Annotated in this window: 54 protein-coding genes, 1 pseudogene and 1 riboswitch (1 of these 56 running past the window's edge); of the genes and pseudogenes, 19 read left to right on the top strand and 36 right to left on the bottom strand. The window is 67.3% G+C overall.

Annotated elements, in window-relative coordinates; translation table 11 throughout:
• Positions 1–814, bottom strand: the 5' portion of a protein-coding gene (locus DDE10_RS17260) for a hypothetical protein (protein ID WP_114954034.1). Its footprint begins 35 nt before the window's first position; only the first 814 of its 849 coding nucleotides appear in the window; its start codon is at positions 812–814; its stop codon lies beyond the left edge, outside the window.
• A 117-nt stretch (positions 815–931) separates the two neighbouring features.
• On the opposite strand from DDE10_RS17260, the gene DDE10_RS17255 reads away from it, so the two are divergent.
• Positions 932–1561: an OmpH/Skp family outer membrane protein gene (locus DDE10_RS17255; protein ID WP_114954033.1), complete on the top strand. Its 630-nt coding sequence runs from the start codon at positions 932–934 to the stop codon at positions 1559–1561.
• A 55-nt stretch (positions 1562–1616) separates the two neighbouring features.
• Here DDE10_RS17255 and DDE10_RS17250 read toward each other — a convergent pair whose 3' ends face one another.
• The 4 genes from DDE10_RS17250 to DDE10_RS17235 form a co-directional block, all read right to left on the bottom strand.
• Positions 1617–2252, bottom strand: a complete 636-nt coding sequence (locus DDE10_RS17250) for a YceI family protein (RefSeq protein WP_114954032.1) — start codon at positions 2250–2252, stop codon at positions 1617–1619.
• 130 nt (positions 2253–2382) lie between these two features.
• Positions 2383–3006: a YbhB/YbcL family Raf kinase inhibitor-like protein gene (locus tag DDE10_RS17245; RefSeq protein ID WP_114954031.1), complete on the bottom strand. Its 624-nt coding sequence runs from the start codon at positions 3004–3006 to the stop codon at positions 2383–2385.
• Between the two features lie 22 nt (positions 3007–3028).
• Entirely contained in the window at positions 3029–3427 is a 399-nt protein-coding gene (locus tag DDE10_RS17240; RefSeq protein WP_114954030.1) for a VOC family protein, read from the bottom strand.
• A 9-nt stretch (positions 3428–3436) separates the two neighbouring features.
• A complete protein-coding gene (locus tag DDE10_RS17235) occupies positions 3437–4276 on the bottom strand; it encodes a TIGR00266 family protein (RefSeq protein ID WP_114954029.1) in 840 nt (279 codons plus the stop codon).
• Between the two features lie 118 nt (positions 4277–4394).
• Between DDE10_RS17235 and DDE10_RS17230 the strand changes: the two genes are divergently transcribed.
• The gene (locus tag DDE10_RS17230) at positions 4395–4832 is read left to right on the top strand and encodes a cupin domain-containing protein (protein WP_114954028.1); all 438 of its coding nucleotides are present in this window, start codon (positions 4395–4397) and stop codon (positions 4830–4832) included.
• Here DDE10_RS17230 and DDE10_RS17225 read toward each other — a convergent pair.
• A complete protein-coding gene (locus DDE10_RS17225) occupies positions 4820–5305 on the bottom strand; it encodes an SRPBCC domain-containing protein (RefSeq protein WP_114954027.1) in 486 nt (161 codons plus the stop codon). The genes DDE10_RS17230 and DDE10_RS17225 overlap by 13 nt on opposite strands.
• A 3-nt stretch (positions 5306–5308) precedes the next feature.
• Positions 5309–5674, bottom strand: a complete 366-nt coding sequence (locus DDE10_RS17220) for a gamma-glutamylcyclotransferase family protein (protein WP_114954026.1) — start codon at positions 5672–5674, stop codon at positions 5309–5311.
• Between the two features lie 145 nt (positions 5675–5819).
• Here DDE10_RS17220 and DDE10_RS17215 point away from each other — a divergent pair, with 145 nt between their 5' ends.
• The 3 genes from DDE10_RS17215 to DDE10_RS17205 all read left to right on the top strand — a co-directional run bounded on the left by DDE10_RS17215 (position 5820) and on the right by DDE10_RS17205 (position 7664).
• Positions 5820–6497, top strand: coding sequence for a peptidylprolyl isomerase (locus tag DDE10_RS17215; RefSeq protein WP_284734733.1), 678 nt, complete (start codon positions 5820–5822; stop codon positions 6495–6497).
• An 85-nt stretch (positions 6498–6582) separates the two neighbouring features.
• Positions 6583–7185: a phosphatase PAP2 family protein gene (locus DDE10_RS17210; RefSeq protein WP_162806699.1), complete on the top strand. Its 603-nt coding sequence runs from the start codon at positions 6583–6585 to the stop codon at positions 7183–7185.
• A 74-nt stretch (positions 7186–7259) separates the two neighbouring features.
• Positions 7260–7664, top strand: coding sequence for an addiction module antidote protein (locus tag DDE10_RS17205; protein ID WP_162806698.1), 405 nt, complete (start codon positions 7260–7262; stop codon positions 7662–7664).
• Positions 7665–7683: 19 nt separating this feature from the next.
• Here the strand turns inward: DDE10_RS17205 and DDE10_RS17200 are convergent, their stop codons facing one another.
• Entirely contained in the window at positions 7684–8292 is a 609-nt protein-coding gene (locus tag DDE10_RS17200) for a hypothetical protein (protein WP_114954022.1), read from the bottom strand.
• A gap of 20 nt (positions 8293–8312) precedes the next feature.
• Positions 8313–10217: a phosphomethylpyrimidine synthase ThiC gene (gene thiC, locus DDE10_RS17195; RefSeq protein ID WP_114954021.1), complete on the bottom strand. Its 1905-nt coding sequence runs from the start codon at positions 10215–10217 to the stop codon at positions 8313–8315.
• Positions 10218–10248: 31 nt separating this feature from the next.
• Positions 10249–10358: riboswitch (TPP riboswitch) on the bottom strand.
• Between the two features lie 50 nt (positions 10359–10408).
• Between thiC and DDE10_RS17190 the strand changes: the two genes are divergently transcribed.
• Positions 10409–10714, top strand: coding sequence for a hypothetical protein (locus tag DDE10_RS17190; protein ID WP_114954020.1), 306 nt, complete (start codon positions 10409–10411; stop codon positions 10712–10714).
• A gap of 301 nt (positions 10715–11015) precedes the next feature.
• On the opposite strand, the gene dinB is transcribed toward DDE10_RS17190, so the two are convergent.
• Together dinB and DDE10_RS17180 are read right to left on the bottom strand one after the other, a co-directional pair.
• Entirely contained in the window at positions 11016–12113 is a 1098-nt protein-coding gene (gene dinB, locus DDE10_RS17185) for a DNA polymerase IV (RefSeq protein WP_284734732.1), read from the bottom strand.
• A gap of 252 nt (positions 12114–12365) precedes the next feature.
• Positions 12366–12611, bottom strand: coding sequence for a hypothetical protein (locus tag DDE10_RS17180; RefSeq protein ID WP_114954019.1), 246 nt, complete (start codon positions 12609–12611; stop codon positions 12366–12368).
• A 226-nt stretch (positions 12612–12837) separates the two neighbouring features.
• Between DDE10_RS17180 and crtY the strand changes: the two genes are divergently transcribed.
• Positions 12838–13926, top strand: a complete 1089-nt coding sequence (gene crtY / locus DDE10_RS17175; protein WP_162806697.1) for a lycopene beta-cyclase CrtY — start codon at positions 12838–12840, stop codon at positions 13924–13926.
• A 98-nt stretch (positions 13927–14024) separates the two neighbouring features.
• Here the strand turns inward: crtY and DDE10_RS17170 are convergent, their stop codons facing one another.
• Together DDE10_RS17170 and DDE10_RS17165 are read right to left on the bottom strand one after the other, a co-directional pair.
• Complete coding sequence (locus DDE10_RS17170; RefSeq protein WP_114954017.1) at positions 14025–14582, bottom strand: OsmC family protein; 558 nt, start codon at positions 14580–14582, stop codon at positions 14025–14027.
• 18 nt (positions 14583–14600) lie between these two features.
• Positions 14601–15626, bottom strand: coding sequence for a diiron oxygenase (locus DDE10_RS17165; protein WP_114954016.1), 1026 nt, complete (start codon positions 15624–15626; stop codon positions 14601–14603).
• 140 nt (positions 15627–15766) lie between these two features.
• On the opposite strand from DDE10_RS17165, the gene DDE10_RS17160 reads away from it, so the two are divergent.
• Positions 15767–17371, top strand: coding sequence for a bifunctional AfsR/SARP family transcriptional regulator/alpha/beta hydrolase (locus DDE10_RS17160; RefSeq protein ID WP_284734731.1), 1605 nt, complete (start codon positions 15767–15769; stop codon positions 17369–17371).
• 130 nt (positions 17372–17501) lie between these two features.
• Here DDE10_RS17160 and DDE10_RS17155 read toward each other — a convergent pair whose 3' ends face one another.
• The 3 genes from DDE10_RS17155 to DDE10_RS23540 are packed head-to-tail and all read right to left on the bottom strand — an operon-like array spanning position 17502 to position 19266.
• The gene (locus tag DDE10_RS17155) at positions 17502–18059 is read right to left on the bottom strand and encodes an OsmC family protein (RefSeq protein WP_284734730.1); all 558 of its coding nucleotides are present in this window, start codon (positions 18057–18059) and stop codon (positions 17502–17504) included.
• A 23-nt stretch (positions 18060–18082) separates the two neighbouring features.
• Entirely contained in the window at positions 18083–19087 is a 1005-nt protein-coding gene (locus tag DDE10_RS17150) for a diiron oxygenase (RefSeq protein ID WP_114954015.1), read from the bottom strand.
• Positions 19088–19113: 26 nt separating this feature from the next.
• Positions 19114–19266: a hypothetical protein gene (locus DDE10_RS23540; protein ID WP_162806696.1), complete on the bottom strand. Its 153-nt coding sequence runs from the start codon at positions 19264–19266 to the stop codon at positions 19114–19116.
• Between the two features lie 191 nt (positions 19267–19457).
• Between DDE10_RS23540 and DDE10_RS17145 the strand changes: the two genes are divergently transcribed.
• Both DDE10_RS17145 and DDE10_RS17140 read left to right on the top strand, forming a co-directional pair.
• Positions 19458–21383, top strand: coding sequence for a hybrid sensor histidine kinase/response regulator (locus tag DDE10_RS17145; protein WP_162806695.1), 1926 nt, complete (start codon positions 19458–19460; stop codon positions 21381–21383).
• 18 nt (positions 21384–21401) lie between these two features.
• A complete protein-coding gene (locus tag DDE10_RS17140) occupies positions 21402–22121 on the top strand; it encodes a response regulator (RefSeq protein ID WP_114954013.1) in 720 nt (239 codons plus the stop codon).
• 21 nt (positions 22122–22142) lie between these two features.
• Here the strand turns inward: DDE10_RS17140 and DDE10_RS17135 are convergent, their stop codons facing one another.
• A complete protein-coding gene (locus tag DDE10_RS17135; protein WP_114954012.1) occupies positions 22143–22454 on the bottom strand; it encodes a hypothetical protein in 312 nt (103 codons plus the stop codon).
• Between the two features lie 191 nt (positions 22455–22645).
• Here DDE10_RS17135 and DDE10_RS17130 point away from each other — a divergent pair, with 191 nt between their 5' ends.
• Both DDE10_RS17130 and DDE10_RS17125 read left to right on the top strand, forming a co-directional pair.
• Entirely contained in the window at positions 22646–23767 is a 1122-nt protein-coding gene (locus DDE10_RS17130; protein ID WP_432653740.1) for a DmpA family aminopeptidase, read from the top strand.
• Between the two features lie 91 nt (positions 23768–23858).
• Complete coding sequence (locus DDE10_RS17125; RefSeq protein ID WP_114954011.1) at positions 23859–25601, top strand: vWA domain-containing protein; 1743 nt, start codon at positions 23859–23861, stop codon at positions 25599–25601.
• Positions 25602–25611: 10 nt separating this feature from the next.
• Here the strand turns inward: DDE10_RS17125 and DDE10_RS17120 are convergent, their stop codons facing one another.
• The 4 genes from DDE10_RS17120 to recF all read right to left on the bottom strand — a co-directional run bounded on the left by DDE10_RS17120 (position 25612) and on the right by recF (position 31086).
• Positions 25612–26430, bottom strand: a complete 819-nt coding sequence (locus DDE10_RS17120) for a class I SAM-dependent methyltransferase (RefSeq protein ID WP_284734729.1) — start codon at positions 26428–26430, stop codon at positions 25612–25614.
• Between the two features lie 100 nt (positions 26431–26530).
• Positions 26531–27337 carry an energy transducer TonB gene (locus tag DDE10_RS23895; protein WP_284734728.1) on the bottom strand — a complete coding sequence of 269 codons (807 nt, stop codon included), beginning with the start codon at positions 27335–27337 and terminating at the stop codon, positions 26531–26533.
• 73 nt (positions 27338–27410) lie between these two features.
• Entirely contained in the window at positions 27411–29927 is a 2517-nt protein-coding gene (gyrB, locus tag DDE10_RS17110) for a DNA topoisomerase (ATP-hydrolyzing) subunit B (protein WP_114954010.1), read from the bottom strand.
• A gap of 85 nt (positions 29928–30012) precedes the next feature.
• The gene (recF, locus tag DDE10_RS17105) at positions 30013–31086 is read right to left on the bottom strand and encodes a DNA replication/repair protein RecF (protein WP_114954009.1); all 1074 of its coding nucleotides are present in this window, start codon (positions 31084–31086) and stop codon (positions 30013–30015) included.
• An 89-nt stretch (positions 31087–31175) separates the two neighbouring features.
• Here recF and DDE10_RS17100 point away from each other — a divergent pair, with 89 nt between their 5' ends.
• Positions 31176–32342 (top strand): phospholipase D-like domain-containing protein, encoded by a 1167-nt coding sequence (locus DDE10_RS17100; protein WP_114954008.1) that lies wholly within the window; start codon positions 31176–31178, stop codon positions 32340–32342.
• Positions 32343–32357: 15 nt separating this feature from the next.
• Here the strand turns inward: DDE10_RS17100 and DDE10_RS17095 are convergent, their stop codons facing one another.
• Positions 32358–32975 carry a class I SAM-dependent methyltransferase gene (locus DDE10_RS17095; protein ID WP_114954007.1) on the bottom strand — a complete coding sequence of 206 codons (618 nt, stop codon included), beginning with the start codon at positions 32973–32975 and terminating at the stop codon, positions 32358–32360.
• A gap of 153 nt (positions 32976–33128) precedes the next feature.
• Between DDE10_RS17095 and DDE10_RS17090 the strand changes: the two genes are divergently transcribed.
• A complete protein-coding gene (locus DDE10_RS17090; RefSeq protein ID WP_114954006.1) occupies positions 33129–34436 on the top strand; it encodes an MFS transporter in 1308 nt (435 codons plus the stop codon).
• Here DDE10_RS17090 and DDE10_RS17085 read toward each other — a convergent pair.
• On the bottom strand, positions 34411–36711 hold the full coding sequence (locus tag DDE10_RS17085) for a CDC48 family AAA ATPase (protein WP_114954005.1): 2301 nt from the start codon (positions 36709–36711) through the stop codon (positions 34411–34413). The genes DDE10_RS17090 and DDE10_RS17085 overlap by 26 nt on opposite strands.
• Before the next feature lie 332 nt (positions 36712–37043).
• Here DDE10_RS17085 and DDE10_RS17080 point away from each other — a divergent pair, with 332 nt between their 5' ends.
• On the top strand, positions 37044–37922 hold the full coding sequence (locus tag DDE10_RS17080) for a LysR substrate-binding domain-containing protein (protein ID WP_114954004.1): 879 nt from the start codon (positions 37044–37046) through the stop codon (positions 37920–37922).
• 27 nt (positions 37923–37949) lie between these two features.
• Here DDE10_RS17080 and DDE10_RS17075 read toward each other — a convergent pair whose 3' ends face one another.
• Positions 37950–38411 (bottom strand): peptidylprolyl isomerase, encoded by a 462-nt coding sequence (locus DDE10_RS17075; protein ID WP_114954003.1) that lies wholly within the window; start codon positions 38409–38411, stop codon positions 37950–37952.
• Between the two features lie 133 nt (positions 38412–38544).
• On the opposite strand from DDE10_RS17075, the gene mgtE reads away from it, so the two are divergent.
• Positions 38545–39969, top strand: a complete 1425-nt coding sequence (mgtE, locus tag DDE10_RS17070) for a magnesium transporter (RefSeq protein WP_114954002.1) — start codon at positions 38545–38547, stop codon at positions 39967–39969.
• A 59-nt stretch (positions 39970–40028) separates the two neighbouring features.
• On the top strand, positions 40029–40436 hold the full coding sequence (locus DDE10_RS17065; protein ID WP_114954001.1) for a DUF1489 family protein: 408 nt from the start codon (positions 40029–40031) through the stop codon (positions 40434–40436).
• A 57-nt stretch (positions 40437–40493) separates the two neighbouring features.
• Here the strand turns inward: DDE10_RS17065 and DDE10_RS17060 are convergent, their stop codons facing one another.
• The 6 genes from DDE10_RS17060 to DDE10_RS17035 all read right to left on the bottom strand — a co-directional run bounded on the left by DDE10_RS17060 (position 40494) and on the right by DDE10_RS17035 (position 46089).
• On the bottom strand, positions 40494–41201 hold the full coding sequence (locus DDE10_RS17060; protein ID WP_162806694.1) for a head GIN domain-containing protein: 708 nt from the start codon (positions 41199–41201) through the stop codon (positions 40494–40496).
• A 56-nt stretch (positions 41202–41257) separates the two neighbouring features.
• Positions 41258–41989 (bottom strand): head GIN domain-containing protein, encoded by a 732-nt coding sequence (locus DDE10_RS17055; protein WP_114953999.1) that lies wholly within the window; start codon positions 41987–41989, stop codon positions 41258–41260.
• A gap of 115 nt (positions 41990–42104) precedes the next feature.
• Complete coding sequence (locus DDE10_RS17050) at positions 42105–42638, bottom strand: CarD family transcriptional regulator (RefSeq protein ID WP_114953998.1); 534 nt, start codon at positions 42636–42638, stop codon at positions 42105–42107.
• Between the two features lie 261 nt (positions 42639–42899).
• Positions 42900–43238, bottom strand: a complete 339-nt coding sequence (gene fdxA, locus DDE10_RS17045; protein WP_114953997.1) for a ferredoxin FdxA — start codon at positions 43236–43238, stop codon at positions 42900–42902.
• A gap of 27 nt (positions 43239–43265) precedes the next feature.
• Complete coding sequence (locus DDE10_RS17040; protein ID WP_114953996.1) at positions 43266–43595, bottom strand: S4 domain-containing protein; 330 nt, start codon at positions 43593–43595, stop codon at positions 43266–43268.
• Complete coding sequence (locus DDE10_RS17035; protein ID WP_114953995.1) at positions 43537–46089, bottom strand: helicase-related protein; 2553 nt, start codon at positions 46087–46089, stop codon at positions 43537–43539. Before DDE10_RS17035 ends, DDE10_RS17040 begins: the two co-directional genes overlap by 59 nt.
• 220 nt (positions 46090–46309) lie before the next feature.
• Between DDE10_RS17035 and DDE10_RS17030 the strand changes: the two genes are divergently transcribed.
• Positions 46310–47863 (top strand): M23 family metallopeptidase, encoded by a 1554-nt coding sequence (locus DDE10_RS17030; protein ID WP_284734726.1) that lies wholly within the window; start codon positions 46310–46312, stop codon positions 47861–47863.
• A gap of 75 nt (positions 47864–47938) precedes the next feature.
• On the opposite strand, the gene DDE10_RS17025 is transcribed toward DDE10_RS17030, so the two are convergent.
• From DDE10_RS17025 to DDE10_RS17005, 5 genes are all read right to left on the bottom strand, one after another.
• A complete protein-coding gene (locus DDE10_RS17025) occupies positions 47939–49630 on the bottom strand; it encodes an ATP-binding protein (RefSeq protein WP_432653742.1) in 1692 nt (563 codons plus the stop codon).
• Positions 49631–49753: 123 nt separating this feature from the next.
• Entirely contained in the window at positions 49754–50527 is a 774-nt protein-coding gene (locus DDE10_RS17020) for a TIGR02186 family protein (RefSeq protein ID WP_432653739.1), read from the bottom strand.
• Positions 50524–51441, bottom strand: a complete 918-nt coding sequence (locus DDE10_RS17015; RefSeq protein ID WP_114953993.1) for a sulfite exporter TauE/SafE family protein — start codon at positions 51439–51441, stop codon at positions 50524–50526. The genes DDE10_RS17020 and DDE10_RS17015 overlap by 4 nt, the downstream gene beginning before the upstream one ends.
• Before the next feature lie 110 nt (positions 51442–51551).
• Complete coding sequence (locus DDE10_RS17010) at positions 51552–52553, bottom strand: histone deacetylase family protein (RefSeq protein WP_114953992.1); 1002 nt, start codon at positions 52551–52553, stop codon at positions 51552–51554.
• Entirely contained in the window at positions 52553–53845 is a 1293-nt protein-coding gene (locus DDE10_RS17005) for a hypothetical protein (RefSeq protein ID WP_114953991.1), read from the bottom strand. Before DDE10_RS17005 ends, DDE10_RS17010 begins: the two co-directional genes overlap by 1 nt.
• Positions 53846–53956: 111 nt before the next feature.
• Between DDE10_RS17005 and DDE10_RS23890 the strand changes: the two genes are divergently transcribed.
• Complete coding sequence (locus DDE10_RS23890; protein ID WP_284734724.1) at positions 53957–54949, top strand: hypothetical protein; 993 nt, start codon at positions 53957–53959, stop codon at positions 54947–54949.
• Between the two features lie 109 nt (positions 54950–55058).
• On the opposite strand, the pseudogene DDE10_RS16995 reads toward DDE10_RS23890, so the two are convergent.
• Positions 55059–55202 (bottom strand): annotated as a pseudogene (locus DDE10_RS16995) (electron transfer flavoprotein subunit alpha/FixB family protein); the annotation flags it as partial.

Raw genomic sequence — 55202 nt, 5'->3', positions numbered from 1 at the left:
GCGCCGCCGGCGGGCGGGGGTGCGGACCGCTATTCTGCGCCCCATAGTTGATCGCGATACCTTCGCCCCCGCCCAGAATCGCCTCGAGCTCGGCAGGAACCACAGAGCGCCCGGAGACGCCACCACGCTCCCCATCCCCTGCGGTATCGGCAACCAGGACGACCACGGTGCCGCCCGAACCGACGCTCATTCGTTCCTCGCTCTCCACCGGATGAAATTCGGTCACATTGACCAGCAGATCGCCCGATCCGCGCGGGCAGAAGAAGGTGACGGCACGGCCGCCGTCCGGAGCGGGGAGATAGAGCGTCGCGCCATCGCTGCCGGCAGCCGCCTCCCAGGCCGGCGCCGACACCGTATTCGCGCCCTCGGAACAGCGAACGCGCACGGCGCCGGTGCCACCGACCTCAACCTCGAGCCGGCCATGGGGCAGCAGACGCAGCCGGCGGGTCTCGCGCCATCTCTCACCCTCGCCCTCGAGCTCGAGCTCCATCGCCACGGCGCCGCGCTCGGCCGACCGGACTGCGCGGACCGCGGCGACGCTCTCGTGAAAGCGCAGTTGGTCCGCCCCGACGACGAGGCGCATCTCCCCGGGTGCCCCCGCGCACGCGGCAGGGCTGACGTCCCAGATACCCAGAAAGCGCTGCGGCACGGCCGTCGATCGGGCATCGGGCGCGGCCGGATCGGCGGAGTCGGCGGGCGCCGTCGACGGCGCCTCCGCCGCACCGGCGGTGGAATTTTCCGCGGGAGTGCCGCACCCGGCCAGCACGCGCAGCATGGTGGCGGCGCACGCGGCCGTCGTGATCGTGCGCATCATCCTGCCCTCAAGCCCGCGTCGCGGCACCGGTTCCCCCGCCGCCGCGGCGGTCGCGGCAACCTCGCCGGGATTCCGGGCGTTGAGGAGCCATTCGCGGGACTTGAAGGAGCTTCGAAGATGAGGACCATGTTTCTTACCCTGGCCGGTACTGCCGCGCTGACAATAGCCGCGCCGGCGATGGCGCAGGCCAACCTGAACGCCAATGCCGGGATCGGCATCTCCAACCGCATCGCGCAGATGGAAACGCGGATCAATGCCGGCGTTCGGACCGGAGAGATCGACCGGCGCGAGGCGCGCGCCCTGCGCTATCAGCTTGGCCAGCTCCAGCGGATGGAGCAGCACTATTTGCGGGACGGCCTGACGGCCGAGGAGCGGCGCGATCTGCAGCAGCGGCTGCGCATGCTGCGCCAGGACGTTCGCCTCGCGGACGGCCGCGGCAACGGCTACGATCGCTGGGACGACGACCAATATACCGGCCAGGGCGGGCCACTCGAAGGTGACGGCTGGGTGGTCGACGACAGCGGCGGCAGCCGAAGCGGCTTCGCCGGCCTGTTCGACAATTTCCTCGGCCGGGGCGGGATGCAGGTCGGCCAGCAGGTCACCGGCAACCTCTATGCGGTGCCCGGTGAGTATCGGACGCAGTTCCGTGACAACAACCGCGCTTATTTCCGGTCGGACGGCAATCGCATCTACGAGATCGACGCCGATACGCACACGATCGTCCGGATCTATAGCCGAGACGAGTAGGCCCGCGGGGAGGCGGGGTCCGCGCAGGGGCGCCGCCTCCCCGCCAATCGGCAGGTCACACGAGGTTGAACTCGCCGCTGATCGTCAACTGGACCTCGTCTCCGACCAGCGGAAGGCCGTAGCTCACGCCGAAGTCGCTGCGCCTGATGGTGCCGGTCGCCGAGAAGCCGGCCGTGTAGGTTCCGGCCATATTGTCCCCGGCCTTGTTGAACGTGACTGCCAGGGTCAGCGGCCGTGTCTGCCCGCGCAGCGTGAAATTGCCGGTCACCTCGGCCTGGTTCGGCCCGGTAAGGCGGACCGCGGTCGAGACGAACGTCGCGCTCGGAAAGTTGGCGGCGTCGAAGAAGTCGGCCCCGTTGAGGTGGGCGTCGAGGGCTTCGTCGTGGGTGTCGACCGATGCCGTCGCCACGTTGACGGTGAGCCGGCTCGCTTCCGGATTGTCGCCATCGAGCCGGAGCCGCGCATCGAAATCGGTGAATTCCCCATAATAGGTCGAGAAGCCGAAATGGCTGGTCGACCAGACGATCTTGGCATGGGCCTTGTCGAGCCGATAGTCGCCCGATCGCACGTCCGCCACCTGAGCAGGAGCGGCGACGGCGGCCGGCTGCGGGGCCGCGGCGGTCGTATCGAGAGCGTAAGCGCCGGTGGCGACTATGGCGGCGGCGCTGGCGGCGAGGATGAAACTGCGCATGGAAGTCTCCGTTGAAAAGGCGAGAACCGGCTTGAGCCGGCCGTCACCCTCATCTGGCCGGCCGCCTTCCCGCCCGGAAGAGCGGGAGACGGCACTTCAGCGTTGCGGGATGCGCAACCCCGATCGGAGTTCAGTACGCAGGGCGGACCGCGCCGGCGGGGCCGACCATGCCCGGCTCGCCGCGCGAATAGGTGCCGACCAGGAACCCGGCGCCGAGCACGCGCCCCGCCATCGCCCGCGCCAAGGCGCCGCGCCCCGGCGTGTCGCCCGGGTCCGGCGCAGCGGCGAGCGCGAAAAGCTGGAAGGCGTAGCGATGCTCGCCATGGCCCGTCGGCGGGTCGGGGGGCAGCCAGCCCTCGCCGAAATAGGAGTTGCGGCCGACATCGCGGCCGTCCCGCTGGCCGTCGCCATCGGCGCGGATCGCGCCTTCGGCCAAGCGTCGCTCATCGGGCGGGATGTTCCAGACGATGGCGTGGACGAGCGGCTGGGGCGACGGCGCGTCCGGATCCTGGACGATCAGGGCGAGCGATTCCGTCCCGTCAGGAACGTCGCCCCACAGCAAGGGCGGCGAAACCCCCTCGCCGTCGGCCGTGAATCGCGGCGGAAGGCGGGCTCCGTCGCCGAAAGCCGGGCTGGACAGGCCGATCGCCTCGAAGCCGGTGCCGATCTCCGCCTGCGCGATGCACAATTTGTCGGCGCCGGCGCGCAGTCCGTGCAGCGCGTGGCCGAGCCAGTGGGGGACGTTCTCGAGCATCTTTTCCTCCGGACGAGCAGGCTCAACCCCCAGAGGGGCCGATCAGGTCCCACAGATTGCCGTAAAGGTCCTCGAACACGGCCACCATGCCGTAGGGCGCCGCGGCCGGCTCCCGCACGAATCGGACTCCTGCCGCACGGAAGCGGTCGAAGTCCCGGCCGAAGTCGTCGGTATGGAGGAAGAGGAAGACCCGGCCTCCGGACTGATTGCCGATGAAATCGGCCTGATCGGGCGTCGCCGCCCGCGCCAGAAGCAGCGAAGCGCCGCCACCGCCCGGGGGCGCCACGACCACCCAGCGCTTCGCCTGCTCGGGCTGCGCTTCGTCCTCGACAAGGACGAAGCCGAGCTTGCCCGTGAACCAGGCGATCGCCTCGTCATAGTCACGCACGAGCAGAGCGACGTGGGCAAGCGCCTGGCGCATCGTCGTCGGTCAGTTGCCGGAGATCAGGTCGCCGAGCGGCCCGAGTGCCGATCCCTCGCCGCGATTGCCGCCGCCGCCCGGCATCGCCGCCTGGAGCATGCGTCCGGCGAGTCGGGCAAAGGGCAGCGACTGGATCCACACCTTGCCCGGGCCGGTGAGGCGGGCGAAGAACAACCCCTCGCCGCCGAACAGCGCGCTCTTGACCCCGCCGACCGTGACCAGGTCGAAGCCGACGCTCGGCACGAAGGCGGCGATGCAGCCGGTATCGACATGGAGCTCCTCGCCGGGGCGCAGCTCCCGCTCGATCACCGTGCCGCCCATCTGGACGAACACCCAGCCGTCGCCCTCGAGCTTCTGCATGATGAAGCCCTCGCCGCCGAACAGGCCGGTGAGCACCTTGCGCTGGAAATGGACGCCGATGGTGACGCCCTTGGCGGCGGCGAGGAAGGCGTCCTTCTGGCAGACCAGGGTGCCGCCGACGTCGGCGAGGCGGATCGGCAGGATCGCGCCCGGCACCGGGGCGCCGAAAGCGACGCGGGCCTTGCCGGAGCCCTTGTGGGTAAAGACGGTGGTGAACAGGCTTTCGCCGGTGACCAGATGCTTTCCGGCCGAGAGCAGCTTGCCCATGAAGCCGCCTTCCTGTCCGGCACCGTCGCCGAACACCGTCGTCATGTCGATCGTCGCGTCTTTCCATACCATCGCGCCAGCCTCGGCCACAGCGCTTTCGCCGGGATCGAGCTCGATCTCGACGAACTGCAACTCCTGTCCCTTGATCTCATAATCGATATCGTCGTTCAGACCGGCCTGACGGTGATGGGAGCGCGGCGAGCCCCAGGGCGAAGTGGACATGGATGGCCTTTCGAGGGTTGAAACCGGGCACAATCTAGTGCCCAGCGCGCGCCAATCCAGCGGCGTCGCGGCTTTGCCGGCACTTGCGTCGACGGGTCCGGCGAGGGAACAGGATGCCATGACCGATGCCCGCGCCTTGATCGATGCCCTCCATCTCGAGCCTCATCCCGAAGGCGGCTGGTATCGAGAGACGTGGCGGGCCGAGAGCGCGCCCGGCGAGCGGGCCTCGGCGACGGCGATCCTGTTCCTGCTCGAGGCGGGCCAGCGCTCGCACTGGCACCGGGTCGATGCCACCGAATTGTGGCTGTTTCACGCGGGCTCTCCCCTCCGGCTGCTCACCGCCGCCGACGAGGAGGGGCCGGTCGAAGAAATCCGGCTTGGAGCCGGCGTGCTTGCCGGCGAACGGCCGCAGGCGAAGGTCGCGCCGGGCGATTGGCAGGCGGCGGAGGCGGACCGCGGCTGGGCTCTCGTCTCCTGCATCGTCTCGCCGGCCTTCGAATTTGCCGGATTCGAGCTTGCTGCGCCGGGCTGGTCTCCGGGCGCTCAGCCGAGATAGCGCGCGAGATTTTCGAGGGAAGCGGCAAGTCCGGTTTCATGATCGGGCGCGGCGATCCCCGGCGGAACCTGGGCGGCGGCGACGGTGACCCACGTCGACGGTCCATGCGATTCGAAGGTCCAGGTCATGATCATCGTCCCGGCAAATGCCGGGTCGCCGGAATCGAACTCGACCGACATGACAATCCTGTGCGCGGGCACGATTTCGAGGAAAGTGCCGCGGCTGAGGTCGCTATTCTCGGTGGTCTTGGCGGTGCCGGCTGGTGTGTCCGTCCGATAGGTCAGCTCGATCTCGTAGTTCCCGCCTTCGCGGAATTCGTATCGGAGGAGCCGCCCCGTCATTCCCTGCGGCGGAAGCCATAAGATGAAGGCGTCCGGATCCTCGAAGGCGCGATAGACCACGTCCGCAGTCGCGTGGACGATGAGGGAGGCTCGATCGACCCGGCCTTCCTGCGTCGCCTCGGGATCCGTCACGGCTTATTCCGTGATCTCGGGGCCAATATAGACGAAGGCGCTGGCGCCCGAGGCGAGAATGACCTCGACCCTGTCATAGGCGTCGGTCTCATACCGGTCGGCGGCAGCGAGTTCGGCAGGGCTGATCGAGAAGACGATGCCATCGATGCGGTGGACGGGATCGCCGGTCGGACAGGCGATGGTGTGGACCTCGAGACCGCTGGCGGCGATCACGCCAGGGTCGCTGATGACCAATGGCGCGAGGCGATAGCCGGCGAGCGCATCGGGGCGGCCATCGAGCAGACGACCAAACGTGGCCCGCTGGACCTCGGGCTGCTGCAGGGTCCCGTAGGAAAAGAGGCAGATCGGAGCTTCGGCGGAGCGGGTCATCTCGATCTCCCGGTTCGACTGCTGGATTTCGCCAGAAGCGCGGCGGGAGTCCAGCCCCGACGAGGCCGTCCGATTTGGCTCAGGCTTAAAGGTTTGTGAGGCCGTTGCCGTTTCGCCGCCGGCGATCCGCGCCTAGACGTTCACGATGATTCGATCGCACGCGCTGCCCATCGCTATGGCCGTCCTGCTGGTCGGCTGCGGCGGAAACGTCGCTCCGGCAGGACCCGAGGCGAACCAGGCCCCGACCGACGCGGCGGCGAAGGGTGCCGACGCGCCCGATCCGGTGCCCGATGTGGCCAGGGTGCGGCTCGAGACCGAAGTGGGGCCGATCGTCGTCGAACTGGACGGGAGGCGAGCGCCGGTCACGACCGGCAACTTCCTTGCCTATGTCGATCAGGGCCGGTTCGACGGGACGAGCTTCTATCGTGCCTCTCGCACCCGCGGCGCGCCCGAGCGCGGCTTCATCCAGGGAGGGATCCGGCGCAACTACCGGCTGATGCTTCCGCCGATCGCCCATGAGCCGACCAGCCGCACCGGGCTTCGGCACGAGGCGGGCACGATCTCGATGGCGCGGACGGCGCCCGGGACGGCGATGGGCGAGTTCTTCATCACCGCGAGCGAGATGCCCTCGATGGACGCCGACCCAGACCGCGAGGGCGACAAGGAAGGCTTCGCCGCCTTCGGTCGCGTGACCGAGGGGATGGACGTCGTCCGGCGGATCCTCGCGGCGGAGACGGCGGCCGACGCCGGACGGGGCGCGATGCGGGGGCAGATGCTGGTCGAGCCGGTGACGATCGTGCGAGCGCGACGAATGGATGATTGAGAGCGAGCCGTTGGGAGCGCGGCCCTGGCCGAACAGGGCTCCAGGTGCCGGAGGAACCCGGACGGCCGTCCCGATTTTCCAGCTCATGGGCAAGAAGAAGCGAAACAAGAAGAAGCATTCCAAGCGCACGTTCATCGAACGGGCCGAGATCGAAGCGATCCGCGCGGCGGTGCCGTGGCTCGAGCACCCCGCGGCTCGCGCCGCCGGTCTGATCGGCAATGTCGGAGACCAGCCTCCGCTGCTCGCTTTGTCGGGCGGCGTGGCGGCGATGGGAGCGCTTCGGCGGGATCGGCGGATGCTCCGCGCCGGTGTCCGGATGATCGCGGCCCATTGGCTCGCCACCGCGATGAAGACGCAAGGCAAGGACCATGTCGACCGGTCCCGCCCCGACGCCTTGATCGAGGAGGACGAATACCGGATGGAAAAAGGCGGCTCGGACGATCCGGGGCTCCGCTCCTTCCCGTCCGGACACACAGCCGGCGCAGTTGCCGTGGCGCTTGCGGCAGCACGCGAATATCCCCGCCATCGCTGGGCCCTCTATGGCGCGGCTGGGCTGGTCGGCGCGCTTCAAGTGCCGCGGCAGGCGCATTTCCCCACCGACGTCATTGCGGGTGCGCTCCTCGGCCTCCTCGCGGAACGGCTCGTCGACATGGCGGCGGGGGTCTTCGGCGAAGGCTCGGCTGACTGAGGTCGAACGACACTGTCACCAGAGGCAATCACAAGGGATTGCTATTGCGACGCGGTCGCAATAATGTTCATCCGGTGATTGACCTCTTCACTCCCTGCGGCGAGCTGGTCGCCCTGCCGAAACCGGCGCGCGACGTCGTCCTCGCGCTCCGGGTCTGGGCCGTGCTGATCCGCGAGAAGAGGTGCCCCCATCATGCGGTGGCGGCTCATCTCGGTTCCCTGCAGGCCGCGGCACACCTGCAGCTCATGCTGGAGGAGATCGGCGCGGCCTGGCCCGACCGGTTCACCGTGAGCCCGCTCTGCTGCCGACATCTCAGCCATGACGAGGCGACCCTGACCGAGATGATGCGACTCGCCGCCCGGCAGGACCGATGCCGATTCGACAGGCTGCTCGGTGAGATGATCGGCCCCGAGCAGAGAGAGATGCTCTTCCTCTCCGCTTCCGTGCTCGGCCGAATGATGGACGCGGCTCGCGCCTGAAACGGCCTTTCCCGAAACGTCAGGAGCAGGCCTCCACATAGCCGAGCACCGGCATCAGGCCGGCATGGACGTTGGTCACCCTGCCGTCGGCGCCGATCTCGAAGCGAAGGCCGGGCTCCCGCTCGGTGCCACCGAAGAAGAGGTCCTTGGCGGGCGCTTCCACATAGTGATGGGGTTGCTCCTGCAGCGGCGTGTAGGCGGCGCGCACCTCGGCCTCGGTCGAGCCGACGCCGATGCCGCGATCGGTGCGAAGCGGGGACGGACCGGATTCGCGCTCCTGGAATCCGGTGAGGCGCATGGTCCGGCCGTCCTCGACGATCGCATAGGAGCTGGGGAGACGCGGGCTGGTGTAGATGCGGCAGCTCTCCTCGTAGCTGCCGTCGTCGGCGAGCTCGTAGCCCTCCGCCTCGGCTGGACGCGCGCCGATGCGGATCGTGTCATAGCCCCCGGCGGTGAGAACCGGGACGGCGGGCGCGGGCGCAGGCGCCGGCGCCGGTGCCGTTGCGGCCGCCTGCGCATTGGACGGCTCCGAAACGGTCGAGTTGGCCGACTGGCCGCCGTTGTCGGGCGCCGCGGGCGTGCCGCACCCGGCGACGAGCAGTGCGATGGGCAGAGCAGCTATGCGCATGTCGAGCGACTTCCTTCGAGCTACTCGGCGGCGGGGAGATAGATCTCGCCGCCCTTCTCCCGAAATCGCTCGCTCATCTCGGCCATGCCGGCTTCCGCCTTCGCCAAGGCTTCGGCGGACTGGCCCGCCGGCGCCGAAGGTTCGGCGGACGTGTCGGCAGCAAGGAATGTCTCGGCACCGGCGTTCTGCCTCGCCGCGAAGTCCCTCACTTCCTGTGTGATCTTCATCGAGCAGAATTTGGGGCCGCACATCGAGCAGAAGTGGGCGGTCTTGGCGCCTTCCGCGGGCAGCGTCTGGTCGTGATAGCGCTCGGCCGTGTCCGGATCCAGGGACAGGTGGAACTGGTCGCGCCAACGAAACTCGAAACGGGCCCGGCTGAGGGCATCGTCCCGCAGCTTGGCGGCCGGGTGACCCTTGGCGAGATCGGCGGCGTGGGCGGCGAGCTTGTAGGTGACCACGCCGACCTTGACGTCGTCGCGATCGGGCAGCCCGAGATGCTCCTTCGGCGTCACGTAACAGAGCATCGCCGTTCCGAACCACCCGATCATCGCCGCCCCGATCGCGCTGGTGATGTGGTCGTAGCCCGGCGCGATGTCGGTGGTGAGCGGCCCCAAAGTGTAGAAGGGCGCCTCGCCGCAGGCTTCGAGCTGCTTATCCATATTGGCCTTGATCTTGTGCATCGGCACGTGGCCGGGGCCCTCGATCATCACCTGAACGTCGTGCTTCCAGGCGATCTGCGTCAGCTCGCCCAGCGTCGCGAGCTCGGCGAACTGGGCCTCGTCATTGGCGTCGGCAATGCTGCCGGGCCGCAGGCCATCGCCCAGGCTGAAGGCGATGTCATAGGCCTTCATGATCTCGCAGATCTCGTCGAAACGCGTGTAGAGGAAGCTCTCCTTGTGGTGGGCGAGGCACCATTTGGCCATGATCGATCCGCCCCGGGAGACGATTCCGGTGACGCGCCTGGCGGTCATCGGAATATACGGCAGACGCACGCCGGCATGGATGGTGAAATAGTCCACGCCCTGCTCGGCCTGTTCGATCAGCGTGTCGCGATAGATTTCCCAATTGAGGTCCTCGGCGATGCCGCCGACCTTCTCGAGCGCCTGGTAGATCGGAACGGTGCCGATCGGCACCGGCGAGTTGCGCAGGATCCATTCGCGGGTGTCGTGGATGTTGCGCCCCGTGGAGAGGTCCATGACCGTGTCGGCGCCCCAGCGGATCGCCCACACCATCTTGTCGACCTCCTGCGCGACGTCCGACGCGACCGCGCTGTTGCCGATATTGGCGTTGATCTTGACCAGGAAGTTGCGTCCGATCGCCATCGGCTCGCTTTCGGGATGGTTGATGTTGGACGGGATGATCGCCCGGCCGCGCGCGACCTCGTCGCGGACGAATTCCGGCGTGACGAAGTTGGGAATCGCGGCGCCGAAATCCTGGCCGTCGCGCGCTTGTGCCGCGACCAGCTCGCGGCCGAGATTCTCGCGGACGGCGACATATTCCATCTCGGGGGTGACGATGCCGCGGCGGGCATAGTGCATCTGGGTGACGTTGGCGCCGGGGCGGGCGCGAAGGACCCGGCGGCGAACGCTCGGGAAGGGCTCGACGCCGCCGGAACGATCCGGACCGAGCTGGCCATTATCCTCGGGCCTGACCTCGCGCTGATCGACCTCGACGACGTCGCCGCGGCCGCGAATCCAGTCGCGCCGCAGCTCGGGCAGACCGGCCAGGATATCGATACGGGCCTGAGGGTCCGAATAGGGCCCCGACGTGTCGTAGACGCGCAGGGGCGGCTCGCCCGAGGACGGCTCGAGAGCGATCTCCCGCATCGCGACGCGGATCCCGCCCGGCCCCTCGACGTGGATCTTGCGGCTGCCGCGGATGGCGCCGGTGGTTACCTTGAGCTTGGGGGCTTCGATGTCGGCCATTTCACTCTCCTTGAACGGGAGGGCGGAGGCCTGGCTTGGACTCAACCCTCCCTACGCCGGCGCTAACCGGATCAGGTTCGACGGGTCTCGGCGTCCTTGCCGACTCTCAGCCGCGGTCCAGCGGCCCCCCGGGGAATGGCCCTCCATAGGCTGGGGCGGAGCCGGAAGGAAGCCCGGCGCGTTGTCCATTCGTGCATCTTGTCGAGATATTGCTTCCGCTGCGCGATAATGAAGGGCGCACCTTCGGGCGCGAGCTGTTCGCGCAAGTGCGCGAGGAGATGGTCGAGCGGTACGGCGGAGTCACCGCCTTCACGCGCGCGCCCGCCGAAGGAATCTGGCAGGCGGACGAAGGGCGAAGCCGCGACGAGATCGTGCTCGTCGAGGTGATGACCGATGTGCTAGACCGGCACTGGTGGGGAGACTATCGCGCCGAGCTGGAACAACGCTTCGAACAGGAGCAGATCGTCATGCGCTCGCACGAGGTGGAGACGCTGTAGTTCGGATCAGCTGAGTACCTTCGCTGCCTCGTCCAGGTCATCGGCCCGAGATAAGTTGGCGAGGCGTTGACCGCAGATAGGCGATTCAGGTTCCGGCGAAGGCGACCGCATGGAAGGGCAATGTCCACGCCGGCCAACAGGTCACCGACGGGCATGCCGCTAAGCAGCGCCGTCATGGCGTAGTCCAGAGTCGTGAGACGAAGTAGCCCGCGATTTCCTGACTGCCGAAGAAGCTGACGAACTCGACGATGATACGCGACCAGAAGGCTAACACGCTTCCGGGAATAGCAAAGGATGGCATTCAGACCGCCGGCGGCAATGGAAGCTCCAGCTCGATCGGGCCGCCGGCCTGTGCCGCCGCTTCACCAAGGTTGGAGAGCGTGAGGCCGAGCAGGCGGATGCCCTTTGGCGAGGGCAGGAGCGTGCGCAACAGCGCGCAGCCGATGTCGAGGAACTCCGCGCGGCCGGCCACCGGGCGATCGAGGCTGCGGGCGCGGGTAACGATACGGAAGTCCTGATATTTGACCTTCAGGGTGACGGTTCGGCCGACGATTCCCTTCTCCTCGATCCGGCGCCACACGGTGGCGCTGATCCGGTCGAGCTCCGCCACCAATGCGGCTTCCCCGGTCAGATCGTCAAAGAAGGTGTCCTCGGCGCCGATCGACTTGTACGGCCGGTCCGGCTTCACCTCGCGGTGGCAGATGCCGCGGGCGAGGTCGTGATAGTGGCGGCCGGCGCTGCCGAAATGCTGCAGAAGATAGTCGAGGCTGCGATCGCGAAGGTCCGCGCCCGTCTCGATGCCGAGCCCCGCCATCTTTGCCGCGGTCTTCGGGCCGACGCCGTGGAAGCGCTTGACCGGGAGCGAGGCGACGAAGGCGGCGCCGCGTGCCGGCGTGATGACGCACAGACCGTCCGGCTTGTTCTGGTCGCTGGCCAGCTTGGCGAGGAACTTGTTGTAGGAAACGCCGGCGCTGGCGGTGAGACCGGTGTCGGCCCGGATTCGGGCGCGGATCTCCTCGGCTATCCTGGTGGCGATGCCGATGCCCTGGAGGTCGTGGGTAACGTCGAGATAGGCCTCGTCCAGGGACAGCGGCTCCACCAGCGGGGCGTATTCGGCGAAGATCGCCCGGATCTGCCGCGAGACTTCCCGATAGGCATCGAAGCGCGCTTTCACGAATATGAGATCCGGGCAACGCCGCCTCGCCGTCACGGACGGCATGGCCGACCGGACCCCGAAGCGCCGCGCTTCGTAGCTGGCCGCAGCGACGACCCCGCGCGCGGTAGGCCCGCCGACCGCCACCGGCCTGCCGCGCAGATCGGGATTGTCGCGCTGCTCGACGCTGGCGAAAAAGGCATCCATGTCGACATGGATGATCTTGCGGAGCGGGGCCTCGTTCACCCTTTGTGCAATAGTTCCACGATGTGGCGGGGAATAGCCCGAATCGCCGTTACATCGGCTGCATCCTGCGTCGAAGACCGATCCGAATCTCGGTAGCCCGCGGCTGTCCCGGGAGCGCCTCTCCCAACCAGCGCCGGAAGAGCGACGGCCCAGGATGATGACCTATGCCGGTACGAGTGGCGGCCATGAGAGAGACGCCGCCGGCGGAGTCCGATCTCGAAGGACCCGCCGGCTGAACTTCGAACCAGCCGATCAGGGGCTGACCGGATCGGAATCGTCGTTATCGAAGACGACGCCGGTCGCCATCAAAATGCCGAGGATGATGATCGTGGCCGCGAGGATGGGCGGAAGGATGGGACCACCAGCCAGCTGGCTCGAATCCCCGGTCGCGGGACCGGCGCGTTGCACGGCGGCGACCGGCGCAGAAGACGCCTGCGCCAGGACCGGGCTTGCAACGAAGGCGACGGCGGCTAACGCGGCTACTGACTTGCGGAACATAAGCTTACTTCCTCCCGGAGGGTTGGTCAGCGGTGAACGCGGGACACCCCGTACCGTGCCTTCCTGGCGCCGGCCCTTCGTCGGCCCGAAGGATATTCGCGACGTATCAATGACCGGTCCTGACACGGCTCGAGTCCCGGATCGGGCCTGTACACGCGTCACGCCGTGGCGGCGGCGGCGGCATTGAGCTATGTCCCGATTCATGGCGCGGGGGAGACGTGAGGGGGTGCTGATAGCCGGCGGCGGCGTCGCTGGCTGCCTGGCGGCTCTCGCGATGGTCCGGCTTCGGCCCGAGATTCCGCTGATGATCGTCGAGGAGCGGCCGCAATTCGGCGGTGACGGCTTCCATCTGCTGTTCGAGGCGGAGCTCGAGCCGGCGGAGCTGGGGTTGGTCCAGCCGATCGCATCCCAAAGCTGGCCCGGATTCTACATCGCCTTTCCCGAGCTCAGCCGGAACCTGAAAAGCCCTCTTCTCGGAATCGAGGCGAGGAGCCTGCACCGGGCGATGGTCGAGGCCCTGCAGCCGGACCAGTATCGGCTCGGCACCCGGATCGTCGCCGTGCGCGGCGATGCGCTCGAACTCGAGGGCGGGGAGACGATCCGGGCCGAGGGCGCGATCGACGCGCGCGGCGCCGCCAACCTGTCGATGCTTGACCTGCTTTGGGAAACGCGGATCGAGCGCTCGGTCCGACTGACGTCGCCGCACGGGCTCGACCGCCCATTGCTGATCGACGGAACGGTGGACCAGGGCCCCGGCTTCAACTTCGTCCAGGCCTTTCCGATCGGCGACGACCGGCTGCGCCTGGCGCAGGTGCTGATTTCGGAACAGGCGCAGCCCGACCAGCGCGCCCAGGCGCGGCTTGCCAATTATCTGAGCCTGCGCCGATGGAAGCCCGCCGAAGCGGATTCGGAGGTCGCGACGGCCCGTCCGCTTCCGACCGGCGGCGATTTCGGCGCCTTCTGGCGCATCGGGGGAGCCCGGGTCGCCAAGCTCGGCCTACGCGGCGGCTTCGTCCAGCCCGCCACCGGAAGGACATTGCCGGATGCGGTCCGCAATGCGCTCCTGCTCGCCCGCCAGCGCGACTTTTCAGGCGAGGCCCTGCACGATAATTTCGAATCGGAGGCTCGCGCGATGTGGAAGAAGCGGGAACTCGCGCGGCAGATCAACGCAAGTATCGCCCGATCGCCATCAGGCGATCGACGCGAGCTGGCGCAACGCCTGTGGCGGCTCGACGCGGCGACGATCCTGCGCCTGCAGACCGAGCGGCTGGGATTGCTCGACCGGCGTAAGGTGCAGCAGGTCATCCGACGTTGAGGCTTCGGCACGGACGAAAGCGGCTCCGGCGCGTCAGCGCCGAAGCCGCAGGAGACTCCGCTCGCACGGGGGAAAGGGGGCGAGGGAGAAGGGGCGAATCAGGCCAATCGGCCGGCAAGCTCGATCGGCCGTGACAGGTTGAAATGGTTGGGCGACGTTGCCAGCACGGCGCGGTGGATCTCCTCATATTGCTCGCGCGTGCCGTCGCCTTCGAGATGGACGACATAGTCGATGCGGCGATAGCCCGGCGGGACATCCTCCTCGAGGCCGAGGAAGCCGCGCAGGTCGAGCTCGCCGTCGGTCTCGATGCGACAATCCTCGAGCGTGATCCCGCGTAACGCGGCCTGGGCGACATAGCCGACCGTCATGCAGGCGTTGAGCGCCGCCATCAGCAGCTCCTGCGGGTTGGGGCCCGAATCGGTGCCGAGCAACTCATAGGGTTCGTCGGCGACGATCTTGAAGCGACGGGCCACGTCGCGGCCGCCTATCGCATAGCCTTCGACGGTCGACTCCGATCGCGTCTGCCCGGTCCAGCGGGTGCTGACCCGGAACCGGACCACCGCCTGCGTCGGATCGTTGCCGATCGTTTCGACCTGGTCGTCGAGCGCGGCGAGATCGATGCCGTTGATGGGCGGTCTTCTGGTGACGTCGAGCATATCGGGCTCCCGGAGGTTTCAGCTGAAGGCGGGTGCGGCGGCGGCGATCCGGTCGCGCGCGTCGTTCGAGAGGTGGGCGAGGGTCGCGGTGAAGCGGGGGTGGGTCATGCCCGAGCCGAGATAGGTCCAGCGCAGGGCCTGATGCTGGCCGGGCTCGAGCGCTTCCCGCTCGGCCGCGGTGAGCCGACGTCCCGAGGCGCGCTCGAAGGCATCGAGGTTCATCCGGGCCTGGGCGGCGAGGCCGGCGTCGAGAAAGGCGGCAATCTCGAAATATTCGTCGATCGCACGGGCGATGCCGGCGCCGTCGCGATCCTGCGCCAGAGCCTCGACCATCAGGGTATCGAGCTTGGCGTGCTGCGCCTCCTCCATCCAATGGTGCCGCAATAGGCTCTTGAACAGGGGATCCATGTCGCCGTCGTCGCGCACGCTGCCCAGATAATGGGCCTGGGTCATCCACTCGACCTGGAGGATGACCAGGGCGACGGCGAGCGGATCGTGGCGAAGCACTTCGGCAGCGATCGCCTGCGGCGGCCCGATCATCTCGCACCGCGTGGCGAAGCTGTCGGTGAACAGCGCCTGGAAGCGCTTGAAAAGGTGGATGTGCTTGGCTTCCTCGCTGGCGAACTGGAGCAGAGCACGGACCTTGTGATCGTCCTGGTCGCGATCGGCGATGCCGGGGGACCGCGGGCCGCTCGATATATCAGCCGGTATTTCCGAGGCGCCAGCCGCTCCGGGCCGGCTCGAAATCCCTCCCAGCTGCGGCCGGGCATGATCGAGCACGAAGGGGAGGATGAACTCCTCGACCAGGCCGAACATGGCGAGATATTCATGTCCCCTGATCTGGTTGAGCAGCCTCTTCTCGGCCGGGTCGAGAAAGCCGATCCCGCCGGTCCGGGCCAGCGTCTCCGGCAGGAAGGGCCGGCCGAAATCGAGGACGGCGCCCTCGGGCAACACGTCCTCGATCGTCCAGCCGATCCGCGCCGATACGGTCAGAACGTCGCGGAAATTGAAATTGTGATGCACCGAGCCTCTCCCCCTGGTCATTGCGCCGCCCGCCGGGGCTGGGACCGGCGCAGCTTCGATGGAAGGCCCATGGCGCCGCGGCATTTGACCCGGCGTGGAAACAGGCGTTGAATTGCCGTGGGATCGGCAGGCGGGCCGATTCACACGCATCGGGACGATGGATGAAGGCCGGGTCGCTCGAGCTGCGCCTGATCGGCGAAGTCACCTTGCTGCGGGACGGCAGTCCGTGCCCGCTGCCGCCGTCGCGAAAGACGCGGGCGCTGCTCGCCTATCTCGCCGCCACCGCAAGGCCGCATCGGAGAGAGCATCTTTGCGGCCTTTTCTGGGACGTGCCGGACGATCCGAAAGGCGCGCTGCGATGGAGCCTCAGCAAGCTGCGTCAGCTGCTGGACGATGACGAGCGCAAGCGGCTCGTCGCCGACCACGAACATGTCGCGATCGATCTCGAAGATGTCGAGCTCGACCTGGCGAGGCTTCGGACCCACGCCGAGCATGAAGATGAAGGCTCAGTGCGGCTGCTGGAAGAGCGCTGCGGCGAAATCTTCTGCGACGGGCTCGACCTGCCGCGTTGCGAAGGGTTCGAGCGGTGGTGCGCGGCCGAGCGCGAAAATGTCCGGCAGCTTCAGATCACCCTTCTCCGTCGTCTGGCGGATGGCGGCGACGCAGCGGCGCGCGCCGCGACGCTGCGTCGGCTCGTCGAGCTGGATCCATTCGACGAGATGGCTCGGCTCGGGCTGATCGACGCCCTCGCCGAGTCGGGCCGACGCGGCGAGTCCGAAGAGCAGCGCCAGATCGCCGTCGCGGCGCTCGAAGCCGCCGCGGTCCCGGTACCGGCCGGATTGCTCCGCCCGGTTGCGCAGCGAGGCGCGGGTCCCGAACCGCCACCTCTCGTCCAGCACATCCGCTTCTGCACGGCACCCGACGGCACCGGCATCGCTTACGCCTGCATCGGCGACGGCCCGCCGCTGGTGAAGACGGCCAACTGGCTCAATCATATCGAATATGAATGGGAAAGCCCGATCTGGCGCCATTGGCTGCGCGAGCTCACCCGCGAGCACAGCCTGCTGCGCTACGACGAGCGGGGAAACGGTCTGTCCGACTGGAAGGTGAAGGATTTGTCCTTCGAGGCGTTCGTCAGCGATCTCGAATCGGTGGTCGACGCCGCGGGGCTCGATCGATTCGACCTGCTCGGCATATCGCAAGGCTGCGCCGTATCGATCGCCTATGCGGTCCGTCATCCCGAGCGGGTCAAGCGGATGGTGCTGGTCGGCGGCTACACGATGGGCTGGTCGGTGCGCGGCGATCCCGAGGAGATTGCGCGGCGCGAAGCGATGATCACCCTTACCCGGACCGGCTGGGGGCAGGACAATCCTGCCTTCCGGCAGATGTTCACCACCCTCTACTTTCCCGGAGCGACCGTCGAGCAGGCGGATTGGTTCAACGAGCTGCAGCGCGTCTCCGCCTCGCCGGAGGGCGCGCAAAGGCTGCAACGGGTGCTCGGAGAGATCGACGTCCGCGACCTGGTGCCGAAGGTGGCGGTGCCGACCCTGGTCATGCACAGCCGCCGAGATTCAGTGGTGCCATTCTCGGCCGGCCGCGCCATGGCGGCCATGATCCCCGGGGCGCGCTTCGTCGGCCTCGACAGCGGCAATCACCTCGTGCTCGAAAGCGAGCCCGCCTGGCCGATGCTGCTCCGGCACTTGCGCGAGTTCCTGGCCGAGCCGGTAGCCGGGCCCGTCCCCGGGACGACCGTGCGGACGGAATAGGGCTGGCGCCGAGGGAGCTTCGACGAGAGCGATCTGCAGTCAGAAATTATCGTCCGACGACTCGAAAATCGCGGCCATCCCATAACCTGGAGCGGCCGTTCCGATGCCATCGGAACGCAGCCTGTGGTCTTCAGGCGAGCCTTCCGCACATCTGCACGGGCTGGGCCAGGTTGAAATAGTTCGGTGAGGTGGCCATCACCGCCTGGTGGATCTCCTCATATTGCTCGGGGGTGCCATCGCCCTCGAGATAGACGGTATAGTTGATCCGGCGATAGCCGGGGGGGACATCCTCGTCGAGGCCGAGGAAACCGCGCAGGTCGAGCTCGCCGTCCGTCTCGATCCGGCAATCCTCGAGCGTGATCCCGCGGACCGAAGCCTGGGCGACATAGCCGACCATCATGCAGGCGTTGAGCGCCGACAGGAGCAGTTCCTGAGGGTTCGGGGCGGAATCGGTGCCGAGCAGCTCGCGCGGCTCGTCGGAGACGATGGTGAAGCTGCGCCGGATCGCCTCGCCCGCGCAGGTGAAGGATTCGACTGTCGATTCGGACCGAGTCTGTCCCTTCCATTCGGTGCGGACGCGAAAGGCGGCTGACCCGCACGCGGCATTGGTCTGGATGGTCGCGGCCATCTTCTCGATCGCTTCCAGGTCGATTCCGTTGATGGTGGTGCGGGGAGGGGTATCGATCACGGGCTTTCTCCTTGGTGATGATTTCAGCTGAAGGCGGGTGCGGCGGCGGCGATCCGGTCGCGCGCGTCGTTCGAGAGGTGGGCGAGGGTCGCGGTGAAGCGGGGGTGGGTCATGCCCGAGCCGAGATAGGTCCAGCGCAGGGCCTGATGCTGGCCGGGCTCGAGCGCTTCCCGCTCGGCTGCGGTGAGCCGACGTCCCGAGGCGCGCTCGAAGGCATCGAGGTTCATCCGGGCCTGGGCGGCGAGGCCGGCGTCGAGAAAGGCGGCAATCTCGAAATATTCGTCGATCGCACGGGCGATGCCGGCGCCGTCGCGGTCCTGCGCCAGAGCCTCGACCATCAGGGTATCGAGCTTGGCGTGCTGCGCCTCCTCCATCCAATGGTGCCGCAATAGGCTCTTGAACAGGGGATCCATGTCGCCGTCGTCGCGCACGCTGCCCAGATAATGGGCCTGGGTCATCCACTCGACCTGGAGGATGACCAGGGCGACGGCGAGCGGATCGTGGCGAAGCACTTCGGCAGCGATCGCCTGCGGCGGCCCGATCATCTCGCACCGCGTGGCGAAGCTGTCGGTGAACAGCGCCTGGAAGCGCTTGAAAAGGTGGATGTGCTTGGCTTCCTCGCTGGCGAACTGGAGCAGAGCACGGACCTTGTGATCGTCCTGGTCGCGATCGGCGATGCCGGGGGACCGCGGGCCGCTCGATATATCAGCCGGTATTTCCGAGGCGCCAGCCGCTCCGGGCCGGCTCGAAATCCCTCCCAGCTGCGGCCGGGCATGATCGAGCACGAAGGGGAGGATGAACTCCTCGACCAAGCCGAACATGGCGAGATATTCATGTCCCCTGATCTGGTTGAGCAGCCTCTTCTCGGCCGGGTCGAGAAAGCCGATCCCGCCGGTCCGGGCCAGCGTCTCCGGCAGGAAGGGCCGGCCGAAATCGAGGACGGCGCCGTCGGGCAGCACGTCCTCGATCGTCCAGCCGATCCGCGCCGATACGGTCAGAACGTCGCGGAAGCTGAATTCATGGCCCATGGCCCTGTCTCTCCCGGTCCGGCAGCTCACGCGCGCTGCGCCATCTGGGCGTCGACCGAATGCTGGGCGGCGAAGCTGGCAAGCATGCCGCTCATCATCGTGGAGCTGCTGCCGAGCGCCGCGGCGGCCAACAGGACCATGCGCAGGCGGCTCTTTCTTTTCTCGTTACTCGTCGTCATCGTCTTACTCCCTCAATCCGCCAACCGGGCGGCAAGAGACGTTCTGACCGTGCCCCGTTGCCCACGAATGCCGCGGCAAGAGGAAAAGTGTTTCAACTGTTACAGCGTGCCGGCTTGCGCCGCGGGGTTCCTGCGGCGCCCGCGAAGATGCTATATGCGAAGGCATGCGGGGTTTCACCTCGGGGGATGAAATGCTCAGGCCAGCCGATCTCGATCCGATCAAGGCTGCGGTCGTCAGCTCCTCGCTCGACGCGGTGCTGGTGGCCGATGATCGTGGGGTCGTGCTCGGGCTCAATCCTGCCGCCGAAGGCCTTTTCGGCTATTCCGCCGAGGAAGCGATCGGCCGATCGATCGCCGAGCTCATTGTGCCGGAACATCTGCGCGAGGCCCATCGCCAAGGCTTCTCCGCCTATCTCGCCGGGCGAGCGCCGCGGGTGGTCGGCAAGCGCATCGAGATAGAGGGGATGCACAAGGACGGTCGGCTCATCCCGGTGGAGCTCACCATCCTCGAAATCGCGATCGACGGACGCCGGGTCTTCACGGCCAACATCCGCGACCGATCGGCGGACGCCGCCCGGGACGAGGAGCTGGAGAATACCCGTCGGCAGCTCGAGCTCGCCATCGAAGGCGCCAATCTCGGCGCCTGGACGTTCAGTCCGACGAGCGGCACCATCTGGTATTCGGAGCGATCGCGCCGGATTTACGGAATCCCCGCGCATCAGCCGATCGACGTCCTTACGCTGAAGGAACGGATCCACGCGGAAGACTGGGAACGGCTGTCGGCGCCTTACTATCAGGGATTTCCCCACGAATCGCTCGGGATCGAGTATCGCGTCGTCCGTCCCGACGGCGAGGTGCGGTGGGTCTATGCGCTCGGCACGGCAGAGCGCGACGAAAGCGGAGTCGCGCGGTCGGTTCACGGCATCCATCTCGACGTCACCGAGCGCAAGCGGGCGGAGGAAGAGCTGGCGCGGTCGCGCGACGCGCTCGTCCAATCGGAAAAGCTTGCGTCGCTCGGCGCATTGCTCGCCGGGGTCAGCCACGAGCTCAACAACCCGCTGGCCGCGATCGTCGGTCAGGCCGAGATGCTGGCGGAAGATGCTGCGGGCACGCCGCTGGAGCAGCGCGCCATCCGGATCGGCAGCGCCGCGGAACGCTGCGCGCGCATCGTCCAGACCTTCCTCGCCATGGCACGACAGCGCGAGCGCAAGGTCGAGCTGGTCAGCCTAAACGATGTCATCGCCTCGGCGCTCGAGCTCACCGATTATGGGCTTCGCACATCCGGGATCGCGGTTCGGGTCAATTTCGGCACCGGCCTCCCTACGGTTGCCGGAGACCGCGATCAGCTGCACCAGGTGCTGGTGAACCTGATCGTCAACGCCCAGCAGGCGATGGAGAAAGGCGAAGCCTTCGAGAAGATCCTCACGATCCGCACCTCGGTCAACCAGGCCGGACGGGTGCTGCTCGACGTGACGGATACCGGACCGGGCGTGCCGGAGACGATGCGACATCGGATCTTCGAGCCGTTCTTCACCACGAAGAAGCATGGCAGCGGCGGTGGCAGCATCGGCACCGGCATCGGCCTGTCTTTCTCTCAAGGCATCGTCGCGGCCCATGGCGGCACCATCGTCGTCGAGCCCAGCCGACGGGGCGCCCATTTCCGGATCGAGCTGCCCGCGGCGCCGGGCGATCCGATCACCATCGTGCCGCAGCGCGAGGCGGTGCTTCCGGAGATCGTCCCGTCGCGAAGGCGCTGCCTGGTGGTCGAGGACGAGCCGGATGTCGCCGAGACGCTCAAGGAGCTCATCGAGCGCGAAGGCTATGAGGTGACGCTCGCCGGTAACGGCACCGAAGCCTTCTTCGCCCTCGACCATGGCGAGTTCGACCTGCTCTTCTCCGACCTGCGGATGCCGCTGCTCAGCGGCCCCGAGCTGTTCGACCGGCTGTGCGAGATCCGGCCGCAGCTTGTGAAGCGAATGGCCTTCGTCACCGGTGACACGATGGGAGACAGCATGGGCGAGTTCCTGCGCGGATGCGGGCGCCCGGTGCTCGAGAAGCCCTTCACCAAAGCCGGCATCAGGGCGGTGTTGGCGGCACTCGTCCCGGCGGGGCGCTGAAGGCGGGAGGACGGGCGGATGAGCGAAGCGGCCCATATCGTCGTGGTCGACGACGATCCCGACGTGCGCGAGACGGTGGCGGAATATCTCCGCCGCAACGGCTTCGCCGTCACCGAAGCCGAGGGCGGCGCCGGCCTGCGGGAAGTGATGGCGGCACGACCGATCGATCTCGCCCTTCTCGACGTCAACATGCCCGGTGAGGACGGTCTTACGTTGGCGCGGGAGATCAGGGGAGCCGGCCCGGCGGGGATCATCATGCTGACGGCCAACAGCGACGATCTCGACAAGATCGTCGGCTTGGAGGTGGGCGCCGACGATTATGTCACCAAGCCCTTCAATCCGCGCGAGCTGCTCGCTCGGGTGAAGGCCGTGCTCAGGCGCGCGCGAGGCAGCGGCGGCGGCGATGCCGCTACCATGGGCCGCGAGGTCCAGATGGGCCGCTGCCGCCTCAATCTCGACACCCGCCTCCTGTTCGAGGCCGACGGAACCGAGGTCCCGTTGACGTCGATGGAGTTCGATCTGCTGCGCACTTTCGCCGAGAATCCGCGACGGGTGCTCAGCCGGGACCAGTTGCTCGACCTTGCCCACAGCAAGGAGATGGAGCCGTTCGACCGGTCGATAGACACCCGGGTCACCCGGATAAGGCGAAAGATCGAGATCGATCCGGCCAAGCCGGATTGCATCAAGACGGTGCGTGCCGTCGGATATGTCTACAATCCCGATTGCAGAACGCGGTGATTACCCGACGCGCAAAGATCCTCAGGAGAGTTCATCCGGATCGCGGCTCAGCTGCACTGACAGAATAGTGGCAAGAGCCGCGGCGGGGATCCCAAACGTCAAGATCGCAGCCGCGAAGAGGGTACCCACCAGCAAGGCAAATCCCCCGACCGAAGCCTGGCTCTCGAGCATGGTTGCCACGGCCAGGATGATGGCCGCCGGAGTTACGCCGCCGAGGACGCCGGAGAGAAGCGGAGAAAAGCGCAGGTGGTGAAGACCGGCTGCCAAGGTAGCCGAGGTGAGAGTGGTGCCGATCAAGAAGACCGTGGGCCAGAAGGTGCCGTTCTCGTGCACTGCGCCATTATAGCCGGATCAGGAGGAGTTTGTCCCTCTGCCTTTCCTCCCCTGCATTTGCAGGAGAGGGGGACCGCACGAAACGCGGTTGAGGGGGCTCGTCCCCTCCACCGGATTTCAGCTGGTCCCCCTCCCCTCGAAATGGACGGGGGGATAGAGAGGGGCAATCGCCACCAGCTTTCGGAGGGACCGTGCTTGCCCGCTTACTCCTCGCCGCCACCCTGCTTCTTGTTCCGGCCATGATCGACGCCCGCCCGCGCGCCCGGGAGGCGGGGATCGAGATCGGCATCCTCCCGCCAGGGCCGTTGAACGCGATCACCGACGTCGCCGGCGTTCGGGTCGGCCATGTCACGCTCGTCGAGGGGCAGAACATCCGGACCGGAGTGACCGCGATCCTGCCGCATGGCGGCAATCTCTATCAGGACAAGGTCCCGGCCGGCTTCGCCGTCGGCAATGGCTACGGCAAGTTTATGGGCTCCACCCAGATCGCCGAACTGGGGGAGATCGAGACGCCGGTCCTGCTCACCAACACGCTGAACGTGCCGGAGGCGGCGTCGGCGATCGTCGACTGGACGCTGCGCCAGCCTGGCAACGAGGAGGTTCGGTCGGTGAACGCCGTCGTCGGCGAGACCAATGACGGCTATCTCAACGACATCCGGGCGCGGCGGGTCACGCCGGCAGATGGCGTCGCCGCCATTGCGGCGGCCCGAGGCGGGCCGGTGGCCGAAGGCGCGGTCGGAGCGGGGACGGGAACCATCGCCTTCGACTGGAAGGGCGGCATCGGCACCAGCTCGCGCCGGCTGCCAGCCGTGCTGGGCGGCTGGACCGTCGGTGTGCTCGTCCAGACCAATTATGGCGGCGTGCTCAGTGTCGACGGAATCCGCGTCGGCGAGGCGCTCGGCCGCTACATGATGCGCCAGGCGCTCGAGACGCAGTCCGGCGACGGATCGGTGATCGTCGTCATCGCCACCGATGCGCCGCTCTCCGACCGCAATCTCGAGCGGCTGGCCCGCCGGGCGTTCCTCGGCATCGGCCGAACCGGCTCACCGATGACCAACGGCTCCGGCGACTATGCGATCGCCTTCTCGACGCATGAAGGGGGGCGGCGGACGGCCGCTCGACGAGCGGCGGCGGCAACTTTCGAGGAGCTGCCGAACGAGGCGGTGACACCGCTGTTCCAGGCGGTCGTCGAAGCGACGGAAGAGGCGGTGCTGAACTCGATGTTCGCGGCGGAGACGACGGACGGTCATCGCGGCCGGATCGAGGCACTGCCGGTGGAGGAGGTGGTGCGGCTGCACCGCGCCGGGCGCTAGCCGCTCGACGCCTGGCAGGCGCCATGGACAATTCAGCCGCCATTCAGGCCTGCGGATGAGATAGTATCACATAAATCGCGGGAGATGGATCATGCGCGCGCTCGTCCTGGCTTCGATCTCGGCCTTGCTGATCAGCGGCCTTCCGCCGACCCCGCTGCCCGACGCCGCCGCCCAGCCTTCGGCGCGCGCTCCGGCGAATATCGATCCCGACGAGATCTGCGCGCCCTTCATCCGCGATTGGCGGGATGGCGACGGCGGCTATGTCGGCGGCCGCGGCCGCGGATTCTCCGGCGCGTTGCGATCGGCTCCGCCCCCGCCGCCCTCCGCTCCGTCGCCGGTGGTGACGCAGGAGCGGGCTCTCGGTCGGGTCTCTGTCGCGCCGATGCCGATGAGCCCGGTCCGTCGGCTGCCGAGCGAAGATCGCGAACGCTATGCCGGCGAGGAAGTCGCGCAGATCGAGGCCGTTGCGGACGCCCCGGTCTCGACCTTCGGCGTCGACGTCGACACCGGCAGCTATGCCAATGTCCGGCGGATGCTGAACGCCGGCAGGCTGCCGCCTCAGGCTGCGGTGCGCACGGAGGAGATGCTGAACTACTTCCGCTACGATTATCCCAAGCCGGAGGATCGGACGCGGCCGTTCAGCATCAGCACCGACATGACGACGACGCCCTGGAACGGGGAGACCCGGCTGCTGCGCATCGGCCTGCGCGGCTACGATCTGGGCGGCGAGGGCCGACCGCCGGCTAACCTCGTCTTCCTGATCGACGTGTCGGGATCGATGGCGACGCCCGACAAGCTGCCGCTCGTGCAATGCTCGCTCGCCTTGCTGGCGAGCCGGCTCGAGCGGCAGGATCGGGTGGCAATCGTCGTCTATGCCGGCGCGGCCGGACTCGTGCTTGAGCCGACCTCGAGCCGCACCCAGGTGATGGAAGCGCTCGGCCGTTTGCGCGCAGGCGGATCGACCGCGGGCGCGGCCGGCATCCAGCTCGCCTACCAGACCGCCCGATCGAACATGATCCGAGGCGGAATCAACCGGGTCGTGCTCGCCACCGACGGCGACTTCAACGTCGGCGTCACCAGCAACGAAACATTGGTCGACATGGTGGAGCGCGAGCGCGAGGGCGGCATCACTCTGACCACCCTCGGCTTCGGCACCGGCAATTACAACGAAGCGATGATGGAGCAGATCGCCGATCACGGGAACGGCAATTACGCCTATATCGATTCGGCGCGGGAGGCGCAGAAGGTGCTCGACGAGGAGCTCGCCTCCACCCTGTTCACCATCGCCCAGGACGTGAAGATCCAGGTCGAGTTCAATCCCGCTCATGTCAGCGAATATCGCCTGATCGGCTATGAGAACCGGACGCTGGCGGAGGAGGATTTCGACAATGACCGCGTCGATGCCGGAGATATCGGCGCCGGCCACCAGGTCACCGCGCTGTACGAGATCGTCCCGGCGGGTGGCCGCGGCTGGCTGCCCGAACGGCGCTACCCTGCCAATCGCCGCACGGCAGAAGGTGCGCCGTCCGACGAGCTCGCCTATCTGCGCCTGCGCTACAAGCTGCCTGGCGAGACCGACTCGCGTCTGATCGAGCAGCCGGTGCGAGCCGGGCTGGTGCAAACGGCGCAGGCGCCGACCGGCGACAGCGCATTCGCCGCCGCCGTCGCGGCCTACGGTCAGTTGCTCCGCGGAGACACGAACCTGGGGCGCTTCAGCTTCGCCGATGCCCGCGCGCTGGCCCTGCGCGCGCGGAGCGACGATTTCTGGCGCCGCGAGTTCGTGCGGCTGACGGAACTGGCCGAGCGGCAGCCATTCGCCAGCGGCCAAAAATGAGGTCGGTCGGTCAGGCCGGGCGCCTGAACTTCATCACGAACTGGTCGGTGCGGCCGCGTATCGCGGGTTCGAACACGGGACTGCGATGATCGTCGGCCGGATTGCGCAGGATGTTGCTCGAGCCGAGATATTCGAAGCCGGCCGCCTCGACCTGCTGGCGGACCGTCTCCGGGTCGATCCGATGGAGCTGCTCGGTATCGCGCATGCCCGACCCCGACTCGGCAGCGTGATCGATGATGAAGAAGGTGCCGCCGGGCTTGAGCATGGCGAAGACGGCGCGGTTCAGCTGTGCCGGATCGATGCGGCCCATGAACTCGTCGGGATAATCGTGATAATTCTGGGAGGTCCACACCATGTCGAGCGGCTCGCTCGCGGTCAGGATCGGGTTCGACTGCACCTCGACGCGGACATTGGCATAATGAGGGCTGGCGGCGAGTTGGCGCAGCGTCGCGACATTTCCTTCCGAGTAGCGGGCGTAGTTTTGCGGCCAGACGGCATGGACGCGTCCCTCGGGACCGACAATCCGGCTGAAGATCCGCGTCCAATAGCCGTCGCCGGGGATGAGATCGAGGACGCGGTCACCCGCCTTCAGGCCGGACAAGGCGATCAGTTCGCCGGGCCTGCGGCGCTCGTCGGCATTTCGGTGCGCGGCCCGCTCGGGATCGGCGAGCGCGGCCGTCACATATTCTGGAATGACGGGGGAGTCCGGCAGGGTGGGCGCGACGGCATTCGCGCTCTGGTCGTTACCAGCCTTCGCTTGCTCGCCGCCGCCACTTCCGCAACCCGCCAGGATTCCGGCAAGCATCATAGTGATGAACCACCTGCGCATCGCCTTTTCCTCCCGTTTCGGGGTCGCACCGACCGGTGGTCGAGGCCCGGCCGCTTCGACCAAGACATTATCCGGTTCGACAAAAGGCGCGCGCGAGGCCTCAGCGGCGGGTGATCCAATAATGATATTGGGTGACCCGGGACACGACAGGCCGCCCATCCCGCCCTCGGGCGGGCGCGAACCTGTAGCGACGTTCGATCAACTCGCAGGTCGCGGTATCGAGGAAAGCATTGCCGCTTGACCGCGCCACGCGGCAGTCCCGGGCGCGACCATGAGCGGTGATCGTGATCACGACACGTACGGTGCCGCCGATCCCGGCCATGGCGGGAATAGCGGGATAATCCGCGTCAGTGATGGTTCCCCCTATATGCCGGGCAGGGCGGCTTCGGTCGCGTCCCCGATATTGGCTGAGCCGGTCCTCGGCGGCAGCGCCGCCATCACCCCCTAGGCGTTCGCCGCCGCCGCTCCCGCCCGCCCCTGAATCCATAGTGCCACCGGTTCCGCTTGCCGTCGCCGTCGACGGATTTTCCGCCCGGACTTCAGGGATCGAGGTCATTTGCGTCACCGGGGCCTCGGCTGAACGCGGTGCTGGCTCCAATGTCGGTGGAACAGGCCGATCCACATGGGAAGGGCCGCCATCCTCTGCCTTCCTTGGCCTCGCCCTCTCGACGGGTTCGTCGCGCAAGATTGTGGAAGGAGTGTCCTCGGCGGGCTCAGCCGAAGGAGGATCGATCAGACGAACGGGCTCCAGCTGCGACTGGTCGGAAACCGCCAGCGAGACGTTCAGCCCCCAAAGCAGGATCGCCGCGATCGTCCCCTGGACGAGGACGGCGCCGAGGAGCGACCCGGCCCGGTCGCGCGCACGAGAGCGAGCGGCTGCCATTGCGCGATTGTTGGCGACAGCCATGAAAATGGCAAGACCTGTCGCTGTATTCGACAGCTTCGCAAGGAAGTATCGGGGACGGCCGGAGTAGTTCGCCCTAAACGTCGAGGTTCGCGACGTTGAGCGCATTCTCCTGGATGAAGTCGCGCCTCGGTTCGACCACGTCGCCCATCAGGCGGGTGAAGATCTCGTCGGCCAAGTCGGCCTGGGCGATCTCGACGCGCAGCAGCGAGCGGTTGGCCGGGTCAAGCGTGGTCTCCCAGAGCTGCTCCGCATTCATCTCACCGAGACCCTTGTAGCGCTGGACGGAGAGCCCCTTGCGGCCGGCGGCGAGGATCGCCTCGAGCAGCTCGCTTGGCCGCGTCACCCGCGCGCCCTTGGTCGGGATGGCGGGCTGATCGTCGGCCTCGTCGTCGGTCGATTCCGTCCCGGCCTCGTCGGATTCGGCGGCAGCGGCCTGGGCCAGCTTGACCGAGACCAAACGCGACGGCTTGGCATAGGCCTCCGCCTGCTCGGCGGCGAGGCCATGCAGCTTGCGAGCCTCGGCCGAGACCAGGAACTTGTGGTCGACGACATGGTGGTCGGTGACCCCGCGCCACAGGCGGCGGATCAGAAAATCTCCGTCCGCGCCAACCTCGGCGGTCCATCTCCCGCCTTCGCCCGACCCGCTTTCTCCGAGGTTCAGCCATTCGGCCGCTCGCGCCAGCGCACCGGCACGACCGGTGCCATCCAGCAGCGGATCGAGTGCGCCCGCCAGCGCCACCGCCTCGATGATCGCGGGATCATAGCGGCGCGGCACGTAGCGCATCAGGCTGCGCATACGCCGGGCATGGTCGGCGAGGCCGCGCAGATCGTCGCCCGAGCGCGCGCCCTCCGCCGTCTCCAGCACCATCCCGCCAATGCCCGCCTGGACGAGATACTCGTCGAGCGCGGCATCGTCCTTGAGATAGACCTCGGAACGTCCCTTGGCGACCTTGTAGAGCGGCGGCTGGGCGATGAAGAGATGCCCGCGCTCGATGATCTGCGGCATCTGGCGGTAGAAAAAGGTCAGCAGCAGAGTGCGGATATGGGCGCCGTCGACGTCGGCGTCGGTCATGATCACGATCTTGTGATAGCGCAGTTTCTCGACGTCGAAATCGTCACGGCCGATGCCGGTGCCCATCGCCTGGATGAGGGTGCCCACCTCGCGCGAGGACAGCATCCGATCGAAGCGGGCGCGTTCGACGTTGAGGATCTTGCCGCGCAGGGGCAGGATCGCCTGATAGTGGCGGTCGCGACCCTGCTTGGCCGAGCCGCCGGCGCTGTCGCCCTCGACGAGGAACAGCTCCGACTTGGCCGGATCGCGCTCCTGGCAATCGGCGAGCTTGCCCGGCAGCGAAGCGACGCCGAGCACGCTCTTGCGGCTCGCTTCGCGCGCCTTGCGCGCCGCCTCGCGCGCGGCTGCGGCGTCGATGATCTTCTGGATGATGGTGCGGGCGTGCGCCGGATTCTCCTCGAGCCATTCGGCGAGCTTGTCGGCCATCAGGCTCTCGAGCGGCTGCCGCACCTCGGAGGAAACGAGCTTGTCCTTGGTCTGGCTGCCGAACTTGGGATCGGGAAGCTTGACCGAGACGATCGCCGTCAGCCCCTCGCGCATGTCGTCGCCGGTCAGGCTGACCTTCTCGCGCTTCATCATGCCCGATTTGTCGGCATAATTGTTGAGCGTGCGGGTGAGGGCGGCCCGGAAGGCGGCCAGGTGGGTGCCGCCGTCGCGCTGAGGGATGTTGTTGGTGAAGCAGAGGACCTGCTCGTAATAGCTGTCATTCCACTCGAGTGCGACCTCGATGCCTACCTCGTCGCGCTGGCCGGTGACCGAAATGGGCTCCGGGATGAGCGGCGTCTTGGCGCGATCGAGATAGCGCACGAAGGCCGCGATGCCGCCTTCGTAGAACAATTCGACATTCTTCTCTTCCTCGTGCCGGGCGTCGGTCAGGACAAGCCGCACGCCGCTGTTCAGGAAGGCGAGCTCGCGGAAGCGATGCTCCAGCGTATCGAAGTCGAACTCGGTGATCTTGAACGTCGCGGGCGAGGGCAGGAAAGTGACCTTGGTGCCCTTCTTGCCTGTCGGCGCGTCTCCGACCACCTTGAGCGGCGCCTCCGGCTCGCCGCCGCGGAACCGCATGAAATGCTCCTTGCCGTCGCGCCAAACGGTGAGATCGAGAATATCGGAGAGCGCGTTGACGACCGAGACGCCGACGCCGTGCAGGCCGCCCGATACCTTATAGGCGTTGGCGTCCGACGTATTCTCGAACTTCCCGCCGGCATGGAGCTGGGTCATGATCACCTCGGCCGCCGAGACTCCCTCCTCGGGGTGGATATCGGTCGGGATGCCGCGCCCATTATCCTCGACGGAGCAGGAGCCGTCGGGGTTGAGAATGATGCGGATGAGGTCGCAATGACCGGCCAGCGCCTCGTCGATCGCATTGTCGGAAACCTCGAACACCATGTGGTGGAGGCCCGATCCATCGTCGGTGTCGCCGATATACATTCCGGGCCGCTTGCGGACTGCGTCGAGCCCTTTCAGCACCTTGATGGATTCGGCGCCGTAGCTGCTTGAATTGGGGGAGGATGCCATAGCCAGGATATAGGGTCGAAAGGGCCGAAACCCAAGGAAAAACGCGGCTCGCGGCGAGACCGGGCGGCGCCGGCGGGAGCCCGCGTCAGACGGCTCGCACCGCTCCCTCGGCGACCTCGTACCACGATCCTTCACGCACCTCGGCGAACAGGCTCCGCTCGGTGCCCGTCATCCACACCTGGCCGTCCTCCCCGGCCAATCGCTCGAACAGAGCAGCCCTGCGGGAGGGATCGAGGTGGGCGGCGATCTCGTCGAGCAGCAGGATCGGCCGGCGACCGGAGCGCTCGGCGACGAGCGCCGCATGGGCCAGGATGATGCCGACGAGCAGCGCCTTCTGCTCGCCGGTGGAGCAGAGCGACGCGGGCTGGCCCTTGCCAAGATGGGTGACGGCGAGGTCGGTGCGGTGCGGCCCCGACAGCGCGCGGCCGGCCGCGGCGTCCCGCTCGCGCCCCGCCGCCAGGCGTGCGGCGAGATTCTCCTCCTCACCCCCTTCGAGCGCCAGTCCGGCTCGGGCGAACGGCCCCTCCGGTGCGGCCGCCAGCCGGTCCCCGAGCGCCTCGACGGTCTCGCGCCGCGCCTCCGCCAGAGCGGCGCCATGTTCGGCCATTCGGGCTTCGAGCGCGCCGAGCCAGGCGGTGTCGCGCGCACCCGGCTCCGCCAGCAATTTGTTGCGGGCGCGCATCGCCGCCTCGTAGCGATTCGCCTGCTGCCCGTGACCGGGTCGAAGGGCGAGCACGAGGCGGTCGAGGAAACGGCGACGCGCGGAGGCGCTTTCGGTGAACAGCCGGTCCATGGGCGGCGTCAGCCACAGCACCGACAGCCATTCCGAAAGGGAGTTGGCGGCGGCGGCGGCGCCGTTGATCCGCACCTGTCGCCTATCTGGCGCGGCCGCCGTCGTCCCGGTGCCGAGATCGATCGCCTCGTCTCCCGTCGAAAGCCGGGCCGCGACGGCGAAGCCTCCACCGCCCCCGCGTCGGGCCATGTCAGCGAGCGCGGCACCGCGCAGCCCGCGACCGGGAGAGAGGAGCGAGACCGCCTCGAGCAGGTTCGTCTTGCCGGCCCCATTCTCGCCCGTGAGGATGACGAAACCGGGTCCCGGCGCGGCGAGGGCGTCCCGATAGGAGCGGAAATCGGTCAGGCTGAGGCGGGAAACGAACACGGTTGCGCCTGTAAGGGATCGCCGCGCACCTTCAACCGCGTCGCGGCCTCTTCCCCATTCAAGGGACAAAGGGGTAGGCGGGAACGACGATGGAGGAGCAACCGACGATAGAGAAGCTCGCGGTCGACGGAAACCGCCTCACCCTGCTGCCCGACGGCGCCCAGCGTCTCGAGGCGCTGATCCGGCTCATCGACGACGCCCAGGAGACGCTGCGGATCCTCTATTACATCTGGGAGAATGACGCGACCGGACGGCGGGTGCGCGACGCCCTGACGCAGGCATGCCGCCGCGGCGTCACGGTGTCGCTGCTCGTCGACGGATTCGGCGCAGCCAACGCCACCGAAGCCTTCTTCCAGCCACTGGTCGAGGCCGGCTGCCGCTTCTGCCGCTTCGTTCCGCGCTTCGGCCGCCGCTACCTCCTGCGCAACCATCAGAAGCTCGCTCTCGCCGACGGCAGCCGGGTCATCATCGGCGGGTTCAACATCGCCGACGAATATTTCGGCACGATCGAGAGCGGCGCATGGCGAGATCTCGGCCTGCTCGTCGAGGGGCCGGGCGTCGCCTGCCTCGCGCCCTATTTCGACGATCTCTTCAGATGGGCGGCGAAAAGCGACGCGCGGATTCGTGACCTTCGACGCATCCTCGGCCGCCGCAGCGTGACCGAAGGCAAGCTCCACTGGCTGTTCGGAGGGCCCACCCGGAGGTTGAGCCCATGGGCCCGCGCCTTCCGCCGCGACCTCAGGTCGGCGAAACGGCTCGATCTCGTCGCCGCCTATTTCGCGCCCGGCCCGGCGCTGCTCCGGAGGAGCGGCAACGTGGCCCGGCGCGGTAAAGTTCGACTGGTCACCGCCGCGAGGTCGGACAACAGCGCCACCATCGGCGCCGCCCGCCACAGCTACTGGCTTCTGCTGAAACGCGGGGTGCGGATCTTCGAGTATCAGCCGACCAAGCTGCACATCAAATTGTTCGTGCTCGACGAGGTCGTTCACATCGGATCGGCCAATTTCGACATGCGAAGTCTCTATCTGAATCTCGAGATGATGCTGCGGGTCGAGGATGCCGCCTTCGCCGAGGCCATGCGCCGTTTCGTCGACGGCGAAATCGCGCAGTCGATCGAGATCACGATGGAGGCGCACCGCGGGCAGCGCACCTTGTTCAATCGGCTGCGATGGGGCTTCGCCTATTTCCTGGTCGCGATCGCCGACTACCGCATTTCCCACCAGCTGAACTTCAGCGGCGAGCCGATGCCGAGCTGACCCGGCGCGGACCGCTCAGTCCTTCCAGGCCCAGAAGAGATGGCAGGGGGGGATGTTAACCCATTCGAAGCCGCGGTCGATGCGGTCGAAATGGGGTGCCAGGAATTCGCGCACCTTCGGGGAGAATTGATAGACCAGGAAGGCGCCGCCGGGACGCAGGGCCGCCGCGGTCTGCTCGGCGATCTGCGGTCCGACACCGGCCGGGAGGGTCGAGAAGGGCAGGCCCGAGAGGATATAATCGGCATGCTCGAAGCCGCAATCGGCGATGATCTGCCGGACGTCGGCCGCCGAGCCAGTGACTGAGAAGAGGCGGCTGTCGGCGAACTTGCGGCGCAGGTAGCGGGTGAAATCCGGGTTCGTGTCGATCGCGACGAGGGTCGCATCCGGCGCCATTCGTTGGAGCAAATGCTCGGTGAAGGTGCCGACGCCCGGGCCATATTCGACGAACAGCTTGCAATTCGCCCAATCCACCGGCTCGAGCATCCTGTCGATCACCGCCTTGGACGACGGGATCACCGATCCCACCATGACGGGGTGCTTGATGAAGCCGCGCAGGAAATGCCACAGGGGGCCGCCGGTCACCTCTCGTGCGAGCCGGCCGTCTCTGCGTGCTTCGTCCCAGGATGCCGACATGCTGCCTTCCAAGAAAATGCGGAAAGATCGTGCGTTGGCAAAATGCCGGTCGATTGGCAAGCTGCAAGCGCCCCATCCTCGTCCGGCGTCAAACCGCCGAGCGCCGCCAAGGCTCCATGCGGGCGTAGCTTCCCTCCGAAAAAATCGAGGCTAATGACCGGGTTCGGACTATCTGGCGAGCGGTTCGCCTTGCTCTTTTCGGTCATGCTCGTCGCGGCGGCGGGCAATACCGCGATGCAGTCGCTGTTGCCCGCGATCGGCCGCGAGCTCGGCGTCGCCGACATCTGGGTGGCGGTGGCGTTCAGCCTATCCGCCCTGATCTGGGTGGTGACGGCGCCGCACTGGGCGCATCGGGCCGACCGGCGCGGCCGGCGAGCCCTGATGCGGCTCGGCCTGTGGGGATTCATTCTGTCCATGCTGGTCTGCGGCGGTGCGTTGGCCGCCGGACTGGCAGGCTGGCTAGCGCCAATGACCGTGTTCGTCGTGTTCATGCTCGGCCGGACTATCTACGGCGCCTTCGGCTCGGCCTCGCCGCCGGCGGTGCAGGCCTATATCGCGGCGCGGACGGACGGCCAGCAGAGAACGAGCGCGCTGGCCGCCATCGCCTCCTCCTTCGGCCTCGGCACCGTGATCGGTCCGGCGATCGCGCCGCTCTTCATCTTCGAGCCGCTCGGCCTGTCGGCCCCGCTGGTCGTGTTCGCCGCGATCGGCGCGCTGGTGTTGACGGCGCTGGCGCTTCGGCTTCCCGACGACACGCCAAAGACCGAGGCCAAGGGCGAGATCGTCTCTTATCCCTCCATCGGCGGCGTGGGAGGAGGCCCCGCCGCTCCCGCCGCGAGCGCGGCAGCCGCACGGCCGCGGCGCAAGCAAGCGGCACCGCCGCGATTGGCGTGGCGGGACCCGCGTGTGCTGCCGTGGCATATCATCGGTACCGCCGGCGGCCACGGCCATGCCGCGCTGCTTGGCGTGATCGGCTTCCTCGTGATCGATCGGCTGGCCTTGCCGCTCGACCACGCCCAGCAATGGATCGCGATCGTGCTGATCGCGGGAGCGGCGGCCTCGCTGCTGGCGCAATGGTGGCTGATCCCCCAGCTCGGCCTGGATCCGCGCCAGCTCGTCATCTGGGGTTCGCTGGTGGCGGCGGCGGGGCTGGTCGTCACCGGTTTCTCGCGCGGCGTCTATGGCATCGTCATGGGCTTCGCTCTGGCCTCGCTCGGCTTCGGGCTGTTCCGGCCGGGCTTCACCAGCGGCGCGTCGCTTGCGGTGGCGCCGCACGAGCAGAATGCCGTCGCCGGGATGGTCACGTCGGTGAACGGAGTCGCGTTCGTCGCTGCGCCGGCGCTCGGCGTGCTGCTCTACGGCTTCGCAATCCCCGTGCCGTTCGTCGCGAGCGCCGTGCTGATGGCAGCGCTCGCGACCTGGACCGCCTTCGGGTTCAGTCCTTCACGCCCCTCGGAGTGAGCATGCCAGGCTGGATGAAGCCGATGCCGCCGGCATTCGCGCTTCGCGCATCCTGCTTGAGATGGGCCTGGATCTGCTCGTAGTCACGCTCCATCTCGGGCGTGACCGAGGCACGGGTCTCCTTCAGCGCACGCTCGAACTCGGCCATTGTCACGTCCCGCGCCTCGATAGAGCCGCGAAGCGCGAACAGACCGGCGCGGCGGACCAGATCCTCGAGGTCGGCCCCGGTGAAGCGCTGGGCGCGTTCGGCGAGGTCGTCGAGATCGACGTCCGCGGCGAGCGGCATGCCCTTGGTGTGAATCCCCAAAATATGCCGACGGCCGGCCCGGTCGGGAACGGGAACGTAGATCAGCTCATCGAAGCGGCCCGGCCGGAGCAAGGCGGGATCGATCAAATTGGGTCGGTTGGTGGCCCCGATCACCACGACCGACTGCAGCTCCTCGAGCCCGTCCATCTCGGCGAGGATCGTGTTGACCACGCGCTCGGTCACCTGGGGCTCGCCGAGGCCGCCGCCACGGGCCGGGACCAGGCTGTCGAGCTCGTCGATGAAGATGACCGTCGGCGCCACCTGGCGGGCGCGGGCGAACAGCCGGGCAATCTGCTGCTCGCTCTCGCCATACCATTTGGACAGGAGATCCGACGATTTCGTCGCGATGAAGTTCGCCTCCGCTTCCCGGGCGGTCGCCTTGGCGAGCAGCGTCTTGCCTGTGCCCGGCGGGCCATAAAGGAGGAAGCCCTTGGCCGGACGGATGCCGAGCCGGCGGAAGGCGTCCGGATGACGGAGCGGAAGCTCGACCCCTTCCCGAAGTCGCTCGCGCACCTCGTCGACGCCGCCGACATCGTCCCAGCGCGTCGTCGGCATCTGTACCATCACCTCGCGCATCGCCGAGGGCTGGACGCGCTTCAGCGCCTCCTCGAAGTCCTTGCGGGTGACGGAAAGGTTGTCGAGCACTTCCGGGGGAATGGTGCCGTCCTCGAGGTTGAGACCCGGCATGATCCCGCGGACGGCCTCGATTGCCGCTTCCCGGGTGAGCGCAGCGAGGTCGGCACCGACGAATCCGTAGGTCTTGCGGGCGAGCTCGGGCAGATCGACGCCCTCACCGAGCGGCATGCCGCGCGTGTGGATGGCGAGGATCTCGCGGCGGCCGCTCTCGTCGGGGACGCCGACGATGATCTCGCGGTCGAAGCGGCCCGGCCGGCGCAGCGCCTCGTCGATCGCCTCGGGCCGATTGGTCGCAGCGATGACAACCAGGTTCTGGCGGGGCTCAAGCCCGTCCATCAGCGACAGCAATTGAGCGACGAGCCTTTTCTCGGTCTCGCCGGTGACCTGCCCGCGCTTCGGCGCGATCGAATCGATCTCGTCGATGAAGATGATCGAGGGAGCGGCGTTGCCGGCCTCCTCGAACAGCTCGCGCAGCTTCTTCTCGCTCTCGCCATAGGCAGACCCCATGATCTCGGGACCGGCGATGTGGAAGAAGCTGGCATCGCTTTCATTGGCGACGGCGCGGGCGAGCCGGGTCTTGCCGGTGCCCGGCGGGCCGTGCAGCAGCACGCCCTTGGGCGGATCGACGCCCAGCCGCTCGAATATCTCGGGATAGCGCAGCGGCAGCTCGACCATCTCGCGAAGCTGGTCGATGGTGCTGCCGATGCCGCCGATATCGTCATAGGTGACGTCGGCGCGGCGCGCCTCCTTGGCCTCGGTATATTCGGGCCGAAGCTCCACCTCGGTATTGGCGTCGATGAGGACGATCCCCTTGGGGACCGTGGACACCACTACCAGTCGGATCTCCTGCAGCGAGTAGGCCGGCGCGGTCAGCATCTGGCGCAGCTCGGGCGGGATGTCACCGCGCATGATCTGCTGCTGTCCGGTGGTGGCGACGACGTCACCCGCCGTGAGCGGCTTCATCCCGAAGCTGCGCTTGAGCGCATGGGCCGAGCCATGAAGACGCAAATTCTTGACCGCCGGCGCGAAGACGACCCGCTGGGCCGGCTTCGCTTCGGCCTTCGCCACCTCGACGAAATCGCCCGAGCCGATCTCCGCATTCGCGCGCTGGAGGCCGTCCAGGCGGATGATCGCCAAGCCTTCATCCTCCGGATAGGGGCCCACGGCACGAGCCGGCGTCGAGCGCTTGCCGATCAGCTCGATGACGTCGCCCTCGGCGAGACCGAGCTCGTTCATCATCGCGCGCGGGAGCCGAGCGATGCCCCGGCCACTATCGTCCGGCCGCATCGTCGCGACCTGCAGGCGCCGCGGCCTGCGTTCTTCGTCCGCCATCAGCTCTCGCCTCCTCTTGCGCCCCACATAGGAACCCACAACGGGTGGTCAAAGCGGCGGTTCAAAAAAGGGGCGGCGGCCAGCCTGCGGAAGATAAAAAAAGGCCGACCCGAAGGCCGGCCTGGAAAGTTTTTAGGAGAGGATGCCTGAAAGGCGAGACCTCTTTCGCAGTTGCACATCTATTGTGCAAGTGCGAAGAAATTCACTATGATTGCAAAATATGCAACCGGCCGGCGCCCGCCTGACGCTGATAGAGGTGATTATTTCCCCTTGCACAAAGCGGTCATCGCTTTGTGCAATGCAGCAATCTTGCCTTGTCTGGAGAGGAAAGAATGAAGCGCCTGCCCCCCTTGTCCGCCCTCGAGGCGTTTGTTCACGCCGCGCGCACCGGCTCGGTCAAGGCGGCCGCCGAAGCGCTGGCTCTGTCATCGCCGGCGCTGACACGGCGCATTCAATCGCTGGAACGGCGAATCGGACATCCGCTGTTCGATCGCCGCCATCAGTCCATCCATCTCAACGAGGCCGGGGAGCGGCTGATTGCCGAGGTCGGGCCGGCGCTCGACGCGCTCGCCCTGGCCATCGATCGGGCCGGCGGACAAGGCGAGTTGATGCGCCTGAGGCTGTCGGCGCTTCCGCTCTTCGCCTCCTTCCAGCTGATGCCGCGCCTGCCGCGCCTGCGCGCCATCGAGCCGGACCTGCATATCGACATCGAGACCAGGCCACACGCGCTGGCGCGCCTGGACGAGGGTCTCGACGTTGCGATCGTTCTCACGCGAGAGGTCGAACCGCCTTATTATTCCCGTCGGCTGGGGGCCAACCGGGTCGTGGCGATCGGCGCCCGTCACTTGGGCGAGGGACCGGGGGCGCTGAGGACGCCGGCGCAGCTCGCCGATGCAACCGTGCTCCTCCACCAGGATTTGCCGGACGCCTTCGATCATTGGCGCGAGGCCGTCGGCCTGCCCGATCTCAAGCCGGCCGCGGTCGACCATTTCGATTCCGGCCAGCTCATCCTCAACGCTGCCGCCGAGGGGCTCGGCATTGCCTTCATGTTCGAGATGCATCTCGAAGGCGCGCACGATCCGCGGCTGGTGAGGCTCTTCGACGTCAGCGTCGAGAGCCCCTACGCCTATTGGTTCGCGTGCCGGCGCTCGGCTCTCACCCGCCGGCCGGTGCGCATCTTCCACGACTGGCTGATCGAGGAGCTCGGCTGAAGCTCGTCGGGCCTTCCGACCCGGGGCTCAGGGCCGGAGGCTAGCCTTGACGATCTTGCCGGGGGCGCGCGGCGGCTCGCCCTTGGGAAGGGCGTCGACGTGCTCCATCCCCTCAACCACCTGGCCCCAGACCGTATATTGCCCATCGAGGAAACGGCAGTCGTCGAAGCAGATGAAGAACTGGCTGTTGGCACTGTTCGGATCGTTGGTTCGGGCCATCGAGGCGGTGCCGCGCACGTGCGGCTCGCGGCTGAACTCGGCCTTGAGGTCGGGCCTGGGCGAGCCGCCCGTGCCGGTGCCGGTTGGATCGCCGCCCTGGGCCATGAAGCCGTCAATGACGCGATGGAAGACGACGCCGTCATAGAAGCCTTCCTGAGCAAGCTCCCGGATCCGCTCGACATGGCCCGGGGCCAGATCGGGACGCAGGCGAATGACGACATCGCCGCCGCTGTCCAGATTGAAGACCAGAGTGTTCAGTTCGTCGGCCATGATCGACTCCTCGCATGTCGGGTTGGGGGCCCCTTAATCGCGACGGACGGCAAGCGCCACCCCGCCTCGACAGCCGTGGTCGACGCGCCTAGGAAGCCACCCGGTCGAGGGTGCCGGTGTCGGGAGGAGCGAGATGAGCGACAGCGAACTCGAAGTCCCGCCCGAAGACATGCCCGTTGCGGAGCCGCCGGTCGAGAGCCGGCACGATCAGGATGACCGGCTGAAACCGGAATTCGTCCGCGAGGTTCTCGATCGAATAGAGGCGGGCGATCCGGACGGCGCCCGGGCTCTCGTCGAGCCCCTCCACCCGGCCGACATTGCCGACCTGCTCGAACTGGTCGACCGCGAGGAGCGCCGCGCGCTCGCCTCGGCCCTGGCCGAGATTCTCGACGGCGACGTCCTGGCCGAGATGAACGACTGGGTGCGCGAAGAGCTGATGGAAGCGCTCGAGCCGCACCAGGTCGCCGAGATTGCCGGCGAGCTCGAGACCGACGACGCGGTCGCCCTGATCGAGGACATGGAAGAGGAGGATCAGCGCGCCGTGCTGCGCGCGCTCGATCCGGACGATCGCGCCGCGATCGAAGAGGCGCTTTCCTTCCCGGAGGAATCCGCCGGGCGGCTCATGCGCCGAGACGCCGTCGCCGTGCCGGAACATTGGACCATCGGGCAAGTGATCGACTTCCTTCGATCGGGCGAGGACCTTGCCAACGATTTCTTCGAGATTTTCGTGGTGGATCCCTCGCATCGGCCGGTGGGAACGTGCCTCCTCTCGTGGATCCTGAGAACACCGCGCCGGATCAATGTCGCGGACGTCATGCAGCGCGAGCAGACGCTCATCCCCGTCGACATGGACCAGGAGGAGGTGGCGCTTCGCTTCCAGAAATATGCGCTCGTGTCCGCCGCCGTGGTCGATCAGTCCGGACGCCTGGTCGGGATGATCACGGTCGACGACATCGTCCACATCATTCAGGAGGAGGCGAGCGAGGACGCGCTGCTCATGTCCGGGGCGGGCGTCGAGGGCGACATCAACGAGCCGGTTCGCGACAGCTATAAGGCGCGCGTCCGCTGGCTGATCACCAACCTGCTGACCGCGCTCGTCAGCGCCACCATAATCCTCCAGTTCGGTGGCGCGATCGCCGAGATGGTCGCCCTCGCGGCCTTGGGACCGATCGTCGCTTCGATCGGCGGCAATGCCGGAACCCAGACCATGGCGGTCTCGGTGCGCGCGCTCGCGCTCAATCAGCTGACCCGATCGAATACCTGGCGGACGATCTGGCGCGAGATACTGGTCGCCTTGCTCAACGGGGTCACCATCGCCATTCTGCTCGGCGCGGGCGCCGCGCTGGTCTTCTCCGCCCCGCAGCTAGGCGCCGTGATCGCGGCGGCGATGATGATCAACATCCTTGTCGCCGGCCTGTCCGGAGTGGTCGTGCCCGTCGTCCTGGATCGTTTCGACCAGGATCCGGCCGTCGCGTCGTCGGTCTTCGTGACGATGATCACCGATTCGATGGGCTTTTTCGTCTTCCTGGGCCTGGCGGTCGCCACCGGTCTGGTCTGAAGGCGCCACTGGTTTGCCAAGCGCTTGATCGGAAAGGCTTCTCCCGGCATGGACTAGCCATGCCCAGCCTCCATATCACCAAGGTCGCGGTCGGCTGCGGCCACGTCGATGCGCTGCGCGAGCGTCAGCGGTCGCGGCTGCGGGACGGCTATGTCCCGATCCTCACTCGCTTCCTTCCCAAGCGGGCCGACGCGCTGATCGGCGGCTCGCTCTACTGGATCATCAAGCACCGATTCACCGTTCGCCAGACCATTTTCGGCTTCGAGCCGAGCGCGGCGGACCAGCGCACCATCATCCGCCTCGCACCCGAGTTGGTGCCGGTGCAGGCGCTGCCGAAGCGGGCGCACCAGGGCTGGCGCTATCTGGATCAGATCGATGCGCCGCCCGACCTCGACGGCCAGACCGACATCCTGGAGGCGCTACCGCCTCATGTGGCGCAGGAGCTGCTCGAACTGGCGCTGATCTAGACCGGATCGTGATCCGATTGCATCGGATGATCCCATGCGACTAGAAATCGCTCTTATTCATCGAGCTCGCGCGTTGCCGCAGCGGACGAGCTGGGCGCTCGAGCCGCGGAGGGTGCAGGACGGGCGGCCGCCTATGTCGATGGTGCCGAGACCGAGCGCGGTGATCGTGGCCTCGCGTTCGACGGAGACCGCGACCGCGCCGCTGCTGGCACTGGTGATGCGGGCATGGTCGGCGATCAGGCCAGCGGCGTCGAGGCTGCCCGTTCCCTGAATGTCGGCGGTCAGCGCCTCCACCCGGCCCGACAGCTCGATCGCGCCGGCGCCGGCCACTCCGAGTGACAGATTGTCGGCGTCAACCGCGGCGACGCTGATGCGACCGCTGCCCTCGACGGAGAGATCGGTCCTCAGACCCTCGAGCCGATCGATCTCGAGCCGGCCGGGACCGATCAGCCGCGCCGAGCGGAGCGAACGGGTGACCAGCACGATCGTCAGCGGCCCTTCCTGCGCCTCCGGATTGCCGCCCCAACGATGCCTGTTCCGGCGGATCCTGAGGGTCTGGCCGGAAGTGTCGAGGCTGAGGCGGTCCAGGCCGGCCTGCCCGCCAGAAGCCCGCGCGGACGCGCTGCGTCCCGCGATCAGGCGCACGATATAGGGACCCTCGACGACAATTCTGTCGAAGTCGTTGACCGAGAAGCGGCGCTCGGCGGCTGCCGCCGGACTCGAGGCCGCTGCGAGGAGGGCGAGCATGATGGCGAGGCGGTTCATGCGCGCCAGCATGCCCGAAATTGGTTAATGCTCAATCCCGGCCACGATCCACGACTCTAGGCACCGCAGTTGAGATCGCCCGAGCCCAGCTTCGACAGCGAGCAACGCGCCGTGCCGCGAACGTTGACGTTTCCCGAGCCGATGATGGAGCCGCCGACGGCCTCGCTCGCCTGAAGGCTCGCATCGCCGGACCCGGCGATGGAGACGGAGGCACGGCGGACCTGAAGGCCTTCGAGATCGGCATCGCCGGAACCCGCAATCGTGATATCGGTCTCCTCTGCCGTCCCGGCGGCACGGATATTGCCGGACCCCGCGATCGAGAATTCGGCGCGTCGCGCCTGAAGCGTGCCGATCTCGATGTCGCCCGAGCCCGCCACCGAAGCGTCGAATGCCTCCGCCTGGACCCGATCGATGCGCATGTCGCCCGATCCGCCGATAGATGCGCCCGCCAGGCTCGGCGCCGTCACGTAGACGGTCGCCCTGCCTTGATTGCGGCCGAACCAGCCATCGCGCCGGGTGGCAACGCGAAGCGTGCCATTCTCGACTCCAATTTCGAGATGATCGAGTGCCTCGGCATCGCCCTCGGCACGCACCGACGTCGTTCCGCCCACGGTCACGACGACATCGTGCGCGCCCTCCAGCGAAATCGACTGGAACGCGCCGACCTCGAAGCTGCGCGCGCCCGGGGCACGCGCCTCGCCACCGGCCGGGCCGCCGTCTCCGCCTTCGCCATTGGCCGACGTACACGCACCGAGCACCAGGGCCGCCGCGAAAAGCACAGAGCGCATCGCATCCTCCTCCTGCCTACTGTGTTATCTCTATAATACGCCAACTGCTGAAGGGCGCAAACGAAAAAGGCGGCCCGTTTCCAGGCCGCCCTTTCTTGACCGCAAATGCGGGGGCTCAGGCCTCGTCCTTCACCTTCTGATGAATGACCGCAGCCCGGTTCAGGATGTCGAGGATCTTCTCGAGCGCCCTCTTCTCGTCGACTTCCTCCATGGCGGCGAGCTCGCGCGCCAGGCGTGTGGAGGCCGCTTCGAAGATCTGACGCTCGGAATAGCTCTGCTCCGGCGCATCGTCCGGGCGGAACAGGTCGCGCACGACCTCTGCGATCGACACGAGGTCGCCCGAGTTGATCTTCGCCTCATATTCCTGAGCGCGGCGCGACCACATGGTGCGCTTCACCTTGGGCTTGCCCTTCAGGGTGGCGAGCGCCTCCTGCATTGTCTTGTCCGAGGAGAGCTTGCGCATGCCGACGCTTTCCGCCTTGTTGGTCGGGACGCGGAGCGTCATCTTTTCCTTTTCGAAGCGCAGAACGTAGAGTTCGAGCTGCATGCCGGCGATGTCCGTGCTCTGCAGGTCGATGACACGGCCGACGCCGTGCTTGGGGTATACGACATAATCGCCAACGTCGAAGCTCAACGCTTTCGTTGCCATCAATATGGACCTTCCCATGGAAATGGCCGCAATCGTACCCGACTAGCCTTGCATCCGTCCCGAAAGACGCAAACGCTGGTTCAGGTTGTGCGGCAATTCGCTGTTGATCACCGTCCGCGGACGCGGGTGCGCCCGCTTCGATAGCGTCGCCTATAGCAGCAAATGCGCCGGAAATCCACCCTTCAGCCCACGCACCGGCGGCAACCGGCCAGCCGATCTGCCCCAACGTCCCGTTCGGCCTCAGGTTCCGGCCGCGAGCGGTCAGTCGCCCTCGCCGGGATCCGCAGAGAAGTATTTCTCGAACTTGCCCTCCTCGCCTTTATGGTCGTCGGCGTCGGCGGGGGAATCTTTCTTGCGGGTGATGTTCGGCCATTCCGAGGAGTAGCTTGCGTTGAGCTCGAGCCATTTCTCGAGACCGCTCTCCGTGTCGGGCAGGATCGCCTCGGCCGGGCATTCGGGCTCGCAGACGCCGCAATCGATGCACTCGCTGGGATTGATGACGAGCATGTTCTCGCCTTCGTAGAAGCAGTCGACCGGACACACTTCGACGCAATCCATATATTTGCAGCGAATGCAGGCATCGGTGACGACGTAGGTCATTTGCGGCTTCTCCCGGAACGGCCTCCCCTAAGCGGGGCCGGCTTCGCTCGTCAATTCACAATAAAAGAGACGCGCCTCCGTCGGAGGGCCACGGCGTGCGGGCAGCTTCTCCACCCTGAGGACGCGGACCTGCCCGCGATGGGCGAAGCTGAGCACGTCCCCGATCCGGACCGGCGCGTGCGCGCGATCGATAATGCGGCCGCCGATCCGGATCCGCCCGTCCTCGGCGAGCGCCTGGGCGTCGCTGCGCGTCTTCACGATCCGTGCGAACCATAGGAACTTGTCGAGCCGGAGGCTGTCAGCCACCCTTGGGCTCCCCGCCGCCGGCCCGCAAGGCTTCGAGAGCGGCGAACGCATGGGACGACCGCTCCGTCCGCCGTCGTCGGCGCGGATCGCGGCCGCGCCACACCCATCCGGTGCCGTCGCCGTCCCTGAAGCCGATGTCGCGCATCAGCTTCGCGACGGCCTCGGAATGGAGACCCAGGGAGGTGACCAAGGCGGCGTCGACGGGTTCTCCTTCCTTGCCGCCCTTCACCTCGTGCGCGTGCCGGGCCAGCCGCTCGGCCATGTCGACACGGATCATCTGCGGTCCGGCAGCGCGGAAGCCGAGCCGCTCGAGCAGCGCCCGGGCCGCCGCCGGCGGCGAGGGCAGGACCACGCTCGATGGCGGCGGCAGCTCCGGCATGACGCCGCCGGCCGCGGCGGCGCGAAGTGCCGAGCGCCACCGCATCGCTTCCGGCTTCAGCACCGCGGGCATGAACAGGTCGAGCGCGCCGATGCGGATGCCGAGTCCGGTGATCCCGCGGCGCTGCTCGCGCGCGAGGCCGCGCAGCGGTTCCGCCACCTTGTCGCGCGCGACGATGCCGCCTTCGTCGACGAGCAAGGCGAGGATCGATCGCACGGCCGCCGGCGCAGCCGGCTCGCGCGCGGCCGCCCCCGCCGCGCGCAGCGGCGCGAGGTGCCGCTCGACCTGCCGGCGAATCCAGCCTGCGAGACGCTCGATCACCGCATCGCGACCGCGGGCCGATACGGAGTCGATCCGGCGATCGAGCTGGACGCGCGGCGACAGCAGATTCTTGCCCGGGCCGAGCCGCGCCACCTCGTGCCCGCGCCAGAGGATCGCCACCGGCGCATCCGGATCCGTCCGCAGCGAGAAATGCCCGTCGGTGTCGGCGACCAGTGCCGCCGCCCGTTTCTCATACTCGCCGGCAAGACGCCGCTCGGCGGTTGCCAGCAGCATCTTCCGATCGGCGTGCCGCGCGGCCGGATCGACCTCGAAGACGAAGCCATTGAGGCGGCCGATCGGATAGGCACCGACACTCACCTCGCCCTGCTCGTCGATCACGACCGGAAACTCCCCGGCTCCCTTGCGGCCAAGGTCCCGCATCAGAACCGAGGTCCGGCGGTCGACGAAGCGCTGGGTCAGCCGATCATGGAGCGCGTCGGACAGCTTCTCCTCCACCGCCATCGCCCGGTCGGCCATGGCCGCGGGATCGGCGACCCAGTCGGCGCGGTGGGCGATATAGGCCCAGGTGCGCACCCCGGCGAGTCGGTCGGCGAGGGTGTCGATGTCGCCCTGGACATTGTCGAGCCTGGCCACTTCGGCGGCATACCAATGCTGCGGGATGTGGCCGTCGCCTTCGCTGAGATGGCTGAAGATGCGCGCAACCAGCCGCGAATGATGTTCGGGGCCGGTCTTGCGGAAGTCGGGAAGCCCGCAGGCGGCCCAGAGCCGGCGGACATGGCCGCCCGCGGTCCGAGCGAGCACGAGCGGGTCTGCGGCGAGGAGGCGCAGCACGGCCAGGTCGACGGCTTCGGGCGCGGCGCGCAGCCCCGGACGATCCGGCCTCCGCTCGAGCGACCGGATCAGCGCCTCGACGCTTCCGAAATCGAGCTCGCTCTCACGCCAATAGAGGAAATCGAGCGGCGCGAACCGATGCTCCTCGATCGCCCCTATCTCCTCGGGCCGGAACTCGGCGAGGGCGTCGCCCTCCAGCGTCAGGGAGCCGAACGTCCCATCCCGCTGATGGCGCCCGGCCCGACCGGCAATCTGCGCCATCTCGGCGATGGTGAGCCGTCGGCGGCGATGCCCGTCGAACTTGGAGAGACCGGCGAAGGCGACATGGCTCACATCCATGTTGAGGCCCATGCCGATCGCATCGGTGGCGACGAGATAGTCGACCTCCCCCGCCTGGTACATCTCGACCTGGGCATTGCGGGTTCGCGGCGAGAGCGCCCCCATGACGACGGCAGCGCCGCCGCGCATCCGGCGAAGCATTTCCGCCACGGCATAGACCTGCTCGGCGGAGAAGGCGACGATGGCGCAACGCGGCGGTAGCCGGGACAGCTTGGCCGGTCCGGCATAGCTGAGAGTGGAGAAACGCGGGCGGCCGACGATCTCCGCTTTCGGCAGCAGCCGGCGGACCATGGGCGCGAGGCTTTCCGAGCCCAGGATCATCGTCTCCTCGCGGCCGCGAGCGCGCAGGATGCGATCGGTGAAGACGTGGCCGCGCTCCGGATCGGCGCCGAGCTGAGCCTCGTCGATGGCAACGAAGGCGAAGTCGCGCTCGGCCGGCCCCCCGCCGCTGCTCATCACGGGCATGGACTCCGCGGTGCACAAGAACCAGCGCGCCTTTTCGGGCAGTATCTTTTCCTCGCCGGTCAGCAGCGCCACCTGACTCTCGCCCTTCAGCTTCACCACCCGGTCGTAGACCTCGCGCGCGAGCAGGCGGAGGGGAAAGCCGATCATGCCGGAAGAATGTCCGCACATCCGCTCGACCGCGAGATGGGTCTTGCCGGTGTTGGTCGGCCCGAGGATGGCCTTGAGCGGCGCGGGGGCAAAGGCGTTCATGACAGCTCCCCCTAGATCGGCGCACCGCCGGCAATTCGCAACCATTTCCGCCGTTTGCCCATCGCTGCTCCGCTCGTCGGCCGGCTACTTCGCTTCGTCGCAACGGTCCGCCGTCAGCGCCCGAGGTAATTTGACTTTAACCTCTTTTCTTCACACCTCTGGGACCTGCCGAGCGGGGTGCGCGGTGGGGGTTCAACGGGCGCGCGGGGACATACCGGCCTTGTATCAGTTTAACGATTTCGGCAACGGGCCGGGCAGCGGCACGGCCGCGCTCGCAATCGACGGCCGCAACCTTCGTGCGGCGACGGCGCGTCCGACATTCGGCAGCAAGACCAAGGGATTGGCTGCTCGTCTCGACGAGCTGGACCTCGTCGTCGACCTCGGCCAGCGCATCGGCTCGCGCGACTGGTTTCGCGGCCTCGCCACCTGTGCCGGCCTCTGCTACGCAGCCTGGTCGCTGGCGCCCAACTTGACGCCACTCGTCGGCGAAGCGCCGCCGCCGATGCCGGAAGCGCAGTTCGAGGAAACCCGCGCGCTTTCGATCGCGCCGCTTGCCTTCGGCGCCGACACCGGCCGCCGGATGGCGCCGACCGAACTCGTGCAGCCGCTCACGGACACGCCGGAGCGTCCGATCCTCGATCTGCGGGCGACGCTTGGCCGCGGCGATGGCCTCGCCCGGATGCTGGAGCGGGCCGGCGTCGGCAGCACCGAGGCCGACCGCGTCGCCACCCTGATCGGGGAGGCCCTGCCAATCGAGGATATCCGTCCCGGCACAGTGATGGATCTCACTCTCGGCCGGCGGCCGAACCGGCGCGTCGCCCGGCCGCTCGACAGACTGGCCTTCCGAGCCCGCTTCGATCTTCGGGTCGAGGTCAATCGGGTCGACGGCAGCCTCGTGCTCACCCGCATTCCGATCGCCGTCGACGAGACGCCGCTACGCATCCAAGGCCGCGTCGGCGCCAGCCTTTACCGGTCCGCCCGCGCGGCCGGCGTTCCGGCGCGCATCGTCGAAAGCTATATCCGCGCGCTCACCACCCAGGTCAGCGTCCCCTCCGGCCTCAATTCCGATGACCGCTTCGACATCATCGTCGAGCATCGCCGGGCCGCCACCGGCGAGACCGAGAGCGGTCAATTGCTCTATGCCGGGCTGGACCGGGCCAGCGGGCGCGACCTGCGGCTGATGCAGTGGACGAGCGGCGGCCGCTCGCAATGGTTCGAAGCGTCCGGCGTGGGCCGGGAAAGCGGCAGCTTCCAGCAGCCGGTACCGGGCCGGATCACCTCCAATTACGGGCTGCGGATGCACCCGATCCTGCGCTATTCGCGCATGCATCGCGGCATCGACTTCCGCGCCGCCTCGGGCACGCCGATCCTTGCCGCGGCGGACGGCCGAGTGACCCGCGCCGGCTGGGCCGGCGGCTATGGCCGTCAGGTCCGACTCGATCATGCTGGCGGCATCGCGACCTCCTATTCCCACATGAGCCGTATCGCGGTCAGCTCAGGCAGCCGGGTCCGCCGCGGTCAGGTGATCGGCTATGTCGGCTCGACCGGCCTGTCGACGGGACCGCATCTCCACTACGAGATGTACCGCAACGGCCGGCACGTGAACCCGCGCTCGGTCCGGTTCAGCGCCCGCGCCGAGCTGTCGGGCAGCGAACTCGCCAGCTTCCGAAGCCGGATGCGCGGCCTGCTGTCGACGCCGGTGGGCGCGGCGAGGGCCCAGGAACAGCAGGCGGCCGCCGCGGCCCCTTCCGCCGGCGAGCAGACCACGTCCTGAAGCAAGGCTTCTCCCGGCTCGCGCCGGGAGAAATTCATATGGGTGATGCTGTAGCGGGACCCCTAGCCCGTTCCTTTAGCGCCCCTGCGCCCGCCACCGCTTGACGACGCGGGTGACCATCGCATCCTCGTCGCCGCTGTGGCGCCACAGCTCCGAGAAGAGCGGGTCGGAAGAGGCAGGACGGCGGTCGCGCTCGAGGTCGTCGAAGGCGACCCGGATCGGGATCGACACGCCTTCGCCGCAGACGATGCACTCGCGGTTGCGAAGCGCCGGGATGACGTCGAGGAAGCCACGCGCGCCCTCCGGCATGGCGCTCTTGACGAATGCCTGGTCGCGATCGTTGTTGAGACGCATCGCGATGATCGTGCCGCACTGGGAAAGCACGCCTTCCGCGAGGTCGGAAGGACGCTGAGTGATCAGGCCGAGGGAGACGCCGTATTTGCGGCCCTCCTTGGCGATCCGCTCCAGAACCTTGCGGACGGCCTGGCCGCCGCCGGTCTTGTCGGCGGGAACATAGCGGTGCGCCTCTTCGCAGACCAGAAGGACGGGGCGCTGAACCTCGCTACGCGACCAAATGGCATAGTCGAAGACCAGGCGTGACAGCACCGCCACGACGACCGACACGATATCGGACGGCACGCCCGATACATCGATGATGGAGATCGGCTTTCCCTTCGCGGGAAGTCGGAAGATCCGGCTGATGAATGCACCCATCGAATCGGCGACGAGCATGCCCGAGAACATGAACTGGTAGCGCGGATCCGACTTCAGTTCGTCGATCTTGCCCTTGAGCCGCATGAACGGTGCGGTGTCGGTCGCCTTGTTGAGCAGGCCCATTTCGTGGGTGATCGCGTTGGTAAGATCCGAAAGCGTGTAGGGAATCGGCGAATCGACGGTGAGCTTGCTCAATCCCTCGGCGGCGCGATTCTTGCCCCGGGCCTGGAGCAAGCACTTGGCGAGGATGTCCATGTCACGCTGACGATCGGCGCCGGAGGAGGTGACGAATACCTCGCAATGCTCTTCGAAGTTCATCAGCCAGTAGGGCATGGCGAGATTGTCGACGTTGAACAGCTCGCCATGCCCCTTGAACGCGGCGGAATATTCGCCGTGCGGATCGATCATGACGATATGCCCCTCAGGCGACTGATCGCAGATACGGTGCATGATCAAGGCGGTGGCGGTCGACTTGCCGGTGCCGGTCGAGCCGAGCAGGGCAAAATGCTTGCCGAGGAACGCATCGACATAGAGCGCCGCGCGGACGTCCTTGGTCGGATAGACGGTGCCGATCTCGACGTGGGCGCGCTCGTCCGCGGCGAACATCTGCTTGAGATCGGAAGCCGTCACCGGGAAGACCTTGCTGCCCGGAATGGGATAGGCGGTGATGCCGCGCTTGAAGTTGATCAGCTTGCCGGTGGCCGAATCCTCGTCGCCCTCGCCCAGGAAGTCGATCTCCGCCACGACGACGCCGGCCTCGGCGTCGGCAACCTTGAGCTTGCGGACGTTGGCGAGCAACCAGCGCCGCCCCGAATCGATCTTGATCTGGCTGCCGACCTGCCCCGACATGGCGACGCTGGGGTCCGCGTCGCCAGCCAGCTCGGTCAGGCGGCGGCCGGCGATCTCGACGCTGGCGCCGCTGCCTGAAATCTCGACGACCTGACCGATCGTTTCATGCTTCGCGACAAGCTTGCGCGGCGGCGCGGAGCGCTGCCCGAGGTCCTGATCCTGTCCCGACATCGGAAAGCTGTGGATGTTCATCGCGTCGGCCATCGGCATCACCCCTGATACTTTTCAGAAGAGCGCCTTAGCCCGATCGGGTAAACAAGTGATTTGCAAGTGACTTAGACGAGACTCGTGACTCGGCGGCGCGGCCAGCGCCGAGGACAAGCAGATTCAACCGTAACGTCGCTGGAAGAGGCTGCTGGCACCCCAGCCGAGGAGGAGCGACAGCGCCACCGCGCTGACGCCGTAGGCGACCGACCATCGTTCGGCTGCTTCGGCGACGAACCGCTCGAAACCGAGCTTCTCGATCCGGATTTCGCGGGCGGCGCCGGCAATCACGCGGCCGTCGCGGATCAGGAAGGTCTCCGCCGTATAGGTACCGACGGGGACCCGGGCCGGGATACTGATCCGGGCACGATAGAGCACGCCTTCGCTGATTTCGACGCCGCGGGGATATTCGGCATAAAGCTGATGGCGCGCCCTCAGATCGAGGAGCCCCTGCTCGAACCGGCGCAACGTGCCGGCGGAGGTGCCCCCACCGGGCGAGAGCTGAAGATTGTCGAGGCCGAGCTCGTAGATGGCGGCGGTACGCTCGTCGATCAGCTGCGGGAGCGGGCGCGAGGACGCGACCGCGTAAAAGGACGGTGCCGAGCGGAACCGCACCCGCCCGACGTTCATCCAGATGCCCGCGACCTTCTGCTTCTCGCGCACGACGATCGGCTCGAGCGGCCCCTTGAGCACCACCGCGATGTCGGTGCTCCCCGGCTCCGGCGGCCGCCCGCCGGGATAGATGATGGCGCCGAACAGGAGCAGCTCCGCGCCCGCGAAGCTGTAGCGTATCTCGATATTGCGGTCGGAGACATCCGGCACGAGGCGCGGCTCGGCCTGTGCGAGGAGGAGCGGCGCCGCTACCGCGAGACCAAGCGCGCGCAGCGAAGCCCTCACAGCATCTGCACCGTGTAGATCTCTTCCGGACGCCAGCCAAGCTGCAGCGCCATGCGGAAGGCGACGCCGAGTACGACGATAGCCAGAATCATCCTCAGGAGCTCCGGCTTCATCGTCTGGGCGAAACGGGCGCCATATTGGGCTCCGATCACCGAGCCGATGAGCAGCAGGCCGGCCAGGACGATGTCGACGGAACGGGTCGTTGTCGCGTGGACCAAGGTGGTGACTGCGGTGACGAACAGGATCTGCAGCAGCGAAGTGCCGACCACGACCTGGGCCGACATGCCGAGCAGATAGATCATCGCGGGCACCATGATGAAGCCGCCGCCGATGCCGAGCAGCACGGTGAGCAGCCCCGAGACGAAGCCGAGCCCGAGAGGGGCCAGAGGCGAGATGTACAGTCCGGAACGGTAGAAGCGCCACCGCATCGGCAAGGCCGCAATGAGCGGATTGTGGCGGCGCGCGGGCCGGTCGGCATTCCGCCTTGACGGCTTGAGGATGTCGAGCGCGGTCGCCGATTCCTTGGCCATCATGAATCCAATGCTTCCGAGCAGGAGCACGTACAGCAAGGAGATGACGGTATCGATCTGGCCCGAATCCTGGAGGAGACGGAAGAGCAGGCCGCCCGTGATCGATCCGATGACGCCGCCGACGATGATCACGGCGCCCATCCGCATGTCGACGCCGCGCCGGCGGCGATGGGCGAGCACACCGGAGATGCTGGTGCCGGTGATCTGGGTGGTCGCCGAGGCAACGGCGACCGCCGGCGGTATTCCGTAGAAGATCAGGATAGGGGTGGTGAGGAAGCCGCCGCCGACGCCGACCATGCCGGTCAGCAACCCGACCAGGCCGCCGAGGCCGATGATCACCAGCGCATTCACGGAGAGCCCGGCGATCGGCAGGTAGATATCCATCGGGCGAAGACCCTAGCGGCTAAACGGAGAGGGCGGAAGCGCGGCCGGGCGCTGCCAGGCGCTACGATCGGCTGCCGCCGCGGGTTCCGGCGCGCTTCGCTTCAGCGTCTTCAAAAACCCGAGAGGAAGGCGGCGACGTTATCGCCCAGCGCATCCACCGCATAGCCGCCCTCCATCACCACCAGGGTCGGGACGCCAAGCGAGGCGATCCGGCGGGCCAGGCCAGGATAATCGCCGCGCTCGAGGCGGAAATGCGAGATCGGGTCCCCCGAAAAGGTATCGGCGCCGAAGCTCAGGACGAGAAGATCGGGACCGAAGACGGAGACCCGGCCGAGCGCCTCTTCGAGCGCGGGCAGATAATCCGCCGCTGCGGCGCCGCGCGGCAGCGGCAGATTGAGATTGGCGCCCTCGCCTTCGGCCTCGCCGGTCTCGTCCGAATGCCCCCAATAATAAGGATAATCGGTCCGGGGATCGGCGTGGATGGAAACGAACAGCACGTCGCCGCGCGCATAGAATATGTCCTGGGTGCCGTTGCCATGGTGATAGTCGACGTCCAGGATCGCGACCCGACGGCCGGCGCGGACCGCGGTCTCCGCGGCGATGGCGGCATTGTTGAGATAGCAATAGCCGCCCAGATAATCGGCTCCGCAATGATGCCCCGGCGGGCGGCACAGGGCGAAGGCGGCATTCTCCCCGGCCAGCACGGCGTCGAGCCCCGAAAGTGCCGTCTGCGCGCTCCAATAGACGCTGTCCCAGGTGCCGGCGGCGATGGGGCTCGTCGCATCGAAGCTATACAGGCCGAGCTTGGCGTCGATCCGATCGTGGATCAGTGGCCGACGACGTACGACCGGCCACGCATAGGGACTGGCATCACCGGTGCGGCCCGCCGCCTGCCATTCCCGGTAGGCGCTTTCGAGGAATTCGAGATAAGGCTGCGGATGCACGCTCAGCAAAGGCGCCCGGCCATGGTCGTGCGCCGGCTCCACGTGCCCGATCGCGGCCAGCATCGAGCGCGGGCGCCCCGGATGCTCGCCATAGGGAACCCAGGCGCCGTTATGCAGCTCCTGCGCAGGCGCATGCTCGAGCTGCCGCGGGTCGAAGAAGCAGCGCATCAATGGGTACCGCCCAGCAGAGCGGAAGGCAGGGTCGGCTCCGACAGGAGCCGTTCCATCGCCTGCCAGCGCGCGGCAGGATCCGCCCCTGCCGCTTCGACATGGGCCGCCACCATATCCCGTCCGAGCCCGTAATTGATCACGTAGGCGCGATACTGGTCGATGAAGTCGAGCGACTGCCCCGCCCGAGCCGCCGAAACGAGCTGGTAGCGCTGGAGCAGCGAGATCGCGCCGGCACGATCGATTCGGCCTTCCAGATAGTCTCGCGCGATGGTGAAGCGCGCGCCGGAAAGTTCGTCCAGCGCCTCCTGCAGCGCGAGATATTCGGCCGCGCCCTCCGTCGACAGGCCGGCGAGGGGAAAGAGAGTGGATGTCTCGAATCGGAGCCGCTCGTCGCCGGGGAAGGCGAGCGCGATGCCGTAATTGGCCGATCCCTCGGCGATGAAGGATTGCGGCGAATAGAGCGGATAGACGCTGAACTCGATCCAGCCCCGCCCGCGGGTCAGCTTCTCCTCGAGCAGGGCGTTGTAGGCATGATGCCCCGGATAGCCCTCGTGACAGCCGAGATCGACGGCGCGGCTCAGGCGGACGGGCAGATCGGTATTGACCTGGATGAGGCTGCGATAGTCGCCCTGATACCAATTGTAGCCCGACCAGCTGCGCCCGGTCACGAACTCGAGCGTGAAATTCTGGCTTTCCGGAAGGGCGATGTGGCGCACGGTCCGCCGCCGGCATTCGTCGATCGCCGCACGCATGACGGCATCGAGGCGATCGGCCGGAATGACGAAACGCGCCTGAAAGGCCTCGACCCGATCCGCGAGCGCACCCTCGCCCGGGACCAAAGCGTCGATGCGGGCGATTACCGGATCGTAGCTTTCGAGCGGCCGCAGCTCGGGGGTGACGCCGTAAAGGCCCTGCGCCTCCTCGACGAAACCGAGCCGCTCCCCGCTCAGCATCCGCAGCCGGGTGCGCGCGGCGGTGAGCTGCGCGAGCAGGAAATCGCGCCGGCGCAGCTCGAGCGGGTCTGTCGGCGCGAAGGCCGCGATCCGACGTTGCAGAGCCTCGGCGTCGCCAGCCAGCCGGTCGAGCGTTCGAGGGCTCGCCCGCGCTGCGTCTCGCAGCTCGGCCGGACCGTAATAGGCGTCGATGAATCCCTCGTCGCGCTCGCCGACCTCCAGCACCAGCCGGACATAGTCGCGGGCGGCGGCGTCGAGGGTATCGGGCTGGGCCGAGGCGGTGGCGCAGCCTGCCAGGAGCAAGGCGGCAGCGATAAGCTTCAGAATGGCGGGCATGGGATCCTCCGTCGATGGGTCTAGCGGCGCCCAAGAAGCAAGGAAACCGGGGTGCGTTGACAGATTTGGCGATTCCACCACCCTGAGAGTTCCCTGACGGAGGGAATGGCGATGATCGCGACCATCATCCGAGTCCTGTTGATCCTGCTAGCGGCGGCAATGCCGCACTCGCCCCTCCTGGCCGCCCCCTCCACAGAGCTTGAAGGACGTTGGGCCATGCGGGCAGGAGGGCGAACGTTCCTTATCATCGAGCTCGTACGAGAGGGCCGCGCTTGGTCGGGGCGGTGGCTGCGGCTCAAGCATTTTAGCCTGTCGGGCGGGTCATCCGGGCTGTTGCTGTCCGACCCCTCGGGGCCGGTGATCGAGGAACAGATCATCGCCGTCGAAGCGGGCGACACGTTGCAGCTCACGGTTCCGCAGGATTCCGGGGAGAGTGCGGATGAGTTCATCCTGCGTCTCATCGCACCGGACGCCATTACGCTCTCGATCATCGGGGCGCCGCTCCCGCCATACCCTCTGTACCGGGCGGGTCCGGAGGAGATTGTTGCCTTCGAGTGGCCAAGAGGCGCCCACGCGGTGGACCAGCGATGGACGAGCAACGCCGAGATTGCCGAATTGTATGCGGCCGACCAAGCTGCCCGGCGCGATCCCGTGCTGATCGACTGGGCAGTCGTCTCTGTGGAGGACCGACGTCGGCGTGCCCGAGTCCGCGAACTGCTGGATGCCGGAGAGCTCGCCAGCGGAGAAGATTTTCGTCAGGCCGCCTTCATCTTTCAGCATGGCGCGTCACCGGACGACTATCTGCTCGCCCACAGCCTGGCGGTGGTCGCAGTCGCGCGCGGTCGCCCCGACGCGACGTGGATCGCTGCGGCGGCCCTCGACCGCTATCTCCAGGCGATAGAGAGACCGCAGATCTTCGGCACGCAGTTCAGGTCGCCTCCGGGTGCCATGACCACGCAGGAGCCTTATGACCGTTCGCTCGTCCCAGACGCCCTGCGACAGGCGCTCGGCGTCCCTGCACAGGCTGAGCAGGATGCGCAGCGGGTCGAGTTCGAAACCCAGCAACGCGAACGGCAAAGGCTGCAGCACGGCCAAAGGCAATAGGCGCAGCCGGCGGATCTGAAATGCCGTGGATCCAGGACCGCCTTGCTTGCGGAGCGGCCTCAGGCCATACGGCCGGCCGGTCCTCGAACAGGTTCGTCCAGGCGCCGGCTCAGAGCTTTTCGGTCAGCTCCGGGACGATCTTGAACAGGTCACCGACGAGGCCGATGTCGGCGACCTGGAAGATGGGCGCGTCCTCGTCCTTGTTGATGGCGACGATGGTCTTGGAATCCTTCATGCCGGCGAGGTGCTGGAT

The organism is Sphingosinicella terrae, assembly GCF_003347635.1.
Lineage (GTDB): Bacteria > Pseudomonadota > Alphaproteobacteria > Sphingomonadales > Sphingomonadaceae > Allosphingosinicella > Allosphingosinicella terrae.
The sequence above is the reverse complement of the archived record's forward strand: the minus strand, read 5'-3'. Positions and strand labels throughout refer to the sequence as shown.

Coding starts and splice junctions, on each gene's coding strand:
- DDE10_RS17100 (WP_114954008.1), top strand. CDS start 31,176: ATGGAGGAGCAACCGACGATAGAGAAGCTCGCGGTCGACGGAAACCGC.
- DDE10_RS17125 (WP_114954011.1), top strand. CDS start 23,859: ATGCGCGCGCTCGTCCTGGCTTCGATCTCGGCCTTGCTGATCAGCGGC.
- DDE10_RS17210 (WP_162806699.1), top strand. CDS start 6,583: ATGGGCAAGAAGAAGCGAAACAAGAAGAAGCATTCCAAGCGCACGTTC.
- gyrB (WP_114954010.1), bottom strand. CDS start 29,927: ATGGCATCCTCCCCCAATTCAAGCAGCTACGGCGCCGAATCCATCAAG.
- DDE10_RS17200 (WP_114954022.1), bottom strand. CDS start 8,292: ATGCGCATAGCTGCTCTGCCCATCGCACTGCTCGTCGCCGGGTGCGGC.
- DDE10_RS17055 (WP_114953999.1), bottom strand. CDS start 41,989: ATGCGCTCTGTGCTTTTCGCGGCGGCCCTGGTGCTCGGTGCGTGTACG.
- DDE10_RS17085 (WP_114954005.1), bottom strand. CDS start 36,711: ATGGCGGACGAAGAACGCAGGCCGCGGCGCCTGCAGGTCGCGACGATG.
- DDE10_RS17080 (WP_114954004.1), top strand. CDS start 37,044: ATGAAGCGCCTGCCCCCCTTGTCCGCCCTCGAGGCGTTTGTTCACGCC.
- DDE10_RS17220 (WP_114954026.1), bottom strand. CDS start 5,674: ATGACCCGCTCCGCCGAAGCTCCGATCTGCCTCTTTTCCTACGGGACC.
- DDE10_RS23540 (WP_162806696.1), bottom strand. CDS start 19,266: ATGACGACGAGTAACGAGAAAAGAAAGAGCCGCCTGCGCATGGTCCTG.
- DDE10_RS17060 (WP_162806694.1), bottom strand. CDS start 41,201: ATGAACCGCCTCGCCATCATGCTCGCCCTCCTCGCAGCGGCCTCGAGT.
- DDE10_RS17140 (WP_114954013.1), top strand. CDS start 21,402: ATGAGCGAAGCGGCCCATATCGTCGTGGTCGACGACGATCCCGACGTG.
- DDE10_RS23895 (WP_284734728.1), bottom strand. CDS start 27,337: ATGGCTGTCGCCAACAATCGCGCAATGGCAGCCGCTCGCTCTCGTGCG.
- DDE10_RS17075 (WP_114954003.1), bottom strand. CDS start 38,411: ATGGCCGACGAACTGAACACTCTGGTCTTCAATCTGGACAGCGGCGGC.
- mgtE (WP_114954002.1), top strand. CDS start 38,545: ATGAGCGACAGCGAACTCGAAGTCCCGCCCGAAGACATGCCCGTTGCG.
- DDE10_RS17180 (WP_114954019.1), bottom strand. CDS start 12,611: ATGTTCCGCAAGTCAGTAGCCGCGTTAGCCGCCGTCGCCTTCGTTGCA.
- DDE10_RS17005 (WP_114953991.1), bottom strand. CDS start 53,845: ATGCCCGCCATTCTGAAGCTTATCGCTGCCGCCTTGCTCCTGGCAGGC.
- DDE10_RS17215 (WP_284734733.1), top strand. CDS start 5,820: ATGATTCGATCGCACGCGCTGCCCATCGCTATGGCCGTCCTGCTGGTC.
- DDE10_RS17150 (WP_114954015.1), bottom strand. CDS start 19,087: ATGGGCCATGAATTCAGCTTCCGCGACGTTCTGACCGTATCGGCGCGG.
- DDE10_RS17095 (WP_114954007.1), bottom strand. CDS start 32,975: ATGTCGGCATCCTGGGACGAAGCACGCAGAGACGGCCGGCTCGCACGA.
- DDE10_RS17065 (WP_114954001.1), top strand. CDS start 40,029: ATGCCCAGCCTCCATATCACCAAGGTCGCGGTCGGCTGCGGCCACGTC.
- DDE10_RS17050 (WP_114953998.1), bottom strand. CDS start 42,638: ATGGCAACGAAAGCGTTGAGCTTCGACGTTGGCGATTATGTCGTATAC.
- DDE10_RS17040 (WP_114953996.1), bottom strand. CDS start 43,595: ATGCGTTCGCCGCTCTCGAAGCCTTGCGGGCCGGCGGCGGGGAGCCCA.
- DDE10_RS17035 (WP_114953995.1), bottom strand. CDS start 46,089: ATGAACGCCTTTGCCCCCGCGCCGCTCAAGGCCATCCTCGGGCCGACC.
- thiC (WP_114954021.1), bottom strand. CDS start 10,217: ATGGCCGACATCGAAGCCCCCAAGCTCAAGGTAACCACCGGCGCCATC.
- DDE10_RS17245 (WP_114954031.1), bottom strand. CDS start 3,006: ATGCTCGAGAACGTCCCCCACTGGCTCGGCCACGCGCTGCACGGACTG.
- DDE10_RS17240 (WP_114954030.1), bottom strand. CDS start 3,427: ATGCGCCAGGCGCTTGCCCACGTCGCTCTGCTCGTGCGTGACTATGAC.
- DDE10_RS17255 (WP_114954033.1), top strand. CDS start 932: ATGAGGACCATGTTTCTTACCCTGGCCGGTACTGCCGCGCTGACAATA.
- DDE10_RS17250 (WP_114954032.1), bottom strand. CDS start 2,252: ATGCGCAGTTTCATCCTCGCCGCCAGCGCCGCCGCCATAGTCGCCACC.
- fdxA (WP_114953997.1), bottom strand. CDS start 43,238: ATGACCTACGTCGTCACCGATGCCTGCATTCGCTGCAAATATATGGAT.
- DDE10_RS17235 (WP_114954029.1), bottom strand. CDS start 4,276: ATGTCCACTTCGCCCTGGGGCTCGCCGCGCTCCCATCACCGTCAGGCC.
- DDE10_RS17025 (WP_432653742.1), bottom strand. CDS start 49,630: ATGGCCGACGCGATGAACATCCACAGCTTTCCGATGTCGGGACAGGAT.
- DDE10_RS17015 (WP_114953993.1), bottom strand. CDS start 51,441: ATGGATATCTACCTGCCGATCGCCGGGCTCTCCGTGAATGCGCTGGTG.
- DDE10_RS17160 (WP_284734731.1), top strand. CDS start 15,767: ATGAAGGCCGGGTCGCTCGAGCTGCGCCTGATCGGCGAAGTCACCTTG.
- DDE10_RS17010 (WP_114953992.1), bottom strand. CDS start 52,553: ATGCGCTGCTTCTTCGACCCGCGGCAGCTCGAGCATGCGCCTGCGCAG.
- DDE10_RS17230 (WP_114954028.1), top strand. CDS start 4,395: ATGACCGATGCCCGCGCCTTGATCGATGCCCTCCATCTCGAGCCTCAT.
- DDE10_RS17090 (WP_114954006.1), top strand. CDS start 33,129: ATGACCGGGTTCGGACTATCTGGCGAGCGGTTCGCCTTGCTCTTTTCG.
- DDE10_RS17165 (WP_114954016.1), bottom strand. CDS start 15,626: ATGACCAGGGGGAGAGGCTCGGTGCATCACAATTTCAATTTCCGCGAC.
- DDE10_RS17170 (WP_114954017.1), bottom strand. CDS start 14,582: ATGCTCGACGTCACCAGAAGACCGCCCATCAACGGCATCGATCTCGCC.
- DDE10_RS17145 (WP_162806695.1), top strand. CDS start 19,458: ATGCTCAGGCCAGCCGATCTCGATCCGATCAAGGCTGCGGTCGTCAGC.
- DDE10_RS23890 (WP_284734724.1), top strand. CDS start 53,957: ATGATCGCGACCATCATCCGAGTCCTGTTGATCCTGCTAGCGGCGGCA.
- DDE10_RS17120 (WP_284734729.1), bottom strand. CDS start 26,430: ATGCGCAGGTGGTTCATCACTATGATGCTTGCCGGAATCCTGGCGGGT.